Consider the following 48,953-nt stretch of genomic DNA (forward strand, 5'->3'; position numbering starts at 1 on the left):
GGATTGCTCATACTGCCAACGCATCGCCTGGTGCAGGGCATTCAGGGCCTGCGATCTCAACAGTTGAAAACGCTTTTGGAACCAGAATTCACAGTCGACATCATCGGCCAGGGTGAATCGGCCGCTCTGGAAACCTGGGAACGGATGCAGATGGATGGTTCACAAGATGTGCTCGGTTTTGGCACCCAGGCAGATAACACCTGGCTCCTGGCCCATTTCCAGTCAGATGAGTTGATGGCTCAGCTCACACCAAGACAAAGCGATGCCTGGCGTAGCCTCGCTGTCAGCCGGTTGCATGAAGTGGTGCTCAATCATCTGCTGCAGGATCAAGGCAAACCCGTATGCCAGTATGTGCATCTTCTGAGCGAAGTGCAGCAGGCTCAGCGTGCCGGTTCGCTCGATCTGGCCTGCCTGGTGCCACCAGCTACCATGCAGCATGTAACCGATATCGCTGGCCAACTCGAGAAGATGCCTCCCAAATCCACCTATTTCTATCCTAAACTACTTACAGGTCTGGTGTTTCATTCACTGAAGTAGGACGCACAGATGCCTCTCTCCGATGAACTCAAGCAAAGGCTACAGCAGTCTGGCCAGGGACACATCGTCCACAGGCTCGCGCGTTTGTCGGCGAAGAAACAGCAAAAGCTGATCCATCAATTGCAGCAGTTGGATTTGGCCAACATTGCCGAACTGTTTCAACTTTCCAAACGGCAAGCCGATCATCACGATTTTCATCGTTGCCGTGTGCCAGACATCGTACGTATGCCGGAAACCGATGAAGAAATCCGAGCATGGAGCAAGGCAGGTGAAGTAGGCGCCCGCGCCATTCGTCAGGGACAACTCGCTGTCATCATGGTCGCAGGCGGGCAGGGCACTCGCCTGGGGCACGATGGCCCCAAGGGCACGTATCCCATTGGCCCGGTCACCCAGCGCAGCCTGTTTCAGATTCATGCTGAGAAAGTTCTTGCCCTTGGCCGCAGACACCAGGTCGATATCCCCTTCCTCATCATGACGAGCGAAGAAAACGACCAGACCACCAGGGAGTTCTTTGCACAACATCATCACTTTGGTTTGAAGTCGGAGCAAGTGACCTTCTTCGTGCAGGGCATGTTGCCTGCTCTCGATGCATCGACCGGTGAAATGCTCTTGAGTGCCAAAGATGAGTTAGCCCTCAGTCCCAACGGGCACGGCGGAGTCATCGAAGCGCTCGATGCCGCAGGCTTACTGAACCAGTTGCAGTCGCAAGGCATTAGGCATTGTTATTACTTTCAGGTCGATAACCCGCTGGTGCAGATTGGCGAAGAACAATTCCTGGGCATGCATCTGAACGCACAGGCCGACATGTCTCTGAAAGTGGTCGCCAAGCTCAACGCCCAGGAACGCATGGGCAACCTTGTTGAACTCGATGGCAAATACCGCATCGTTGAGTACACCGAACTGCCTGCGGAACTCGCTGAGCAAACGGATGAGTCAGGCCAACTCCGTTTCTGGGCAGGCAGCCCGGCTATTCACCTGTTTGACCTGTCATTTCTCCAGCGATTGGCCCACGGTGACATCACGTTGCCTTACCACCTGGCACGCAAGAGTGTTCCTTATGTGGATGAGCAAGGCACACCGCAAAAGCCATCATCGCCCAATGCCGTGAAATACGAACGCTTCATTTTCGATGCACTCCCCCTCGCCAACCGCGTGCTGGCGGTGGAAACAACGAGAGCGTTTGAATTTGAGCCACTCAAAAATGCCGAAGGCGACAACTCGCCCTTCACTGTAAAGCAAGCACTGTCTGATAGATATCAATCCTGGCTGTGCGCATGCGGCATCGAATTGAAAATCGATCATTGGCACGAACTGTCGCCACTGGTGATTCTGGATATGAACGACCTGGAACGCTACACGCCGGAAACCATCATTAAATGGCGAAGCGCCCCGCGCCTCAAAAACATTTAGCCCCCGGCTCTTTAAGCCGGGGGCCGGTTCGTGCGAAATGTAGAAACCTCATCAACGAATTACCGGCGAAAGTACTTTTTGAACGCGCTCGGCGCTGTCACGATATAATCGTGACCCACGGCAATCCCTACTCATTCGTATTCAACTCCACCGCCTCTTCCCAATGGGCATAGAGCGCGGGAAGGCGACCTTTCGCCTCCTCCAGATCAGCCATCAACTCTTTCACCTTCATGCCATCCTTGTAGACCTCGGGCTGCACCAGTTGGGCTTCCATGTCCTGTATCTCTGCCTCCAGGCTGGCAATGTCAGCTTCCAGGTCTGTCGTCTTACGATAAGGAAATTGCCGTTTGCGTTTCACTTTGCCGATGGAGGAACCAGCCGTCGTCACCACTTCCACCGGTTTCTCTTTGCCTTTGGCTTTGACAGGAACCTGCTGGGCGGCTAACGCCCGGTAGGTATCGTAGTTGCCATAAACTACATGCACTTTGCCATCTTCGAAAACAATCAGCATCTGGGCCACGCGATTCAAAAACGTTCGATCATGGCTCACCACAATCACCGTGCCTTCGTACTCCGCCAATGCTTCTTCCAGCGATTCACACGCCCAGATATCCAGATGGTTGGTCGGTTCATCGAGCACCAGCACATTGACGTTGAGTGCTGCAATGCGGGCCAGCACCACCCGGCTGCGCTCGCCACCACTCAGGCTGCCTACCTTGTGGTAAACCATTTCACCAGTCAGTCCGAACCTGGCACAGAAGTCCCGCATCTGCTGCTCGGTGATGGTGGCGTCGCCCGGTGGCCAGACGGCACGGATCACCGTCATCTCATCCATCACCGATTCGAGATGCTGGTCGTAGTACCCAACATCCACCTGGTGGCCGAGCTTGATCTCACCGGCATCAGGCTTCAATTCGCCCAGCATCAGTTTCAGCAGTGTCGATTTGCCACAGCCATTAGGCCCCATGATGCCGAGTCGCTGGCCACGCTGCAGTTGAAAGCTGACATCGTTCAGCAGCTTTTTATCGCCCAGCGTTTTGCTGATGTGCTCTGCTTCCACGATGATATCGCCAGGCCGCCGCGATGTATTGAACTTCAGGTGTGGGCCGCTGAACTGCACCGGCTTTTCGACCCGCTCTATCTTGTCGAGCATCTTCATGCGTGACTGGGCCTGCTTGGCCAGTTGCCCGTAACTGGCCCGCCTGATGTAATCCTCCTGCTTTTCGATGTTTTCCTTCTGCGCTTCGTAAGTCTTGAGTGCCAGTTCGTACCGTTCCTGCCGCTGGCGAACGTAAGCGCTGTAGTTGCCAGGGTAACTGGTGATGCCCCGCGGCGACAGTTCGAAAATCGAATTGACGACGTTGTTCAAAAACGTTCGGTCGTGGCTGACAACCAGCATCGCTTCCCGCTGACGGCTCAGATAACTTTCCAGCCACTCGGTCGCCTTAATGTCGAGATGATTGCTCGGCTCATCAAGCAGCATAACATCGGGAGCCGAGAGCAACAGCTTGGCGAGCATCACCCGGCTCTGCTGTCCTCCGCTGAAACTGGTCAGCACGCGGTTGAAATCGGCATCGACAAAGCCCAGGCCGTGGAGCACTTCTTCAACTTGATGATCTATGGTGTAACCACTGTGCAGCGACAGCCATTCGTTGAGCCGGTCGTACTGTGCGGTCAGCCGTTTGTGTTCCGCTTCACCAGCGCTGGCCAGTTGCTCACCGATACGGACGAGTTGTTCCTGGGCATCGAGCAGTGACTGCATGGCAGTGCGGGCTTCTTCGATCAGCGTTCGACCTTCGATAATATGATGCTGCTGAGCCAGGAGAGCCGACCGCGCCCCCGCATGCAGTGTGCATTCGCCCGAATCCGATTCATCCACCCCGGCAAGAATGTGAAGCAGTGTCGATTTACCCACGCCATTAGGCCCGACCAGGCCAATGCGGTTTCCCTGGTACAGTTCGAAACTGATCTCGGAAAACAGAGTCCGGCCACCGTAAGCCTTCGACAGATTATTGCAACTGAAAACAAGCATCGTGATATGTTATGAAAGTAGACGCGGCTTCCAGCCGCGTCAGCGAGAGATGAGCGCCCAAACCCAGTTCCAGCAATGAATAATATTCCAGCGATCAGGAAAGCTAAGATCAACGTTGATTGACGCACACCTCAGCAGACGCGGCTGGAAGCCGCGTCTACTATCGCGGCTTTCAGCCGCTTCTACTAGGTTGAGTAAATGAATTTACCAAGAAACAGGGCAGGAATGAGGAATAGCAATACCAGAAGCCCCGGGTAGCCGAGTGGATACGTTGCATGAATTGCATTGATAACAACCAAGCCGAGGATGGAATACTTGATACCCAGCCCAATATTTGATGGAATAGGTTTATCCACAGCTCGTATCCAGATTAACGCAGGCATCAGCAGCAGGAGAATAACCAGATAGTTTGTCACTGGTATATGCGGAGGTATTTCAACAGAATCGAAATAACGGTGATAGAATCCAGCAAGAATGATTGTGGAAAAGTAGATCATGAGTAACCCCAATAGCATTCTTTTCCGATGCAACATCTTTGTTTCTTCAAAAGCTATGTAAGTCACGCCAATGATGTAGAGTGTGTTGACACATGCCGCCGCGTAACACGGGCCGTTTAGATCCGCTACCATAATCGTACCCAGTAGCAGATTGAAACCGCGACACAGGCCCATCACGATATGCCCCAACCAGGTGTTCTTAAACAAAAAGTTATAGGCTAAAATCAGCATTGGCAAACCCACCACCGGTGACAGTTGTTGCCACGTGTAGCCAGCAGGCAACTGCCAAAAACCGATGACCAAACCAACTGCCATCAGCAACGTGCCTGCAGTGATTGCAGTCGTCTTGCTGATGCGTCCCGAAGGCAATGGCCGGAACGGACGTTCCCTGCGGTCTTCTTCGCCATCAGCAACATCGTTCAGGATCATCCCTGCCATGTAATAACAGACAGAGATCAGACACAGCCAGACAATGTTATCAGGCAAGCCATTCTGCTTGTGTGGCTGAAACAAACTGAGCGCAGCGCCAGCGATGACATCCGCCGGCGCGGTGAAGACATTAGGCAAACGAACCAGTTGGGCCCAGGCTTTGAGCATCCACTACACCAGCTCAAAAATGGCTTCAATTTCCACTGCAACATTGCTGGGCAAGCTCACCATGCCCACTGCGCTGCGTGCACCCACACCTGCATCATCACCGAAGACTTCTTTCATCAATTCACTGTAGCCGTTAATAACCTTCGGGATGTCGTAAAACGTGGATGTAGAGTTGACCATTCCGAATGACTTAACCAGCCGCTTGATTTTGTTGAGCGAACCCAGACTGTTCTTGAGTGTAGCCAGGATTGTCAGACCCACTTGCCGGGCTGCCTGCTGTCCCTGTTCCAGAGTCAGTTCAGCGCCGACTTTGCCTTTGATCAGGCTGCCATCGGCTTGTACAGGCACATGCCCCGAGACGTACAGAATATTTCCAACCTGTACCGTTGGCTTATACACCGCCATCGGCTTGCCGGTGGGCGGTAATGTCAGATGCAGTTCCTGCAGGCGTTTATCGGCGTCCATGATGGCTCCCAAAAAAGGAATCAGATTATTTCAAAAACACTCGAAATACTCGGCAGTTGTGGCACGGTTATGCATGTACTCATGCATGACCCTGCGAAACTACTGAGTCATTGCATATCCAGCAGGGTCATTCGGAGTACCGAATAACCCTGCCACAGCTTTCAGCAGGCGCGCAGGGTATTTTGCCAAGCTGCTTTCAGCTCATCAATGCCCACGTTCACCAGCAGCGTATCCGAAGGCGAACCAAAAATGGTCAGCCTCCGTTGATCGGAAACCTGGCCGATGCAGGCACAGGGCAAGTCTCCCATCAGGATACTCAGGCTCCGTTCCCATTCAAATGGAACTTCCAGCAGAAACCGTGTCGGGCTTTCGCCAAAGAGCAGTGCTTCCAGCGAAGGCGTGTCGCTGCCTTCCACCGGAATGGCATTCGTATGTACAATCGCGCCGAATCCGCCAGCCATGCACATTTCAGCGAGGGCCACAGCCAGACCACCTTCGGAAAGATCATGGCAGGCTGCAACCATCCGGTGACGGATAGCATCGTGTACCTTCAGCATCATCAGTGGTGCCTGTTCCAGATTGACCTTGGGCACGCTGTTCGATGCCATGCGATGTATCTGATGATAATGCGAACCGCCCAGTTCTTCGCGGGTAGTTCCCACCAGATAGAGCTTGTGGCCAGGCTTCTTCAAATCCATGGTTACGCAGCGGGTGACATCCTGCACTTTACCCAGCGCGGTGATGAGCAGCGTGGGCGGAATGACAATGCGGGTGCCATCAGCACCCTGATATTCGTTCTTGAGGCTATCTTTGCCGCTGATAAACGGAACGCCGTAAGCCAGTGCTGCATCGCGGCAACCTTCCGCAGCACGAACCAGTGCACCCAGCACTTCAGGGCGATCAGTGTTGCCCCAGCAGAAGTTATCGAGCACCGCAGTCTGCTTGGGATCAGCCCCCACGCAAACGACATTGCGAACCGCTTCATCCACCGCAGCCAGTGCCATGTAGTAGGGATCGAGATCGCCAAACTGCGGACAAAGTCCACAACCCACCGCCAGGCCAGCAACTGATCCATGCACCGGAGCAATCACCGATGCATCGCCCGGGCCATCGTGATGCATACCCACCAGCGGCTTGATGACACTGCCACCCTGAACTTCATGATCGTATTGCCGAATGATCGCTTCTTTGCTCGCAATAGTCGGATGGCTGAGCAGCGTGAGCAGGTCGCTCGTGAAATCCAGCACGGTACGCTGGGCCGTGAGTTCCCTGATGGCCGGTGGCGACCAGGTGGCCTGCTTGATGATCGGTGGCCTGCCATCGTGCAGGAAGTGCATGTCGAGCATGCCAACCTGTTGTCCGTGATAGAAGAGTTCCAGCTTGCCGGTGTTCTTGAATTCGCCGAGCACCACCGCTTCGACATTCTCACTGTGGCAGAGCTTTTCCATTTCGCTCCAGTTTTCGGGTGGCACCGCCAGCACCATCCGTTCCTGGGCTTCGCTGATCCAGATTTCGGTGTAGCTCAGCCCAGAATATTTGAGCGGTGCCCGCTCCAGGTGCACCACCGCACCCAGGTCAGCGCCCATTTCGCCCACGGCGCTCGAAAAGCCTCCAGCGCCGCAATCGGTCACTGCTCGATACAGATTGCGATCACGAGCCACCAGCAGCACATCGAGCAGCATTTTTTCGGTGATGGCATTGCCAATCTGCACCGCGCCGCCGGAAACTTTGTCCGATTGATCGGTCAGTTCCGCTGAAGAAAAAGTAGCACCGTGAATACCATCGCGACCAGTACGCCCACCTATCGCCACAATCAGGTCGCCCGGCTTGGCCGCTTTGCTCTCCATACCAACCGGTATCAGCCCAATGGTGCCGCAGAAAACAAGCGGGTTGCCCAGGTACCGTTCATCGAAATGCACTGCACCATTGACGGTGGCAATGCCCATGCGGTTGCCATAATCGCGCACGCCGCTCACCACCCCCTGCATGACCTGCCGCGGAGGCAACACACCCGGCGGCAACTTCTCATCAGGATAATCAGGTGGGGCGAAGCAGAACACATCAGTGTTCGCTACCGGCTTGCCACCCAGGCCCGTGCCAAGCACATCGCGAATCACGCCACCAATGCCTGTGCTCGCGCCGCCGTACGGCTCAATGGCCGACGGGCGGTTGTGCGTTTCCACCTTGATGCAGGCATGAAACTGTTCATGGAACTTCACGATACCGGCATTATCGACAAAGACGCTGACGCACCAATCGTTCCCCCCCAACTTGTGCCTTATTTCCTGCGTCGCGGCGAAGATGGTTTGCTTGAGCAGATTTTCATAACGCCGCGTGCTGCCATCGACTGCAGTAAAGACAATCCGCCCTTTCAACGTCTTGTGCGAACAATGCTCCGACCAGGTTTGGGCAATCGTTTCCAGTTCGATATCCGTCGGGTCGCGGTCCAACGACTGAAAATGCTGTTGAACCGTCTGCATTTCTTCCAGCGTCAACGCCAGCTGGCCTTTGCGACTGACCTCGATGAGCTGGGCATCCGTCATCGTTCGCATGTGAATGCTGGTACGATGGAACGTGTATGATGAACCAGCAGCTTTCCACTGGCTTTCCGGCAATGGACCATAAATGCCTTGTTCGATAGCATCGTTGGCAACCCATGATTGTGCCTTCTTAGCCAGTGCCTGTTGTTCCGGTGAAAAGCGGAAACGCATACCCGAGCGCACCTGAACACGAGGCAGCCCCAACTGAGTAACCGCAAACTCCACGCTGGCAGCAGCAGGGTCCATCACGCCAGGCTTGGGCAACACGGTCAGCGTGCTGACGGCATGGCTTTTTGCAGGCGGGCTGATGATGGCGGATTCCACGGTCGTATCGGTCAACAGCCTGTCTGTTACTTTGCGAATGCCATCCTGATCGAGACCGCTTACCAGGAAGATGCGGCTGGAATAAATTTCACCCGGGTCTGTTCCGGTTTTCTCACGCAGCAGGCTGGCCAGTTGTCGTGCTGCTGAGTCATCCTCGCGAAGCCTGGAGGAAACTTCAACTTCCCAGAGCATGGTGAACCTTTCTTCCTTCATGGAACAATTGATTCAGTTCGCAGGCGTTTCCGTTTTCGAGCGCCTGTTGAAAGCGTGCCAGCCATTGCTGCAACTGGTTCACGCCCGTTTGCAGATGTTGCCTGTTGCTCATGACAATGGCAGTCCACATAGTCGGGTCGCCACCAGCCAACCGGGTCATGGAACGCAGGCCGGTGCCACTGTAGGGCATGTGTTCTTCAGTGATGATGCCCGCCAGGGCAAAGGAGGCAATGTGAGGCAGGTGGCTGGTCATAGCCATGATGGCATCGTGTTCGACAGCGTTGATCTCGACCACCTTGCTGCCCAGGTTTTGCCACAAATCAGTCAGGAGTTTGAGAGTCGAGCTGCTGGAAAAATCGGTTGGTGTCAGAAACATCAGCCTGTTTTGAAATAGTGATGATGATGCATGTTCCGGTCCGCTTTTTTCTGATCCCGCCAAAGGATGTCCACCAACAAATCGCTTGGCATACGTCCAGGAACGATCAATCGCAGCAACAATGTCTGCCTTGGTGCTACCAACATCACTTACTACCAGTTTGGGAAACCGCTCAAGCAATGTGATGGCAAGAGGAACTACCGAATCGACCGGCGTGCACACAATAGCCAGCGTGGCTTGTTCAAGAGTTTGAGGGAACTCCAGGTAGCCTTCATCAATCATGCCTCGCTGCTGGGCTATAGTCAGCGATTCACAACTTCGTGAGATGCCGATAATCCTGTGTGCCAGTTTGCGTTCTTTCACCGCAAGAGCGAGCGAACCGCCCAGTAGACCCACCCCCACAATTGCCAGCGTATCCATCATCTTGTTGATGTATGACCTCACCCGCCTGCTGGCGAATGGTTGTTCAACTCGCGCGCGCCACATGCCTTCAGCAGGCACTGCTCATGAAGGAAAGTCATTTGGTACAATCGAACACGCAGCATGATTCGTCATAGTTGATGAACCATACAAGGAGCTTGATATGAAACGTCTGTTCTGTCTTGCCGCGGTCCTGGTCTGTTTACGCTGGTGTACGCTGCAGGCTGGTGAAGCCAACACGCCTGTCAAGGAAGTCAAAAGTCGGGTCGCGCATGTTACGGTGTATACCGCCAGCGCCCTGATCAGCCGCGATGTTGATGTTCCCGAAGGCACCGGCCTGATGGAACTGGTCGTCAATCCGCTGCCTCCCCAGGTGGTCGATGGCACACTCTATTCCGAAGGTAACGATGGCGTTCGCATTCTCACTACACGCTACCGCACCCGTGCCATCGAGCAGGATGTACGTGAAGAAGTCAAAAAACTGAACGAAGAGCGCAAGAAGCTGGCGATAAGCAAGCAGGAAATGGAAGCCAAGCAGAAGGTGTTGACGGATAACCTCGCACTGCTGGTCAAGCTGGAAGGCTTCACCGGCGCGACCATGCAGCATCTCACTGAAAAAGGTTTGCTGAGCGCCGATCAGACCATATCCCTTTCCAAGTACATCATGGAAACCCGTGCCACCAAGTCGGATGAACTTGCCAAGCTCAGGCAAATGATCCAGGTCAACCAGGAAGCAGATCAATTCCTTGCCCGCAAACTGAGCGAAGTAGCTGGAGGCACCAACCGCACCGAACGCGATGCGGTCATCACCATCAACAAGGCCAACCAGGCACCTGCCAGAATCCGTCTCAACTATTTAGTCAGCCAGGCAAGCTGGTCTCCGCAATACAAATTCCGGGCAGGCAAGGAAAAGGAAGCAGTGCAGGTGGAATATCTGGCAGCTATCCGTCAGCAATCGGGTGAAGAATGGTCTAATGTCACGATCACCCTTTCCACCGCGCAGCCTATGCTCAATGCTGCCCCGCCAGAACTTCGTGCATTGGCCATGAATGTTGTCCCCATGCCAGGGCAGGGTGGTGGCAAGGGCAATGTTACCATCGCTGGCAATCAACTTTCTTTCGGTCAGCAAGGCCAGGCACAGGCGCCAGAACCTCAATCAGCCAACAACACTCCCCAGGAAAAACTCAGCAGTGCTCGCGACAACCGTTACCGTGCACAGCTTGAAGTCAACAAAAAGAATTTCCAGGCGGCCAACACCTTGTGGAACGAAGCAGCTGCTGCAGAGCAAAGCCTGCAACTCTTGACCACCAAGGAAGAAGAAATGCAGGTAGCTGTCAACGATGCATTCGGCGGAGCCTCCGAAGGTCCCACTGTTACCTACAAGCTGCCCAGCGGCATCTCCATCCCCAGCCGACATGATGAACAGGTAGTAGAGGTGGCCAAGCTCACCTTATCACCAGACTACTACTACAAGGCAATTCCCGTGCTCACCAAACATGTCTATCGCCTGGCGAATCTCACCAACAAGAGCGAAATGGTTCTGCTTCCCGGCGAAGCTACCATGTATCAAGGCACCGACTTCGTAGGTCGCACCCAGTTGAACCTCGTCGCGATCGGCGAACGATTTACCGTTGGCTTTGGTGTTGATCCACAACTGCAGGTCAATCGCAAGCTGGTCGACAAGATTCGCAAGATGAAAGGTGCCAACCAGGAATTGCAGTACGATTACCGCATCCTGATCAGCAGCTACAAGACTGAACCAGTCAGTGTGCAGGTCTGGGATCGTCTGCCTCAATCAGAAACCGAAGCAATCAACATCAATGTCACGAAGACCAGCCCGGACATCTGCAAGGATACGCTGTACGAGCGGGAAGAACGTTCCAAAAATCTGCTCCGCTGGGATGTAACGGTTGCCCCCAACACCTTTGGCGAAAAGGCGATGGCGATTACCTATCAGTTCAAGATGGAACTCGACCGCCAGTTGCAGGTGGGAGCGCTGACCAAGTAGAGTATTCAATTCCTCCCCTCTCCCCCTCGGGGAGAGGGGCTGAGGGTGAGGGGTTTCTTATTACGGCGCAGCCCTTCAAATTACTTTGCGTCTATTTTATGACGCCAGTTTGAATTTCTCGTTTTCTTCTGTTCCACCCACCGATTGAATCAGTTGTGCACCACGGATTTTATCAAACACTTCGAGGACCAGCGTGTTCATGTCAGTAACTCGTGGCATTTCGCGATCAGCTAACACTGCATCGCAGACCTGTCTGCGCGTGAACGATTTCTTGTCGAACAATTCAAAGTAAGCCAGGATGATCTCCTGAATGCGATGCCGATCTGCGTCAGTTGCAGTGTGCAATGTATTCTCCTGAACGTATGTAGACATCGTATGATATTACTGGAGATTAATGAATATTCTCTTGAATTAACAATGGAATAAGAACCTGGTGAATAGGTTAAAGATCAAGGTAATCAGGCTCAAAATGAGATGATGGTATTGCATCCATAAGAAAATTTGAAACGTCCCAACGTGTCATCTATTCATGACACGTTGGAAACGAGTCCCACAGCCTATTCCTTCGCAAACTCTTTCAGTACATCCTGCAATTTCTGGTTAAACTCCTTGGGCTTTTCCAGCATGGGGTAGTGCCCCACTTCGGGGATGGTGACTGCGTTGTAGTCAGCATATTTCTTGTTAATGTCAACCGCAGTGGGAGTGTGCAACTGGAAACCTCCTGCAGAATTGATACAGCGGACGGGTACCTTGGCTTCTTTCAGCAGAGTCTTGGGATCCTGGCTCATCAGATTTTTCATCAGGCTGGCAGCCATCTTCTGATCCTGTGCCAAAGCTCGTGTAGTAATCCATTGCTTCAATTCCGCATCAGCATTGGCGGTCAGCATACTGCCAATGGCGTTCTTGAGCGTTCCGCCGAAATCGGTTTCAAACTGTTTGGTGAAGTGTTCAACAATTTCCTTGGGCATCTGGAACTCGACATTCTGCAGGGTATCCACGCCGATTACCGCAACCACTTTGCCAGGCATACGCTTGGCAGCAGCCAGCGATACCGGGCCGCCCATGGAGTGGCCAATCAGGATCACGCGCTTGAGGCCCAGTTGCTTGACCACTGCTTCCACATCGCCAGCCAGGCTGTCGATAGTCCAGTCAGTACGGTTCTTGCCTGATTCGCCATGCCCGGCCTGGTCAATAGTGACAATCTGATATTGTGGTGCAAACTCCTTGACCTGGTGCTTCCAGTATTCATGGTCGCCACACCAGCCATGCAGGAACAACAGCGTGGTTTCGCCTTTACCGGTGACTTCGCAGTAGATATTGACGCCATCAGCAGCCTGTACCGACTTTTTGACCGGCGCATCATCCGCACTGATCGCTGTAGCATGGCTCATCAAGCCTGCCAGCAATAACCATAGCGTGTATTTTGCGTACATGGTTGAACCTCGTGGGAAATGGAGTTGTGGAGATTGTAAGTGGAAGATGGTCGGTTGGCCTCTTTGAAACGTCCGATGTTGTGGAATGATCTCCGAATGTTCTCCTGACCATTCCATATTGCTCATTCCTCACAAAACTAATGGCAATGATTGCGGCAGCAATTAGAATGTGTTTCATTCCAAATTCTCAACGAGATAAGCAGCCATGCTATTTTACTCGATGATTACTCTTGCATGCATCTCAATTACGCCGTACACGGGTGAATCGGTTACGTTTTCCAAAGATGATGCGGGACGATTGCCTGCTGGCTGGGAAGCATCACAGACGGGGGAAGGCAAAGGGAGTATCTGGAAGGTGAGTGCCGATACCAGCGCGCCATCGGGTTCGGGGTTTGCCCTGGCTCAGACCGCTAAAGCGCCAAATGCCTGTTACAACATTGCAACGCTGCAGCAGAGTTCGTTTCGGGATGGAGTCATTTCTGTCCAGTTGAAATGCATTGCAGGCGAACTCGATCAAGGTGGCGGACTGGTTTGGCGGTATCAGGATGCAAACAATTACTACATCTGCCGATTCAATCCACTGGAAGACAACTACCGGGTTTACAAGGTGATCAACGGCAAACGCGTGCAGTTGGCCACCAAAGAGGAATTGACGCCACCCAAGGGTAAATGGCACACGGTTTCTGTGAAACATGCAGGGAACAAAATCGAATGCAGTCTGGATGGTAAGGCACTGCTGACTGCAGAAGATGCTTCCATTACCATGCCGGGTCGTGTGGGCCTCTGGACCAAAGCCGATGCCCAGACGCATTTTGATCAGCTGAAAGTGGAACAACTCAAGCCTTAATTCGATGAGCAGCAACTACAGGAGTATGAGAATGAAATATCGCGTTTCGCGTGGTTTTACACTCGTTGAACTTCTGGTGGTGATTGCCATCATCTCGTTGCTGCTGGCCTTGCTGTTGCCAGCCATTCAGCGTGTACGCGAAGCATCCAATCGCATGCAGTGTGCCAACAATCTGAAGCAACTGGGACTTGCGTTTCATCAATATGTCAACGATTACGGTGCATTGCCTCCCCGTCGGCAAACCGTGACCCCGTTTCAAGGGTGGGGGCCACTTCTTCTGACGTATCTCGAGCAAACGGCCATTTCCCGCGATTATGATACCAAGAAGAACTTCTACGATCCCGTCAATCAACCTTACATCAAGTTGCCTCTTGCGATTTTCGCCTGCCCCACGGCTGAGTATGGCCGGAAAATTAACATCATTGATCAGATGAATATGCCCACCGGCGCAGAGGGGGCTGCGGGCGATTATTTCGCTGCCAACAGTGTCGATGCCTACTGGTGGCCTGAGCCACGCCGTTCAGCGGCAGCCAACACGATGGAATGCCCTGCGATGCGAGACAATAGCCGTCGCAAGTTTGCAGCGATCCGCGATGGCATCACCCATACCTTGCTTTTGGCAGAGTTTGCTGGTCGGCCCGATCATTGGATCATGCGGCAGAAGCAACCCACGAATGCCAACCTGCAATGGGCCAACTGGTGGGGGCCTTGGGCATCGTATCAGTCATCCATCTTCCGCACCTGGAGTGCCGATGGCAAAACTCCAGGCGGGCCAGGCACTATCAACTGCAACAACAACTGGGGCATTTATGCGTTTCATCCTGCTGGGGCAAACGTGCTCTTCTGCGATGGTGGCGTCAGGTTTTTGCCAGTGGGGCTGGATCGCGAAGTCTTCGCAGGCATTGTCACTCGCGACGGCGGCGAAGTCATTGATGAAACAAGCTATTAATTGCAGGAGTCGGTAATGGTTTTGTTAATTATTGCAATGACTTTCGCTTCGATGCAGGATAGCGCTCAGCAGCCTCATCGTGAAACAAGCATTGCTTTCCTTAAAACCCAACAACATGCATGTGGGGCATTCTCCGTCAAGAACCCGGTTGTCGATCCAACGGCTTTGCCTTCTATTCGTGCAACGCGCACCGCCATTAAGGCATTTGCTCTCAATGGCTCTACGGTGCCGCATCCGGAAAAGATATTGCAGTTCCTCAAAGACTGTCACTCTCCCAAAACAGGGGGCTTCTCGGATCGCCCGGGGATTGAACCTGATCCAGTCAGCACCTCTGTAGCCTTGATGATCCTGAAGGAACTCAACCAGCCGGTTGAGCCATATCTCAAGTCGGGGATGGCCTTCATGGATGCCCACACGAAGAACTTTGAAGAAATTCGCATGGTGGCTCCATCGCTGGAACAGTTGCAGCAATGGTCCACCATGGCGGAACGCTGGGGACAGATCATCGAGGAAGTTCGTAACGCGGATGGCACCTATGGCAAAGGGCCTGGGATGACACGCATGACCGCGCTTCGCATCGTCGCCCGGCAGAGGCTTGGTTTGCCTACGCCACGCAAAGACGACATCCTTGCGATGATTCGACCAGGGCAACGTGTTGATGGCGGCTTTGGCGGCGATCAAGGCGACACGTCTGACCTGGAATCGTGTTACAGGATCGTGCGATTGTTTTCGCGATTGGAAGCGCAGCCCGACAGGCCAACCGAGCTACGAGCATTCATTGAAAAATGCCACCACGCCAGTGGTGGATACGGCGTGAAGCCAGGCGATCCGCCCACTTTGCACGGAACCTATTATGCAGCCGTTGTCACATCGTGGCTGAATGGCGGGAAGTAAGTCGCTAGATAGATGGTGCGTTTTGCTTGAAACCGCGAGAATACCAATGCCAAGAAGCCTTAGCGCGGCGACGGCATCCTACGATGCAACCGAGGCAGAGAACCCACAAAGGGATAGCGATTGCATCGCCTATCCTGTAAACTAACCTTTCCCACCGCACGTTCTCCTGCCGAGAGTTTATCCATGAAGTGGTTGTCGCTGGCTGGTTGTCTCGCCGTTTTGTGTGCCTGTCTTTTCTCTCCGTCGCCTGAAACTACCAGTGTAGCCTTATCGCAGGATACTGCACCGGTTCAGTTCGAATTGAAGCCCGGCGATCATATCTGCTTCATCGGTAACAATACCGCAGACCGGATGCAGCATATGGGTTGGCTGGAAACTCTCCTGCACAGCCGGTACCCGGAACATCAACTGATCGTGCGTAACCTGGGTTTTGCGGGAGATACACTGACTACTCGTTTGCGATCAGCGAGTTTCGGCACGCCTGATGAATGGCTCACGAAATGTAAAGCCGACGTGGTCTTTGCGTTCTTCGGCTACAACGAATCGTTTGCGGGCAAGGATGGACTTGCGGCATTCAAATCGGAACTCGATACGTTCATCACCCACACGCTCAGCCAGAAGTACAACGGCAAATCGTCGCCCCGGCTGGTGCTCTTCTCGCCACTGGCCCATGAAAACCTCAACTCGCCGAACCTGCCTGATGGCAAAGCCAATAATGAGCGATTGAAACTCTACACCGAAGCGATGCAGCAGGCCGCCGCCCGCCATCGCATTACTTTCGTCGATTTGTTCACCAGCAGTCAGACGGAGTATGGCCACAAGAAACTGCCACTGACCATCAATGGCATTCATCTGAATGAGCATGGTGACAAGGTGATGGCAGAGTCGATTGAAAAGTCTCTCTTAGCCAGCTCGATCACCCATGAAACGGAATACCTGGAGAAGCTGCGAACCGCCATCAACGACAAGAATTTCTACTGGTTCCAGCGTTACCGCACTACCGATGGCTATTCGATTTATGGCGGGCGGGCTGATCTGAAGTTCGTCAACGACCAGACTAACCGCGAGGTGGCTCAGCGGGAAATGGAAGTGCTCGATGTGATGACCGCCAACCGCGACAAGCATGTCTGGAGCGTGGCACAGAACAAGCCTGCCAAGGTGGATGACAGCAACCTGCCCGCGTTTATTCCGGTCATCAGCAACAAGCCGGGCAAAGGCCCCAACGGGCAGCACCTGTTCCTCAGCGGCGAGGAAGCCATCCAAAGCATGAAGATTGCCAAGGGCTTTAAGGTCAATCTCTTTGCAGATGAGAAAATGTTCCCGGAACTGATCAACCCGGTGCAGATGCAGTTCGATACCAAAGGCCGGCTGTGGGTTGCCACTTGGCAGACGTATCCGCACTGGAAGCCAACCGAGGCGATGAATGACACGCTGCTCATTCTGGAAGATACCGATGGCGATGGCAAAGCGGATAAACGCACTGTCTTCGCGGGCGATCTGCACAACCCCACCGGCTTCGAGTTCTACAACGGCGGCGTGATGGTCGCTCAGGCCCCGAACGTCGTTTTCCTGAAAGATACCAACGGCGATGACAAATATAATTCCAAGGAAATTGTCCTGAGCGGTATCGACTCAGCAGATACGCATCACACCGCCAACAGCTTTGTGTTCGGCCCCGATGGCGCCCTCTATTTCCAGGAAGGCACCTTCCATCATACTTCGGTTGAAACACCTTACACAGCTCCGGTGCGCTGTGCCAATGCGGGTGTGTTCCGTTACGAACCCCGCACGCAGAAGTTTGAGACCTACATATCGTACGGCTTCGCTAACCCGCATGGCCACGTCTTCGATAAATGGGGGCGGGACATCGTCGTCGATGGCACCGGTTCCAATCCGTACCATGCGGCCCTCTTCAGTGGCTACATGGAATATCCGAACAAGCACCGCCAGCCTCCACAGGTTTATCAGCAGTGGACGCGGCCTTGCTCCGGCATGGAGATTCTCAGCAGCAAACACTTTCCCGATGAGCTGCAAGGCAACCTGCTGGTGCTGAATGTCATTGGCTACCAGGGCATCCTGATGTACAAGCTGCGGGATAAGGGCGCCAGCATTGAGGGGATTGAAGATACCAGGCTACTGTCGTCAAGCGATCCGAACTTCCGGCCAGCCGACATTAAGATGGGACCCGATGGCGCGATCTATTTCTGCGACTGGCACAATCCCATCATCGGCCACATGCAGCATAATCTGCGCGACCCCAATCGCGACCGCACGCATGGTCGCGTGTACCGGGTGACGTATGAAGGCAGGCCGTTGTCGGAGAAAGTGAGTGTTGCCGGTGAGCCGATTGAAAAACTGCTCCAACTACTGACCCATCCGGAAGAGCGGGTGAGGTACCGGACCCGCGTGGAACTGTCTTCACGCAAGACAGATGAAGTGTTGAAAGCCGCTACCGCGTGGCTCGATGCACTGTTCCAGAAGCCTGGCGACCATGCTCAGGAAGAACTCGAAATCCTCTGGCTGTTCCAGCAGCATAACACGGTGTTTTCGCAACTGGTGCATCGGCTGATGAAGTCGCAGCATGGGCATGTGCGCGCCGGTGCGGTGCGAGTTCTCTGTTATTGGCGCGACAGGTATCCGGCCAATTATGATGAAGTACCTGGCAAGCCGCCTGAAAAGAACGGGCAGTCAAACTCCAAAACAAATTCAAAAAGAATTGACCCGCAAGTTGCGAAGAAAGAGCTGGAAGAGTTCAACGAAAAGATTAAAACCATGGAACGTCAAAATGCCAAAATAAATGACTCAACCCCGAATCGCTCTGACCTCGTCTACCGTGGCCCCGAATTCGAGTGGCCTGTCAGTACGTTGACCGCGTTGCATAGTCTGTGCAGCGATCCTGATCCGCGGGTACGCCTGGAAGTGGCACGTGCTGCCAGCTTTCTGACCGATCCCGAAGCAGTCGAAATTCCGCTCCTCATTCAGCAGCAGCCGATGGATCAGTATTTGACGTTTGTGTGCCAGGAAACCATGCGGACTCTGGAGCCAATCTGGAAACGGCATCTGGCATTGGGGAAGCCTTTCAAGATGCGAACGCACATCGGCAACCGCTTCCTCGTCCGCAACATGAACAACACGCTGCTTCTGAAGATGGAACGCAATGCTGATGTGTGCCGGGAACTGCTGACGCGGCCTGGCATTCAGGATGACTATCGTTTGGATGCCTTGCGTAATCTCACCCGCATGTTCCATCGTTCACCTGCGGCGCTTTTGGTAGAAACTTTGACACAACTCGACCAGGAGAAGAACCTGAGCGATACCAGCATTTTCTTCGACCTGGTTCGCCTGCTGGCGGGCCGCAAGGCGGATGAACTGAAGGAAATCCGGCCGCAGCTCATGCAACTGGCTCTGACCGCTCGTCAGCCTGTCATCCGCCAAGTGGGTTATGTTGCCCTTATGACGGTGGATGGGCATGTGCATTCCGCCTGGAAGTTAGTGGCTGATGCCAAAGACCGCGTGTCGGCTGAGATTGATCTGGCGACTGCTACCAGTTTGCTCAGCGATGGCAGCTTACGGGAAGAAGCCTACAACGAGTTGATGGATGTACTGAACAAATCGGGCACCTCCACCAAGCTGGCTCCGCCAGCCGGCCGTTTCGTTCGCATTGAAATCCCAGGCAAGAACAAAACCCTGACGCTTGCTGAAGTGGAAGTCACCTCGCAAGGCAAGAATATTGCCCGCACCGGCAAGGCCACGCAAAGTGCCACGGCACACGGCGGAGCAGCTTCGCGTGCCATCGATGGCAACACCTCAGGCCGCTATGCCGATGGCGGGCAGACGCACACACCCGAAAATGGCAGCAACCCCTGGTGGGAACTCGACCTCGGGTCGGAACAGCCCATTGAGAGCATTATCATCTACAACCGTACCGAGGACAAATTCTACCGCAGGTTGGATGGCTACACTATTACGGTGCTGAATGATCAGAAGCAGCCAGTCTGGCAGAAGACGGCACAGCCCGGACCAGAGAAGATGGTCACTCACACCATTGCTCCACACGATCCACAGGCACAGCTTCGGGGCGCGGTCATGCTGGCTCTCACCACAGTGCGTGGTCACGAGAAGAAGACGTTTGAAACACTCGCCAAACGGCTGCTGCAAAGCCCTGCTGATCAATCCGCAGCCATGCAGGCAATATTGCGCTTGCCAAAGAACACCTGGCCGGTGGATCAGGCAAAGCCACTGCTGGAACAGACGCTCAAGATTCTTAAAGCCATTCCCGTCAATCAGCGAACCGGAACGAGTGGCAGCCTGGCCATGGAACTGGCCGATTCACTGACAACGCTGTTGCCTGCAGACCAAACCCGACCTTTCCGTAAGGAACTCTTGGACTTGGGCGTGCGTGTCATCCGTATCGGCACATTGCTCGAACGCATGTCGTACGACAAGGACGTGATTGTAGTGCAATCCGGCAAGCCGGTCGAATTCATTTTTGAAAACACCGACATGATGCCCCATAACCTGGTCATCAGCGAACCGGGGACACTGGAGACCATTGGTGAAGCAGCGGAGGCAATGGCCACTTCGCCCGAAGCCGCCAACAGGCAGTTCGTTCCGCCTTCCGACAAGATTCTGCTGGCCAGCAAACTGTTGCAGCCACGCGAATCCCAGCGGCTGAGTTTCACTGCACCCAAAGCGCCCGGCGTGTATCCCATTGTCTGCACCTACCCCGGCCACTGGCGCAGGATGTATGCAGCACTCTATGTGGTGAACGATCTGGAAGGATACCAGACCGGGCCTGATGCCTATCTTGCAGCACATCCGATTACCATCAAGGATGCCATGTTGAAGGATCGTCGGCCTCGCACGGAATGGAAGTATGCCGACCTGGAACCACTGCTGGTCGATTTGAAAGGGGGACGCTCTTTCAGTAACGGCAAGCAGATGTTCAAGGTAGCGACCTGCCAGGCGTGCCATCGGCTTGAAAACGTGGGCAACAACTTTGCTCCTGATCTGTTCCAGCTTGATCCCAAGTGGAAACCAGCCGACGTGCTCAGAAATATCGTAGAGCCTTCGCATCAGATCAATGAAAAATATCAGACTTGGACGTTTGCTACCATCGATGGCAAAACCATCACCGCCATCGTGCTGGAGGAAACGCCTGAGAGTTACAAGATCATTGAAAACCCGCTGGTCAAGGCGGAGCCGATGATCTTGAAAAAGAGTGATGTGGAGCAGAAGCAGAAGTCAAATGTTTCCACCATGCCCAAGGGCTTGCTCGATACGCTATCTCGCGATGAGATTCTCGACCTGCTGGCTTATCTACTCTCCCAAGGCAAACCGGATAATGAGATGTTTAAGGGTGAGGGGCATAAGCATTAGGATTTACAGATGCCTCCCGAGAACCACACTAAAAAGATCGTGATTGCCGGTGGCAGCGGGTTTCTGGGCATTTCGCTTGCCACCTGGCTGACACGGGCTGGTTACTCCGTTGTTATCCTGTCGCGTAAGCCCCCAACACTTTCAGGCAAGTGGCAGCATGTTGCATGGGATGCTCGAACGACGGGTGACTGGTGCGGGGAGCTTTCTGGTGCAGCGGGGCTGGTGAATCTCGCTGGTCGGAGTGTGAACTGCATTAAGACACCCGATCATCAGGATGAAATCCTTCGATCCCGTGTTGAATCAACCCGCGTGCTGGGACATGCTTTGCGGAACATTCAACAGGCGCCACCCGTCTGGGTGCAGATGAGTACAGCACATATCTATGGCGACCCGCCTGAACTGGTCTGCACGGAAAGCTCGCCAACTGGTTATGGCCTGGCTCCCTACGTGGGGAAAGCATGGGAGGAAGAGTTCCAGCAGAGCTTGTTGCCACAGCAGCGTGGCGTCGTATTGCGAACAGGCTTTGTGCTGGGCCGCGATCTGGGCGCTGGCGGTGGTGCCTTTACAATGTTTCGCAACCTGGCACGATTCGGTCTGGGCGGTACAGTGGGTTCAGGCAGGCAGGGCATGAGCTGGATTCATGAAACGGACATGAACCGGATTTTTGAGCAAGCACTGATCAACTACAGCATGAAGGGCATGTACGTTGCCTCGTCGCCTCACCCGGTATCGCAAAAAGAGTTCATGCGCTACTTGCGGAAAGCGATGGGTATGCCCATCGGCCTACCTGCATTCTCGTGGATGGTCCGCTTCGGCGCCAAGTGGATTCTGCGAACCGACCCGGAACTGGCACTTTATGGCAGGTATGTCATCCCCCAACGACTGATCGATGAAGGTTTCACGTTTCAGTATGCCAAACTCCCCGATGCGTTTCAGGAACTGGTGGGATGAGCGGTTCGAAGGACACGTTTTTAAGGTATATCGAAAACCACAAATCCAACTGTTACCAACAGTGATAAACTGGTGATTTTGCAAAATTCTTCATGCATTCAGTCAAGCGATTTATTAAACTCCATAACCGCATCCGATTTCATCAGCAAATGATCATTAGATGCGTAGACACCCATTCTCTTCAACAGGAAACTGTGCCCATGAACTCTGCCAAAACTAACTTTCGTCCCTGGATATTCGCCACGATCCTGACTGGTACTTTCATTGCGATCATCATCTGGAACTCTCCAGCCATTGGTCATGGTCTGCAGAAAGATGCAACCACCTCTCACCGATATACGATCAACCATACTGAAGGCACCAACCTGATTGTCACTGATAATCAGACCAATACGGTGTATTTCTACACGATTGAACCTGATGGCAAACCAGGCGATGACCTTATCCTGCGTGGCTCAGCAGATCTGACCCAGGTTGGCAAACCAGTGATCAAGCCCACGCTGATTAACCCGCGAAAATAATGAAGAGTATACAATCTGGAATCCTACCTTTAGATAGATAGAAGAGGGAAAAGCCATGTCTCACAGAGCTACTTCTGTATCTGTCCTGATTCTGGCGTTGGCCTTTGGAGGATCGCTGCAGGCACAGCAGCGTGTTGCTAAAAGCGGTCTCAATCCTCTTACGGGCAAAGCCTCTCCGGTCCAGGCAACCTACAACCCCTACACCGGTGGGCAACATGCAATGGGAGCACAGCGGAATCCCCTTACCGGTGCAGCTGTGGCCATGGGCGCCGATCAAACCGTCAATACTGTTAAGCCGATGATGCCGAGCAAGCCCGGCGCGGGTAATCGCAATCCCTTGACTGGCGCTCCCGCGGCACCTGTCGCACAACGCAACCCGCTTACAGGCGGAGTACATTACAACCACTCATCGCTGGGTGTGTACTAAAGGCTGATTGGTATCAGAAAAATCAAATGGCACGATATAATCGTGCCTCATCGTTTCGTGGGACACGTTTTTAACGTGTCATTTTTGATGATACGCCGAACGGCTGCGTAACCAAACGGCACGATACAATCGTGCCCCACGGCTGCATCAGCCTTTCACAAACACGCCTTTGACGCGGGGCCATTCGACGTAGATCAGGAAGATTTCCAGCAGCAACGCGATGGTGCCGGGCGGGTTGAATTGTGGCCAGACGAGTGTGGTGAAGAGTAGGATATTCACCGTGATGGGAATAAGAATAGCGAGGCCCAGTGGCGTGAACCGGCCAGTAAGGACGAGGATGCCGCCGGTGACTTCGAGGAATTTCACCACATCCATGTAGCGGGTGCGGAACAGGATATCGGCAAACACGCCAGGATCGCCTTCGGGCATCGGCGGGATGGGAATAAACTTCAGCCAGTGATTGGAACCGAGCACCGCAAAGATCAGGAACAGCAGAATACGGGCAATCCAACTAAGAATCTTCATGAAGACCACTCCGGTTTAGGGGTTGAAAAAACAATGCGTTCCTGAGAAATCGGATGCAGGAAGCTGATTGACCAGGCGTGCAGGCACATGGGCGGGGCATCGGTATCTACGGTCTGCTTCTGCCCAACCTGGCGGCCAGCGAGGTAAGTGGGGTCGCCAACGATGGAATAACCCAGGTGCCAGAGGTGCAGCCTGATCTGGTGCGTGCGACCGGTGTGCGGTTTGACCTGCAGCAGCGTGGTGCCATCGCCGAACCGTTTCAGCACTGCAAATTCGGTGAACGCACTGACACCATCCTGATCGACAAAGCGAATGCCAGCCCAGCCTGCTTCATCACTGATCTGCTTGCTGCAACTGAATTGATCTTCTGCAGGATTGCCGTAAATGCGAGTCAAGTAGACTTTTTCCACTTTGCCAAATTCGAACTGTGGCTGAATGAGCCTGGCCCAACGCCTGCTTCGGGAAAAAACACATACGCCGGTGGTGTTGGCATCGAGCCGATGAGCGGGCCGCAGTTTTTCCGGAGCATAGGTCAAGTTGAGCAGGTGTTCTAGCGTGTTGCGGTGATATCGGCCGCTGGCATGCATGGGGAGCGGAGCGGGCTTGTTGACCACTACAAACCCATCATCTTCATGCAGAATCTGGATGTCTGCATTCACATCAGGCTCGCTGTATTCAGGGAACAGTCGATAGTATCGCTCGCCGGCATGCACCAGACGATCAGGCGTTACTGGTTCGAGTTCAGGCCCCAGCATCTGCCGCTGGGCGAACACTTCCGTCCAGGCATCGGCAGGAACCTCGGCAAAGAAGGATCGCAGCACATCCATCAGCGGTTTGCCTTCGTGTTCGCCAGCAATGCGCAGCGGCCTTTTGTTTACCGCGGGCTTGCTGCCTGGAAGCGGATGGGAGACGGCATGCAGTTTCTTCATGCGACGGGCAATACGGTCGGCCTGCGCTTCCTCGCTGGTCTTGTAACAGTAAGGGCATGACTGTGGCGGCTGGTAGCGGGCATCTTCCTGATCTTCCGGACGCAGCGGCATCAGGCAGGCGTAACACTGGGTGACAGCGGTCTCACGCAGCGCCGGATCAACGCCGACACGCTGATCGAAGACGAAACATTCGCCATCGTAATGTGCCGGGCCGCATTCTTCGAAATATTTGAGTATGCCGCCTTCAAGCTGGAAGATGTTCTTGAAGCCGGCCTTCTCCATGTAAGGCCCGGCTTTCTCACAGCGGATGCCGCCGGTGCAGAACATGACAATGGGCTGATCCTTCATGGTTTCGGGCAGCCGATCGACCGCTTCGGGAAAGTTACGGAAGTGATCCAGCCCCAGGGTCTGCGCGTTTTGGAATGTGCCGAGTTTGACTTCATAGTCGTTGCGGGTATCGAGCAGGGTGATGGGTTTGCCTGCATCGAGCCAGGCTTTGAGTTCGCGAGCGGGCAGCTTCTTCGACGTGTAATGGGCAGGCTGGATGCCTGGCACGCCAAACGCAATGATCTCTTTTTTCAGTTTCACGAGCATGCGGCTGAAGGGCTGATGGTCGTTGTAGCTGTACTTCGCCTGAAGTTTCTCGAGGCCGGGTATGCTTCGCAGTCGTTGCAGCAGTCGTTCAATCGACTCTCCGCTGCCAGCCACAAAGAGATTGATGCCTTCTTCGCTGAGGAGAATGGTGCCTTTCAGTTCCCAGTTTTTGCAGAGGCCGAGCAGTTCCTGTTTGAGGGACTTGACATGGCTCAGCTCCGCAAACTGGTAGGCCGCAATGTTGGTGATCTTGGTCATAAGGGTCATGATATGTGGGATGGCGGGACAATACAGTGGATGCAAATATTGCCATATAGCCCTCGACCCTTGAGGTCGGGGGCGGGTTCGTGCGGTGTAGATTAAGTGAGATGCTGCTGTACTACTGTCTCAGAAGTATAGTATTCGGAGGCTGTGGCACTTGACGCATACTGGCCTAAACTAGAACAATTAGCGTGCTCTTTCGGTAAAGTTCTATGGCCAAGTCAAAATCACAAAAGCAAATCGAACGCCTTGTTATGCACCACCGGCGTTGGATTCAAGAAACAGGCGAAGATGTGCGTCAGTATTCGGAAAAAACGATCAGCAATGGAATTCAAGAGAATTCCATCCATAGTTTTCGAGGAATTGCGAGTGGACTAAGAATGCTCGCAACGTACAAGGGCACCCATGGAGTTGTTTCAATAATTGATGGGAACCAATCAGGTTGGCAGCAGGTTCATCATTCATGTCTCCTTTATCTTTGGAGTTTCAAGATTGAAAATGCAATCTATAGGCGATTAGCGGACTCTGTTGGTTTGACACTCTTGGGAGCGCAAGTGGCATGTATGGCCTGCTACACCATTGTCTGTGGATCAGGTCATTGGCGTGATATCATGGCACATGTACTTACAGAATTGGCAGAGGATGCAAAAACAACAATGAAGGACTACTGGCAAGAACGTCGATTTGAGCCATTCGTGATACGTCTTAATGAAATCTTGAATGGTGAGACGCCGATTGTTAATAGAGATGAGGATTTCGGAGTCTTCACGGATATTCTTCTCCATTGGAATAATGAGCGATCGCTTTCTGAAGCTTTGGTTCGAGCTTGTGACTACCATTGCGAGAACATGGATGATACTGGTGATCGGGATCCCGAATTTGATCACGCTCCTTTTGATCTGATACCATGGGAAATTCTTGCTATTCAACAGGTACGGCAACATACCGGCCAGGTCGTACCAAGGTTCAGTCATGACTTAGCTTCTGCCGCAGTGATGCAAGTTCAATCACCAGGCCCTGTCCAGGACGAGTTTCTAACAGGAGTAGAGCAACTATTTCGCCAATACTTTTCAGGATAGAGAAATTGAGTAGCTAGTGATTTCTGCATCAGTGGCACTGAATGCAAAGTCGCAAGGAGGCATCATGGTTTTGATTGAATATCCCGCAGACTGATTATTTCACAGGCAGGATCAAATTCTTCGTAGCCATAAGTAAACCCTTCAAGAACATCAATTAATCCATGAGTGATGAATAGAACGAATCCCATTCCATGTTCCAGTCGAGTCACTTCAGCATGGACATTTCCAATTGTCCTATTCAAACTATCTGAAATGGATAAATGTTTGGGGACATCGAAATTCAAAAAGAATCCAACACCGGTCAACTCTCGCTCTCTAATTGTTGCATGTTCAAGTTGGTTGCGCAATTGTCTATTAACTTCTGAGTCTCCTCGCAGAATTTCCTGAAGAACACGATTTTCCAGGGGAGTTATAGTCAATTCGTTCATGGCCCGATGCCTCACTCTCATCAACCTTACCAGCGGCGTATTAACTCTTGCAGATCAGCAATATCTTGTTGACGTTGCTGAAAGACCAGGACGAGAAAGTCGCTTAACTTCTTTTCCAAGCTGTGCCATAAGGGCATTTCCATCGCCAAGGGTGGGCTGGTATCTTTTCCCAATTCAGCCATCAGCACCTTGCGTTTCACGCCGAGGGCTTTCACTCGTTCTTTGAGCGTAGGATGAGAGTGGTATAAACTCGATTCCTCTTTCCATGCTTTGGCGAAAGCATCGGCCCAATCGACAGCGCTCATGCTTTTCATGCGTTGCTGAAGCTCGCCGAAGACCTGCTCGCCTTTGCTGCGATGCATCGCCATCGAAGTGCCTATGGATTCAATACCAAGCCAGGGCACCCGGTGTAATATCTCGATAAGTACCAGGGCCTTAGCGGCTTCTTTAGCGCCGAGCAATTCTGCTGACTTTGCATCGGCTGCATACTCCTGCTCTCTGCTTGAGGCAAACAGCGCGAGCAACAGCAGTTGATGATATCCTCGGATGATCCAGGTTAGCGGATTGATCAGAAGCCAAGGCTGACGGACAAAAGTGTACTCGAGTTGGTTGATGCTTGGACCATACCGAACGAGTGAACGTGATTCCCTGGTATCGCCACCTGCGTAGTGGGCTAATTCATGGGCGATGATCGCTAGCAGACTGTGCTTCGGAATGCAGGCCAGTGCCAGCCCATCAATGCGAAGGACATTCTTCCCATCGTCATCCTCATAGACGCTTGCCACATCGCCGATGGTCAACTCATAGCGATCAGGCACCGGCAGGTCGTCTTTCTCGGCTAATGCTCTAACGTACTTCCCCATCGGCTCCAGTGCCATCACGTTAAGCGGCAAAACGTTCGGCTCGTCAAAATCCATGTTCTTGCGGAATATCATTCTCCAACCTGCCAGCATGGCAATGACAAACAGTATGAGAACCAGTGAAAACACAGGCAACAGGAGAACAATGGCAAGCATGCTCCCGCGAAAGACCCAAATGAGCCACGCACAGAAAGCGATACACAGTGCCAACACCAGCAACAGAAAGGGGATGTAGCACCAGAGCAACCAGCGAAAGAGTGTTCGAGCTGACATGCTCACCTCGAAGAATTGGCTTTCAGGAGAAGTATAGAATCAAAGCGGTTGAAGTTCGATGCGACTTGAAAAAGGGAGACCGGCGGTCGGGTCAGTGGCGAGGTCAGGAGACCTGGCCACTGATTGCGGAGACTGTGAAGTACTCTCACAACTGCTGACGCGGCTGGAAGCCGCGTCTACTTGAAGTTGGGCTAGGCGAATTGTTTGAACTCGTTATCGTGAGGTGTCTTATGGTGTGACAGGATTTAGCGATGTTGCATTGCTTTGCTCTTTTGATGTTTCTGTTGTTTGCTGCATCTGCATGGGCCGATGATCGCAAGGTGATACTCAGCGATGGTTTTCAGGAAGTGGCTCAGCCTGGCAAGTCGGTTGTTCGCGATGTGAACCTGTTTCGACATTACGAAGGCCTAAAGCATTTTGCTCAAGGTCGCATGCTCGAACACCGGGAACGCATTCCCGAAGCGCTGCAGGCATACAACCTGGCCACGCAGTTTGATGGCAAGGCAACCGATCTCATCCGCATGATGCTGCCTTTGTGTTTCAAGATGGAACAGACGGCAACGGCACTCAAGTTGATGCGGCGGTCGCTTGAAATTGATCCTACGCAGATTTATCTCTGGCTGAAGCTCGGCCAGGAATTGCACGATCTGCAGCGCTATCCCGAATCGCTACAGGCTGTTGAGCAGGCGATGCCGCATCTGGATGCCAACAGGAACCCAGCTTTCGCTGCTGATTTGCTGGTAGTCCAGGGATGTGATTACGATGCACTCAATCAGTATGACAAGGCAGCAGAAGCGTTCACGCAGGCACTCAAGATTGTGCAGGATCGCAATCGATATCTGGAAGACCCTTATTCCCCACCACTGGAAGAGTTGCCTCGCGAAGAAGCAAGGCTGCTCGAACGCCTGGCCCGATCTGCCATGAAGGCCAGGCAGTATGACGTGGCACTCGACGCTTGCAAGAAGTCGCATGCGGTTTACGATCAAGGTAACGACAGGCTGGAACTCAACTTGGCAGAGGTTTACCTGGCGAGCGGCAAGCCCGAAGCGGCTACGGTGCATCTCATGAAAGCTGTTCGCAATAATCCTCTTTCCGATGAGCCATTCCGCTTGCTGGTCAAGGCGTACGAACAATCAGGCCGTGCTGCTGAGGTCGTTCCATTTCTGGAACAGTTGCTGGCAACTTCGCCCAAGAACACGGCACTCAACCTGGTGCTGGCTGAACAGTTAACGGAAACACAACAGTTTCCACAGGCTGAACGGCTGTATCGCGAAATTTTCACCATCGAGCAGGCGGCGTTTCCAGATGCCGTTCAAGGCTATTTCAAGCTGCTGGTGTGTCAGGGTAAAGTGGCAGAAGCCATGACGGAGTTTGATCAGATGATGTCTCAGCCCTCGCGTGCTCGTTGGGCACGCGTGGCAGTTATCGCTCTGCTGAAAGACCCAGCTGTTTTCAAATCGATCAGTTCCGTTGCTGATCCTGCCAACATATCTTCTTCGACTCTGCTCATGCTTATCAGGCTCAGTTTGCAATTGGAAATGTTCGAACAGGCAGAAGCATTAGCCAAACAATACGTACTCAGCGTGACCAAGCCGCAGGAAGCATTTCTGTTGCTGATCAAATCGCAACTGGAACAGAAGAAATATGATAAAGCGCTGCTGACCTGCCAGGCTGCTATCAATCATCCGGCAATTACGCAGCCTCTGGTGTTCCATCTCGAATCGGCCAAGGCCCAGGCGCAACTCAAGCAACCTGAGGCAGCATTGCAATCGCTGAAAGCTGCACGGGAACTCTGCGGACCCAGCACTACCGATGAACACCAGGTGGTTTGCACTAAACTGTACCTGCTCCATGTCCTGGGGAAGCATCAGCAATGTCTGCAGGAAGCGGAGGAAGCGCTGAAGACGTCGCTCGCACAAGGCCCGTGGGCCAGGCAGGTTCGTTACATCCAGGCGCATGCATTCGAAGCGACTGGTGAATTTGAGAAATCACTCCACCAGTTCACGCTCATACTGCAACGCGACCCCAACGATGGCGAAGCACTGGCTGCCAAGGCCCGCTGCCTGCTCTTTCAAAATAAGGATCTGAAGCAGGCCATGCTCGATATTGATACTGCAATTGAACTGGACCTTATCGCACAGAACAAAAGGAACCGCCATTCACCCAGCGCAGGCAATCTGAAAGTGAACCCCGGTTACCAGGCTACCAAAGCCTCGATTCTGATGCGACAGGGCAAAGCCAGCGAGGCTTCTGCTTTGTTGATGCCTTTGGTTTCGCAGCCTGTCTCTTCGGATGCCTGGGTGTTGCTGGCCCTGGGCGATGGGTTTCTGGCGCAGAACAAGAGGGAAGAAGCGCGGCAAGCCTGGCAGCAGGCTATGGATGCGTTGCCGCTGCATCTGATGATGGGCACCGATTTACGCAGTTCGCTGCAGACGCGGCTGAAGATGGTGCAGCCCGACATTATTCCCGCCTCCGGCACTACTACAACTTCCCCGATCAAGCCCTAAGATGGGTCGTACCGTCACCATTCAACGGGTTCGATACCGTTGCTGATGGCATCATCAGCAACACACGGGAAAGTCAGTCATGGCAGGTCACAGTCACTGGGCTAATATTCAGCGATCCAAGGGAATAGCAGACGCCAAGCGCGGCAAGGTGTTCAGCAAGCTTTCGCGATACATCATGATTGCAGCCAAGGCAGGCGGTGGCGACCCCGATGCCAACTTGAAACTCCGTTATGCCATCGATAAAGCTCGCGCTGTTTCCATGCCCAAAGAAAACATTGAACGGGCGGTGAAGAAAGGGACAGGCGAACTCGAAGGTGTCAGCTTCGATGAAATTACTTACGAAGGCTACGGCGCAGGTGGTGCTGCAATTCTCGTAGATATTGCCACTGATAATCGCAACCGCACGAACGGCGAGATCAAGAAGATCTTCGAAAAGGGTGGCGGGAAGATCGGCACGCCCGGCACGGTAGCCTGGCTCTTTGAACGGAAGGGAATCATTTTGATTGATGCAGGCAAGACAACCGAAGAACAATTGATGGAAGTAGCACTGGAAGCCGGTGCCGAAGATATTCAGAAAGAAGGGGACAACTTCGTTATCACGTGCGACCCAGGCAGTTACTCAGCAGTGCAGGATGCAATCAGCAAAGCGAAAATCGAAGTGGCTTCCACCGAGTTAACCCAGGTAGCCAAGTCGCCTCTGGAAGCAGATGTGGAGACTCAACAGAAAGTCGCCAAGCTGATGGAATTGCTGGACGACCATGATGATGTGCAGAATGTGTATACGAATTTGAATATTACGGCAGAGGCGGCAGTAGGTTAAGGCTTGGGTGAAACCGTTTCGGTACCCCGTTCATGACTACATTTCATTAAATGCACCAAAAAATAAAGGGAGATTGCCGATTGGCGATCTCCCCCGTTTTGATTATGACCTGATATTCGAGTTACATGGGCAGGTAAGTGATCCTGCTGCTGCGTGCACCCTGCAAATCAACGTTGGGAGTGATCCAGAGATAATCCATAGGCCCGGCTTTCACCTGAGCCAGCGCAGTGCCCAGTATGTTGTTATAGCGGTAGGCGGCCAGGCGGATGTTATCTGAATTGCCTTCACCTTTGACTCGCACGCGGAAGTAGGCGTCGGCGGTATCAGCGGCGAGAAGCGTATCGACTCTGATGTTATCCTTGCTGCTGCCGCCTTCAACGCTGAGATCGATGTAGCCATTATTGACGAGTGGTGCACTGCTGCTGGAAGCCACACTGGAATTCATCATGTCGGAGGCTCCCACAGTAATGTTATCCCTACCTGCACCGCCATCGATGGCGTACTTGACCTGCCCGGAGTTAAAGAGAGAACTGTATTCTCCAACACCAATTTCAAGATTATCGTTGCCTGAACCGCCACGCATGCGGACTTTCAGTTCGCCCCTGTTTTCATAGGTGTATCCGTTAGGCTGGACTTCCGAAACTTCACCATTACCGTCATTGAAGTTTTCGAATCCGAAGAACACATTGTCATTGCCCGATTCTCCACCAACATCAAACTGAATAGTGCCGGAGTTGTAGCCCTGCGAACTGTAACTTCCCAGGACCGCACTGACATTATCGTGTCCAGAGCCGCCGTAGATATCGGCGTGTAGCTCGCCACGGTAATTGCTTCCACCAAAGCGGAAGCCTGCATAATCATCTCCCGATTGGCCGTTGAACCTGACACGCAGGCTGTCACCGGAATGGAGATCAGCAAAGAATCCCATGTAAATATCATCACTGCCGGAACCACCTTCCACGTTGAATTCAAAATCACAGGGTTCCATGGGCGCCGCTGCATTCGTCGTATTGTCGTAGCCGTAGATATCAGCATCAAAATTGTCATTACCTGAACCGAGATCGACATCCATGCGGAACTTGGGAGTCGCCATCGATTTGTTGTCGACGCTGTAGTTGACGGTGTCATCGCCGCCGTGCGTTCGGACACGAATCCGATCGAGACCTGAGTAATTGACGCCGAACTTATTGTCCACCTGGACATTGAAATTGCCGTTACCCATGTCCTGAATGTTGATTTGATCTGTTCCGCCAGTTCCTTGCACGAAGAGAGTAGCTCCCTGTTGCCAGATGTTAACAGCCGGTACCTGGCGATCTTCCAGGGTTTCCAGACGGGGCTGGAAGCGACAGTGTGCAGCGATTCGATGGTTGACACGCATGATGTACTCCTCTGACAGAGAGAATATGACAGTCGAAGCAGCATGTATCGACCGGTGATTGACACCATACTGACACCATGTCAATTGTGTGTCACACTGTCAGTCTATTCTGAATGAGAAGATAACAAGATATATAATTGCATCGGTGCGGTGCTGTAATAACTGACATCTGGACATATTTGTATTATTTAATACGTGGACTGGTGAGCATGCTAAAGACTCGGTTCACTTGAACAAATAGCTTCCCCAGGCGGCATCCTCGCAGCTAAGGAACAAATGCATGCTTTTTGAAAGATCATTGTTTTTCAGCCCATTCCATTATTGTCCGGCGACCAGGACGCAGTCCCGGACAGATTCATTCAACAGCCCATTTCGCGTCATAATGAGGATATGATCATGAAGTTCCTTCAATCTCTGTTTGGAAATCGTTCTGCCACTGTAGTTCGCCAAGCCCATAAGAGGAGCAATCTGCAACTGGAATGTCTCGAAGCACGCGAAGTGCTTACCGCCAGTCCGTTGCCAGTCCTTATGGTGCTTCCGAACCGGGACTACTATCACAGTCAGCCTCTTGATATCTCGTTGTCTTCACAGACACAGCAACAGAAGAAGGAGCTACACTACACTGGTGGCCGTTTCGCGCTCGACTTGGGAGGCGCTAGCTTCGCAAGAGTGGTCTTTGTTGGCGGGTGGGGTTCGTCGATGTATCAGTACTGATATTCAAGTCTGCGATCGTTCCCTGAGTACCGGATAACTCTGTCATAGTTCACGCTTGCAGTTAAGAAAAACTAATAGTTACCACAGTCCTTATGTGCCTGTCGGGTGCCATAGGCTGGGTGGCACTGCTTCACGTACTCGTTAAGCAGTGCAGGATCGCGCGAAACCTCGCAAGTCCGGCGCTGCTTCCGAACAGAGTACCGAGAGCAGTGCCACATCGTCACATAAAACTTGCTTCCGCGACACTTTGTGTACGCAATTCTGTATGCTCGGGAGCCAAAGCTCTAGCGAGAAACGCGAGGAGTCCCTGCGTGGTTCATCGGGTAGCATCTTATCATTAATCGATACACGTCCAACGGTGGGGTGGCACGATACTCACGATAGCTGGTTCTCGTGGCAGTTGTCAATCTTCCCCCAAATACTGGCTTCTATCCAGACTTTCAGGTCAATTCCTCCACCCGTTTGTAAAGCTGACAGTTCGACTGCTTGAAGCACCAGGCATTGTTTGCCGGTACTTCGGCTAACGATGTCGAGGAACATGATGGTTCCGTCCTGGTTAGGCCGAGTACGACCAAACCAGGGCACCCGAGCATTACAGGTGTCTTATCCCACTCACTGGCTGGTTCGAGAACGGCATCGACAAACGGCAATATGCTTTGAAGTTGCCCGAACCCCTCTTCTGCGTAGCCGGCCTGCACAATGGCCGAGATTCCTACACGATGCTCATGACTGATGCCAATCCTGCCATCGAACGCTTCCACGACCGCATGCCTGTGATTCTCGCCAAACGCCACTTCGACCAGTGGCTCATCGATGGCGGCACCGAACTACTCGTACCCTATACCGGCGAGATACAGGCAGTCTGTGTGGCTGAACCAAGAGTAAAAGCAGTCAAGGAAAAATCTGTACCAAGTGATTCGCAAGGCGAACTGTTTTAGTTTTGGTAGGGCACGCTGTACGTGCCACACCTCGGCATGGATTGTTTGCACATCTGAAGTAATACTGCTTCAACAAACAAGCAAGCACAGCATACACCAAAGATTAATCAATAGTGTTCTGAGGGTAGAAATGATGCAAGCCATGAGCACGGCTAGCGCATCCTTGCAGAAAGCTCCATGCAGGAGACCCGATGTCCACCGTATTTCCTTTTTTCATGACAAGTGTTTGAATTAATTTGGGAGGATTGTCATCCCAACCGGACTTGTGGATTTCATCTTCTTCGAATGACCTTCTGAATATTCCGACACTCCCATCAGCCCAGGCGAAGAGTACACCTTTCGGATGTGGTCCATTGAACGCATTCCAGGGACGGTGAGTCCACTCAGGTAATCCGTAATAGGTGGGCAACGGTCCGCAAAACCATGAATATGCAGTCTTCCTGATCAATTTTTTTGATACAGGTTCAGGCTCGTATCCACCGAGAGCTTCGCCAAATAACAGTGATCCGCTGGTGAGTAATGTTGCAACAGAACCGAATTGCCCTGATCTGTTTGTGAAATGTCCAGCGAATGGATCATCCGTACCACATCTTCCTGCCACCGGCAGATAATGAGTCACTCCCCAATGGACTATATCCGGATCCTCCTTGAGGCTGATGAGTTTGCGTTGCAGGAAGCCATCGAAATACCCTTTGGTTCCATAGGAATGCAAGCCAACTATCATTCCTTCTGTAACGGGTTCACGAGCAACCGAAGGACAAAGCAGAAATGAAAATTGTCGTCTCGCTAGTGTTCGGTTGCTGACGTTCGTCGCTGGATTCGTGAGTTCCCACCATGGGATGTTGGCAGGTGGCTTGAGCTGAGACCTTTCGTCCGTTTTCGCACTAATGTCAGCTTGATAATATGGCTCTACCCAAACCGGGTCATCATCAGAGAGGAGGTGTGGTAGCAGATATACGAAAGTGCCGACATAAGGTGCAGGGCTCATTTCCTTACGATCAGGATTCGGGCCAAGATAGCCGGGAGGAATGCTCTTGTTCATTTCAGCATAACGACGGACTGCTTGAGCGAGATTGCCCAAGCGTTCTCGGCAAGCTGCCAACTGTGCCGATTCCCTTGATCTCTGGATGAACACTACAATCAAAGCTGCAATTAAAAGAATAACAATAACGATCAAGGTTGGTTGGATTCGTTGACGAATCATCGTTTTCGCCGCGTGAGTGTTTTCAACAACAGCGTAACATAATTATGAGACTTCGAACAATGATCGAATAACAAATTTCGGTGGGTCATGTGTTGAATCAACTTGCGGACATCACTTTGTACACCACTGAAAAACAGTCAACTTCACACCGTCAGATAGTCTCACCCAACCCCCTATCCCCCCAGCTACTTGCTGCCAATTTTCATTCATGCGCACCTGTCTCATACCGTCTCAAATATCAGTACACCTTTGACAGCTACCTGCCAAATGGCGTACACCGCAGGTTGTTCCTTTACATTGGAGGTGTACCATGTCGCAGAGTCTCGCCATCGTTCCGCTCGCTCCTGAGGATCGTCAATTGATGTCAGGCATCGACTTCCTGCCGACGCGGGAGTTGATTCTGATCGATGGTGCATCGGGCGTGGGCAAATCTCGCCTGGTCTGTGCATTGGCGTCGGGTTTCAGCTATTCCAGTGCTGAGAATAATAACCGTTGTGTGCTCTTCATCACTTCAGAACATCAACGCGAACTACGTGCCCATCATCTGCATTTTCAGGAGCCGAATTACGAGAGCATTCGTGAAGTGATGTACCAGCCGGTTCAATCCAGCGATGAAACACCTTTGCCAGGGCATTTGCTTAACTTTATCGAGGAGAATGTTCGCGAGCATAAACCCATGCTTCTGGTCATTGATGAACTGGAAGAACTGCTCGGCGCCGCAGTTCATTCTGATGAAAAGTCTTTGTCACAATTCTGGATCAGTCTGAAACAACTCGCCAAAAGTGCAGACTGCATGATATTCGTCCCTCGCACGCAGGGTATGCACGAGAACAGGCACTATGGCCCGTTTGCCCGCACCGGTACTCGGCACGCCGATTTTATCTGCACGCTCCACTGGCATCCGACCAACCAAGCCATGCGTGTGCTCTCGGTTGCCAAGAATCTGAAAGGTCGCATTGGCTGCCAGTACCTTGCTGTGTTCAACGACAAGGGACGCATGGCAATTCGCTGGCTGGAACCACATGAATACGTCCGCCCAGCCAGGCAAACGCAATCGTGGCAACCATTTACCGATGCCGAGATGCAGGGTGAAGAGATTCTTGCCCATGTGGAAGAGATAATGCATGGCCAACCTATCCTCAAGCGAGAGTTGGAATCAGCTATCATCAAAATGGGGTTCTCCAAGCGGGCCTACCTTCGCGTGATGGCGAAGGCCAAGTTACCATGTGGAAGGCAAGGTCTCGATTGGTACTACCTGCCAAGCAAAGAGATGGTAAGCCGATTTATCAAACGGCAGACGATGGCAATCCTGGACAAGGCCGACGAAGCCATTGCAGAAAAGGAAACTTCCAAAACAGTATGCAAGGATGAACCAAAGAGTTCACCTGTTGCATCAGAAAACACTGATTTCCAGCCGCGCGCACGGGGTGCTGCAGGAGACGGACAGGGCAGGGCGGAGTCAACGACGATAGTTTCGACTGCATGAGTTGCTGACCGTTACTGACATCTTCATGGCACTGAATCGCCTCATTATAGCTCTGCAACAGGGCAAATCATGAAGGCATGGCGTACATCATCTGTCCGCAGGAAGAGTTGATGCACTCTCCCAAGTCATGACTTGCTACTTTGTTTGCCCATCTTTCAGCCTGTTCGCAGCTTATCCAGATTCAAAGACATTTTGATTTATCTGCTTGCACGATAACAACTTCTGATGAAGCTGATATTGAACTGCTGCCGATAATTTATCTGGCAGCGTTCCGCAGCGTTGCTTTAAATGGGGGACACCAGTGACCATGACCGACCCCGTCCTTGGCCAAGCCGAGGCCGATCTGTTGCGCCAACAGTTGCTGCAGGCTCAGAAGATGAGCAGCGTAGGCACCCTGGCTTCCAGCGTAACACACGAATTCAACAACGTTCTCACCACCATCATTAACTATGCCAAGCTCGGTCTCAAAGCCGAAAGCGAAGCAGATCGCAAGGCGGCACTCGATAAGGTGCTCAAAGCTGGCCAGCGCGCTGCGACGATTACCAGCAGTATGCTCGGCTTTGCTCGCAAGAATTCCACGCGACGGGAAATGACTGATATCGTTTCCCTGGTGGATGAAGTGCTGACGCTTTGCGACAAAGATCTCAGACAGCATCGCATTACGGTGGAAAAGCATTTCCAGGGCAGACCCAAGGCGCCGGTGGTGCCTGGTCAGATTGAGCAGATTTTCCTGAACCTGGTCATTAATGCCCGACAAGCCATGCCCAACGGCGGCTTGCTTCGTGTCGAAGTCTATACCAATACACAGACCAACTTTGTTGAAATCAAGTTTGCCGACAGTGGCTGCGGCATTCCTACCGATAAGCTGCGGCTGGTGTTTGATCCGTTCTACACCACGAAAACTCCTGACCAGGGTGGAAGTGGTGGCACGGGTCTCGGACTATCCGTCTGCAGGCAGATCATCGAACAGCATCATGGCCGCATTCGCGTGGAAAGTCTGCCTCAACACGGTACCATCTTCACCGTCAAGTTGCCTATCACACAGCAGGATTAATAGATGCCTGTTGATGGAACAGGTAGTATTTTAACTGCATGGCAACGCTTTACGACGATGAAGTTCTTCAGTTCCAGTATCCCGAAAACTGGCAGGTAGAACGGCAGGATACTGAAGAGGGTTGGACTGTTTCAGTTCAAAGCCCTGGCACGGCATTCCTCCTGATCAGCTTTTACACCGAACGACCTGAGGTGCAGGATATTCTGCAAACGGCGTTGCAGGCCATGCAGCAGGATTATCCCGAACTGGAAGCTGAGCCTGTCAGTGAAAAGTGGAATCATCATGCCACGAAAGGTTATGATATCACTTTCTTCAGCCTGGATACGGTTAACCAGTGCCAACTGCGGGCATTACGTACGGCAAAAGCCTCCATTCTGATACTCTCACAGCACAGCACCTTTGATAGTGCAACTCATATCGCTGTACTTGATGCCATCCGGGTCAGTATGCAAATGAAAAAGTAAGCAGTCAGTCCTTAACGTTGAAATAGAGTCAGTTTGGCACGATTTATGAGGAAACACTGTTGTGTTCAAATTGAACTTTGGTTAGCCTTAAGGTTACTGACAAACAGCCAAGATGCACTGCATTCAGAATTCAAGGGAATAATTATTCTCTGGAAGTGAGGTAGAAGGTGTATCCAGCAGCAGCTCCTGCGTCCTCCCCTGAGCTTGAAAAGCATTACCATGATGCTGAGCAGGCGCTCCGTGCAGGAAATCCGCAACTGGCACGGCAACACTTCTTTCAGGCAATGGCTATTGCCCCCGAAGCGCCCAATATACATCACGGCCTGGCAACCTGTTGCTTCTTGTTAAGCGATCTCAATGGTGCGGTGTATCATTTCCAGGAAGTGCTCAGGCAGGATCCATCCCGGCTGGGTGCTGCCATCAATCTGGGTGCAGTCTATAACCAGATGGGCCGGCCTGATGATGCGCTGAATGTATTGCGACAAACTATCAAGCAGGATCCAAAACGAGCCGAAGCCTATTACAACATGGGGCTGGCATACCGCCTGAAGGGTCAGGTCGAACTGGCTATTCAATCCTATAAGGAAGCGCTGCATCACGATCCCCGTATGATGGATGCCCATTTCAACCTGGGCAACCTGCTCCAGGAGCTGGGACGTAATTCACAGGCAGTGCGATGCTATCAGCATGCCTTGGAATTGAAGCCTGATTTTGAGCCAGCTATCCAGGGGCTGGAAGCAGCACAGAAGGCATTGCAGGCTCAGCATCACCCGAAAACTCCGGTGATGGGATTACAGGTGCCTGGCGCTGGATCTTCAGCCATTAATCGGCCTTTGAAATCATCAATGGATATTCATCTGCCTCTTGATCCCAATACGGATGGAACAGGCCTGGCCAACCTGCACCGGGCTACGATCAGTTCCGAAACCGCTGCACGTGAAATGCTGCATGTTATTGAAGCAGAACTCGAACCAGCGATTCACGATCTCTCTTCACGTTTACTCGATACCAGAGCAGATAGGAGAGAGTTGATGGATTACCTCGAAAAATTTGAAATCGCCATGAACAAGACACGAGCGGTTCAACGTAGCTGGCAACAGTCCATGCAACAGATCAGAGATAACACTGAAAAGCTGATCAACCCTCACATAAATCCAACCCCTGCTCCGAATCAGGCAGCCAGATAAGTTTCCAGGTGCTGGATTGCACATGCAGTAACTGAACGATTCCTTGCAACGTGCCTGTCAGTTGAAGATTGATTTCAACTTCTAATCCTGCATCACCTTCATAATTTCCAGCAGCAATACATTTTACAGTGCCACGACATTGCGAAACCGGTCCTTCGTACTCCAGATAAGCCAGCCGATGGAGAGGCAACTCGGTTGCCTTCTGTTCACCAGAAGTTAATGGTTCCATCAGTTTCCAGGTTCTCAGCATACCCTGGCATTCCAGCATCAGGTCGTAATGCACGCCATTCCACTGATGTTCCAGCATAACATAGCGTGGTAATGGTATCGAGTTGGACATGCCTTCTCACCAATGCCTGCATAATCTGACAATACATGCATTATAACGAGGTTGATAACCATGCGTTGCCTGGTAACGGCAGGAAATACCCTGGTCAAGATAGATCAGGTCCGTTGCATCACCAGCGTGTTCACTGGCAAGACCGGCACGCAGATTGCCATGGAACTCCATCGCCATGGATTCGATGTCGTACTGTGCACGTCCAGACCGGAAGCCCTTCAGCAACTTGCCTCAAAGATCAATTTGGAGAATCGCTGGAGGATTTGTCACTATTCAACGTTCGAAGAACTACACGAAGTGATGCAGAAAGAAATTCAAGGACAGAATCTCGATGTGATTGTTCACTCAGCAGCAGTTTCGGATTATCTGTACGCTGGCGCCTATGTGCCAGACAGTTCAACCAGCTTTGACAGCGAATTGTTCTGCTTCAAATCATCCAAAGAACAGATCGCCTTTCAGAATGCTGCGACTGGTAAAATCAAAAGCAACCACAGTGAACTCTGGCTGCGTTTCACCCAGGCGCCCAAGCTGATTGACTTCATCAAAAACGACTGGAACTTCCAGGGTAAACTGGTGAAATTCAAACTGGAAGTGGGAGTGACGCGGGAACAACTCGAATCCATTGCAGAAGACTCCAGGTTGCAATCGCAAGCCGATTACATGGTGGCCAACACGCTGGAAGGCATGCATACCTGGGCAATTATGGGGCCAGTGCAGGGGGGGTATCGTGAGATTACTCGTGCAGAGTTGGCGACCAGTCTGGTTCAACTACTGAAAAGTAACGTAGATACTTGACAGTCACTTCAGATTTTTGATTCAATCAGGTGTACGGCCTGTAGGTAACAGGTCTCGAGCGAACGGGAGATGTGGAAACAAATCCTGGCTTGTGAGATGTGTAACTGTTTCGAATACCTGCGTTACTGCTGGAATGGGTAGCTTGTTGCCGACGAGATGCAAGAAAACTGAGTCTGGCGTGTCTGCAGGCAGCTCGAACCATTTCGCGCAATTGGCTCGGATCAGTTAATGCGGAACTGATGCGTTGCCTGACGAGCTTGAAGGCTAATAAGGCAATCTCAGCCGCCTGAGTTTGTTGCAATTGCAGTTTTGGATCTGGCTTCTCATCAGGATTATGGGTGATGACTAAACCGAAAGTTGCCACAGGTACTCTGCCAACGCGAATGACATACGGACCACTGTTGTCAGAAGCTGAACAAAGGGTTACGCCACCAATGAAGTCGAGTACATTGATGCAGTCTTCAACAGAGGACTGGTCGCCAGCCTGATTATGAGAACGCCCATGCATGTCCAAGTATAGCATCTAATATTGGAAATGCTGAAAATGTTACGCACCTGTATTTTTGTCACACATCAATTAGCTGATTGTGATTTGTGTATAGTGCTGCTATCCTGATGCATAACCATCGAAGGAGTGATTGAATGTTTCCACTTGGTGATGACAATTCGGATCGTCATTCATTTCCCATCGTCAACATTGCACTGATCGCAGCCAACGTCTTGGTTTTCGTGCTTTTTCAGGGAATGGGCACGAACGATCGTTTTACCATGGCATTCTCGACAGTTCCTGCTGAGATTATGACTGGCAAGGACCTTGTCACGGAGGATAAAACCGTTCGTGTCAATTCAGTGAATGGTCCGCAGGAAGTAACGGTACCCGGCTTGCAACCTACTCCGGTTTCAGTCTATCTGACATTACTCACTTCTATGTTCATGCATGGCGGAATTGCTCATATTCTGGGTAATCTCTGGTTCCTATGGATTTTTGGTGACAACATCGAAAACAGCATGGGTCGCGTTCGCTATCTGCTCTTTTATCTGCTGTGCGGCTTGCTGGCATCCATGACACATGTGTTGCTGAATCAAACAGGGCCATCGTCGCAGATTCCCAGTCTCGGAGCATCGGGAGCTATTTCGGGTGTGATGGGAGCATATCTGGTATTACATCCGCATCGTCGGGTAACTGTGGTCTTGCTGCGCATGGTGACACAAGTTCCAGGCTACATGGCGGTCGGCTTATGGTTTGTTTTCCAGGTAATCAGCGGACTTGGACTTCTGGGCGGAATGGAAACCGGTGTTGCTTACGGTGCCCACATAGGCGGATTTATCGCTGGTGCCGTTTTGGCTAAACCTTTTACCTTTGGCCGCCCTGTGTATCAGCCTGTGACGCGTTCACCATACCCTGGAAGGTTTCCTTATTAACTTCTCTACACCCCTTTGCCCCTCGAAGAGAGGGGCTGGGGGTGAGGGCATTGTCTGAATGGCAAAGCCCTTCGTTATGTGGACTACTACCATCTAGTAAGGAATAGGATTCATGAGTGCGTTTCGAATCAGTGATGAACTATGGCGAAAGTATCAGGAAGATGGTTACTTCATTGCAGAGAAATTGTTCGATGATGAGGAAATACGTTTGCTTGGGAGCATTGCGCGCGCTGAGCATCAGCAAAAGGAACGGGGAGTCAGCAGGCGTGATGGCCAGGGTGGCACCATCAAACTGACAGTGGAAAACGAACTCGCAGACAACATCTACTCCGCCATTGTGCGAAGTCCTCGCATAGTTGATTCCATGGAGAAATTGTTAGGTGGCGAAGTATATCATTTTCATCACAAGATGATTCTGAAAGAACCTCTGACGGGTGGCGCCTGGGAATGGCATCAGGATTATGGCTACTGGTACAACAATGCTTGTTTGTATCCATACCTGGCCAGCTGCATGATTGCAGTTGATCGGGCTACGAAGGAAAACGGTTGTCTGCAGGTTATTAAAGGCTCACACCATATCGGAAGAATTGATCATAATAAGGTCGGTGACCAGACTGGCGCTGACATGGAAAGAGTTCAGCAAGCCCTGGAACATCTGGAACTGGTGCACTGTGAACTCGAACCTGGTTCTGCCATCTTCTTTCATTGCAACCTGCTGCATTGCTCGGCACAGAATAAAAGCACGAATCCTCGCTGGGCATTCATTTGCTGTTATAATGCTGCACGCAACAATCCCTTTAAGGAATCACGCCATCCACGATATTCCTTCCTGGAGAAATGGCCGGACAGTCGCGTCAGGGAAATTGGGCAACGCGATCTGGCACGCCTGAAGGGATAATCTACGTTTTCTCCCCTCTCCCCTGGAGGGAGAGGGGTTGGGGGTGAGGGGGTCTTTTTGTTAGATGTTTTCGAAGCAATTTGGGGTCTAGTGCATGGCATCAGTTCGTATTGGATTACTGGGTTCAGGGTTCGTCAGTAACTTCTACATGCAGGGGCTGCAGAATGTAGCTGGTTGGGAAATACCGGTGGTTGCTTCTCCAAACCTGGAACATGCCAGGCAGTTTGCCAGGAAATGGGGAATTGCAGACGCAACAGATGATGTTAATGGTGTTATCAAGCGATCGGATATTGATCTCATCGTGCTTGGCGTACCCAATCATGTACATCACGACTTGGCCATCGAATGTGCCAAGTCAGGCAAGCATATCGTGTGCACCAAGCCACTGGCCCGTAATGCTCGCGAAGCATTATCCATGCTCAAAGCAGTGCAGGCTGCTGGCGTTATACATGGCTATGCCGAAACCGAAGTATTCAGCCCGGCTGTCATGAAGGCAAAGGCCTACATCGAACAGGGTGGTATTGGCAAGTTGTTATCCGTACGTTCCCGCGAGGCACATGGCGGGCCCCATGGCGACTGGTTTTGGAAAAAAGAGCTGTCAGGAGGCGGCGCTTTGCTGGATATGGGTTGCCACACCATCGAAGCGGCACGCTACTTCATGGGGAAAGAAAATCCCGTCGTGGAAGTCCTGGCATGGACAGACCGACTCGTTCACCATGAACGGACCGATGCAGAAGACAATGCAGTGCTGTTGATGCGTTTTCAGGGTGGACAACTGGCCCATGCCGAACTGAGTTGGACAGCGTCAGGCGGTTTGGATCTGCGTAACGAGGTGTACGGCACGCACGGAACCATTTTCACTGATGTGACTCGTGAAACATCGCTGCGTGTTTTTTCACAGGCAGGAGCAGGGTATACGGTTGAAAAAGCGCAAGCAGATAAAGGCTGGCTGTTCCCACCGGTCGATGAAGCCTGGGTATATGGCTATCGGGAAGAGATGAGGCACTTTATTGAATGCATTCAGAAAAATGAAAAGCCTCGTGAAACCTTTGAGGATGGCTACAGGGTCAACTGCATCCTTGATGCAGCTTACCGCTCAGTTACGAGCAGGAAATGGGAACCTGTAGAGTATGAAAGTTAAAGAGGAGAAGGCACTTAGCATCGTATAGAAAATGAAAAAGGGGCTAACGTCCCTGTAGCCCCGATCGAACTCGAAGAGATTCGGGATCAGCGAACAAACAGATGCATGTAGCGTCTGCCATCGGAACCCATCACCCAGGCGGCTCCGCCATAGGTGTAGTTATCGTAAGTGCAGCAGGTGCCCCAGCCCCATGAGGGTTCCAGAGCCCCACAACCGGCTGCAGTGGCCTGTGCACCGGAAGGCAGGTAATCAAAGTCACTCGATAAGTGACCATGTATTTGACTTGCGGCACGTGCTTTGGCGCAAGCTAAAGCCCCTTGAGTCAAAAGGGGATCATGAATTAAGGGCTGCAAGCCTCGCTTGGCGCGTTCAGCGTTTACTTCAGCCAGTGCATCGTCAGATCCATTGACTTTGGTGGCACTGGAAGACTTCTCCTCGGGCATGGGAGTTGAAACAACTGGCGCTGGGGACGGCTGGCTTACAGAAACAGCTTGAGGCTGGTTCCATCCAGATACATATCGCCTGTATCGCCGGTCTTTGGCATCACATACACAACCAACCAGTAATAACAAGGCGACAGATAGTGCTAACTTCATCGAACAATCTCTCAGAGAAACAACTAGTCAAAGAGCAGATAGCTTGCCACAAGTTCACCAGGGAACTTACAGCACATCTCTATTCACAAAGGAAACAATAGGACAATCCATGCCTTACACTGGTTGAAGGTTTCAACTAATCTGATGTGGGTGCACTTCCGTGTCAGATAGGAGTTAAAAGCCCAGTTGAGATTGGGCAGGACGTCGCAAGATGTTTACCAAGGTTGCGAATCGAGTCGCTTCTGTCTCTTACATGTGCACTATGCTATCAGGTATGTTTCGACTGGCAACCATGGGCACACTCGCAATCAATAAGAAGATGAGATTTTGATTATTGGGGCTTGCGATCCAGTATTTTCTTCATAGCTTCCTTGGCTGAATCAACAATCACAGGCGACATATCCTTCGCGTTGATGAGGTCAAGAAGCGGCTTGAGAGATGTAATGGTGCCCACTTCCTGAAGCACTTTGCATGCTTCAGAACGAATCACCACACTGCTGTTATTGTTCAAATAAGGCAGGACGACTGGTTCAACTTCATTACCCAAGGCAATCAGTGATCGTGTGACACGATCAACATCCATGCGTTCCCAGAGTTGGGCGATATTCGGTGCTGCTGAGATCGCACGTACTTCCACCAAGGCATCGAGCGCATTCAACTTCACACTGGCTGATTTGTCATCAAGCAATCGAACCAGCAATGAAGTTGATTCCCGTCCAGCCCAGGATGCGATCAGCTTGATCGCTGATTCCCGGAGCGTTGAATCCAGTTTTGAATCAGATGCTACCGTTTCCAGCACTGCAGCTACTTCCGCCTGCCGCGATGGATCAATTTTCATTTTTCCCAGCTTATCCAGTGCTGTTTGAATAACAGGCGTTTTCTCTCGCTGTTTCATATCCAGCAGCAAGGAAGTAATCGAATCGCCGTCGCGTAATTTAGCCAGGTTGGCTTGTTCGGGCTTGAATTCAATCGTGATGATGCGCTCATTCCGGGAATAGTACATCAATCGGGCGAAATTGATCTTGGTAGCATACCGTGCCGGGTCAAGCACTGGCCTGACTTCGACACTAAGCAGGTCGCCAGCCCAATGGGTTGTCACCTGGCCTTCGCCATTATCTGCCAGCATGGAAAACCGCTTCTGCAGTTCAGGAGACCATTGTTCCTTCGTAACACCAGGCATGTAGACAATAACGCTGGTAATGTCCGCCTGCCGCTTGGGTTCTGGCGGTGGAGACTTCTCTGCACGTAATGGTGGTCCAAAGGTAGTACTGGCACCAAGTTGATCAGAGACGGTAGAGTTCACTTTTTTCAGTGGCTGCGCCGATGCGCTGTTGATCATCCGTTTGACATCTTCTTCAGCGGTAGCAAGGTCTTTTTCGACAGTTGCCAGTTCAGTTTCCAGAGCAGCTTGCCCCTCGTGCGAACCGGGTTCGGGAACAGTCAGATGTCGACGTCTGGCAGATAAATGCGCTATCTTGCCTTTGAAATCCTTGTATTTTGTGGTGGCTTCAGCACTTTCCAGCGGGTCCAGTGCTTTGCGTATCTGTTCGATAGCTTGTTTGTTTAATCCAATACTTTCCGTGAGGTTACTGATATACTCCTGGCCCTTTTCGTGTTTCATGCTGGACCAGAGCAGATAAGCAATACCCGTGATCAGCGCGATGACGAGTATGGCTCCTCCGAGCGTTGCGTATTTGACTATACCCGCTGAATGATCCGGATAGCTGACTTGTTGATAGGAAGAACCGGAAGTGGATGTAGTTTTCTTTTTCCTGTTCGAATGATTGGCTCGTGGTGGCGGTTCAATTGGAGATTCGGATTGATAATCGAAAGAAACTGTCTCGGTTTTCAAACGCTCTTTAACAGGCTCTGCAGGTTCTTCATTGGCTTTCGGGGAATACTCACGGGCAAAAGCCAGCGGAACGGATACTTTGCAGCGAGGACAACGTATGGTGGTTTTAGCAGGATGGACTTCAACCTTGGTAGTTGCCTGGCATGAGGGACATTTGGCAATAAGGGTACGACGGCCTGCAAGTCCCATTCTTACTCCCTCTGGGGTATTGCCATTCTACCAATTGGGTTTGAACTGTTCATCTTTCGAACGATGATGGCGCAGCTTTTGAGTCAGCAGCGATAATGCCTGGCACTGAGTTTTAAATGCGGAAAGCAAATCATTCTTTTTGATATGGCCTGCAACTGCCTGCTGTAACTGTTTATGCTTTGCTTCTTCGATCTCCCACCCCTTTTCCTTGATGAGTTCAAGAAGGTTTGCTTCCGTCTGCATCAGCTTGTTCACCAGGGTAGCATCAATGGTATAGTTGCTTTTGCGATAGATTTTCAGGGCATCGCTGGCTAATTCGCGAGCTTCCGCCTCTTTTTCTGTTCGCCTCTGCAGGAACACACCCACCAACCCCGCAAGCACAATTACCACGCTGATCGCAAATATGATCATCCCGCTTTTCTGCAATGAAGATTGCTGATCAGCAGAAAGTATCAATGAAAAGATTGCCAAGCATGCTCCAAGTGTAATGGCAATAGCTGGCCAGGGGATGACTTTCCACCATTGGCGTTCTTTTTTGAATTGGCCTGAGGTCTCCACTTCGGGCACTGGAGAATCGCCTTGTATGCGAATGGCAACGACGGTAATGTTGTCAGGTCCGCCTCTCAGATTCGCCAGATCCACCATGAATTGGCAAGCTTCCTGAAGAGGCAGGTTTTGAGTAATGGCTCCCAATTCCTGGTCTGAGAGTTGATTGGATAAACCATCACTGCATACCAGGTAGATGTCACCTGGCATTACTGTATGTGGGCCTTCCACATCCACTTGAACCGTAGCCTCAGGCCCCAGGGATCGAACAATGACGTTGGAGGGGATCCCCGCAATGGATTCTGGAGTTACCTGCTGACGACGGGCCAATTCCCACTGCAGACTGTGATCAAAGCTCAGTTGTTCGATCTGAGTACCACGGATTCGATAGGCCCGACTGTCCCCCACGTGTGCTACCCACAACCCATCTGGCTTAATGAGTAATGCTGTGGAAGTTGTTCCCATTCCCTGGAATTCGCGATTCTGCTGCCCTTTTTGGTGAATGGTACTGTTAGCTTCGTCGAAAGCTTTTTTTAGAGCGTAATCAGCACCTTGACTCGCATGCTTTTGATAGGTGTGCGGTATTTGATCTGCTGCCAAGGCACTGGCTAATTCCCCTACAGCATGAGCACCCATGCCATCTGCGACAATGAGAACATGTCCCCTGTCTTTCCAGACATCCACAGTCGGGGCCAGGAGAATTCCATAGGCATCCTGATTATGGCTACGCCTCACCCCAACATCGGTGAGACTGGCTACTTCAATTTTATCGAAACCTATTGAATCTGATATCACGATGCTGTGCCGTCCGTTACCGAGAAGCTTGGTAACACTATCTTAACATGTAAGATTATGTTAGAAAGAGAAACTCTTTCTGGCTCATCTTGTATTTTTTGAATGAACCGTTACTATGACGAAGTTGTCTGAAAAACAGACACATTCCCTGGTAGCTCAGCGGTAGAGCAGCCGGCTGTTAACCGGCTTGTCGTAGGTTCGAATCCTACCCGGGGAGCTTGCAAGCCTTCATCGAGGCTTTATCTACAACACGGTTTACGCACCACGCCAGGCAGAGAGTCTGGCGTTTTTGCGTTAAGTCTTTTGAGTTTTGGAACTGAACTGCGGGCTGAAAAACGGCCAAGAGAACATGGATTCAGTAATGAGTTGCAGCCAATAACCCAAAACTGATCGAAAACCTCTCTCTATCTCTGGAGAGAGAGTACCGAGGGGTTTACAACAATCGTCACTTTGAACCAAGTCAGGAAATGGTTTATGGTGGTTCACTAGATCGTTTACACATTAAATGAACTAGGAAATGAGTTATCGGTTTGTCATTCCTCAATTATCGAGCGATTATGGTCTGCCTTCTGTTTTAGTTTTTGACGACGCACCCACATTAGTGTCGTTCCACTGATTACAATTACAAAACCCACCGTTGTTGGTTCGGGGACGGCAGTAATACGCATGAAGTAGACATCCTGCCCGCCATTAAATGTTGCAGAGAATACAACATTAGCTCCATTATCGTCTGAGCTCATGTCGTAATAATCACCAAGCTTGTTTTGCGAAGGAAAGCCCAACATATGGTTGAATGTTGGTGTTACTGCGATATTGCCTAACCAGGTTGCCCCTGCATCAAATGACCATGCATACTTC

The 48,953-nt window shown here is 51.9% G+C and carries 43 protein-coding genes and 1 tRNA gene (1 of these 44 cut by a window edge); 24 read left to right on the top strand and 20 right to left on the bottom strand.

The window, feature by feature from the left end; all coding sequences use genetic code 11:
* On the top strand, positions 1 to 537 hold the end of the coding sequence (locus JNJ77_17230) for a DUF1015 domain-containing protein (protein MBL8824333.1). The gene continues 759 nt to the left of window position 1, outside the view; 537 of the gene's 1,296 nt are visible here — the last part of the coding sequence; the start codon falls outside the window, past its left edge; its stop codon occupies positions 535 to 537.
* 9 nt (positions 538 to 546) lie between these two features.
* On the top strand, positions 547 to 1,947 hold the full coding sequence (locus JNJ77_17235; protein MBL8824334.1) for a UDPGP type 1 family protein: 1,401 nt from the start codon (positions 547 to 549) through the stop codon (positions 1,945 to 1,947).
* A gap of 127 nt (positions 1,948 to 2,074) precedes the next feature.
* On the opposite strand, the gene JNJ77_17240 is transcribed toward JNJ77_17235, so the two are convergent.
* From JNJ77_17240 to JNJ77_17260, 5 genes are all read right to left on the bottom strand, one after another.
* Positions 2,075 to 3,979, bottom strand: a complete 1,905-nt coding sequence (locus tag JNJ77_17240) for an ABC-F family ATP-binding cassette domain-containing protein (protein MBL8824335.1) — start codon at positions 3,977 to 3,979, stop codon at positions 2,075 to 2,077.
* Positions 3,980 to 4,164: 185 nt separating this feature from the next.
* The gene (locus tag JNJ77_17245) at positions 4,165 to 5,073 is read right to left on the bottom strand and encodes a UbiA family prenyltransferase (GenBank protein MBL8824336.1); all 909 of its coding nucleotides are present in this window, start codon (positions 5,071 to 5,073) and stop codon (positions 4,165 to 4,167) included.
* Positions 5,074 to 5,076: 3 nt separating this feature from the next.
* Positions 5,077 to 5,538: a RidA family protein gene (locus JNJ77_17250; GenBank protein MBL8824337.1), complete on the bottom strand. Its 462-nt coding sequence runs from the start codon at positions 5,536 to 5,538 to the stop codon at positions 5,077 to 5,079.
* 161 nt (positions 5,539 to 5,699) lie between these two features.
* Positions 5,700 to 8,594 (bottom strand): phosphoribosylformylglycinamidine synthase subunit PurL, encoded by a 2,895-nt coding sequence (purL, locus tag JNJ77_17255; protein MBL8824338.1) that lies wholly within the window; start codon positions 8,592 to 8,594, stop codon positions 5,700 to 5,702.
* A complete protein-coding gene (locus JNJ77_17260; protein ID MBL8824339.1) occupies positions 8,578 to 9,477 on the bottom strand; it encodes a prephenate dehydrogenase/arogenate dehydrogenase family protein in 900 nt (299 codons plus the stop codon). The genes purL and JNJ77_17260 overlap by 17 nt, the downstream gene beginning before the upstream one ends.
* A 97-nt stretch (positions 9,478 to 9,574) precedes the next feature.
* Here JNJ77_17260 and JNJ77_17265 point away from each other — a divergent pair, with 97 nt between their 5' ends.
* The gene (locus JNJ77_17265; GenBank protein MBL8824340.1) at positions 9,575 to 11,419 is read left to right on the top strand and encodes a DUF4139 domain-containing protein; all 1,845 of its coding nucleotides are present in this window, start codon (positions 9,575 to 9,577) and stop codon (positions 11,417 to 11,419) included.
* A gap of 96 nt (positions 11,420 to 11,515) precedes the next feature.
* Here JNJ77_17265 and JNJ77_17270 read toward each other — a convergent pair whose 3' ends face one another.
* The gene (locus JNJ77_17270; protein ID MBL8824341.1) at positions 11,516 to 11,764 is read right to left on the bottom strand and encodes a hypothetical protein; all 249 of its coding nucleotides are present in this window, start codon (positions 11,762 to 11,764) and stop codon (positions 11,516 to 11,518) included.
* A 212-nt stretch (positions 11,765 to 11,976) separates the two neighbouring features.
* The gene (locus JNJ77_17275) at positions 11,977 to 12,852 is read right to left on the bottom strand and encodes an alpha/beta hydrolase (protein ID MBL8824342.1); all 876 of its coding nucleotides are present in this window, start codon (positions 12,850 to 12,852) and stop codon (positions 11,977 to 11,979) included.
* A 205-nt stretch (positions 12,853 to 13,057) separates the two neighbouring features.
* On the opposite strand from JNJ77_17275, the gene JNJ77_17280 reads away from it, so the two are divergent.
* The 7 genes from JNJ77_17280 to JNJ77_17310 all read left to right on the top strand — a co-directional run bounded on the left by JNJ77_17280 (position 13,058) and on the right by JNJ77_17310 (position 22,820).
* On the top strand, positions 13,058 to 13,699 hold the full coding sequence (locus tag JNJ77_17280) for a hypothetical protein (GenBank protein ID MBL8824343.1): 642 nt from the start codon (positions 13,058 to 13,060) through the stop codon (positions 13,697 to 13,699).
* A gap of 31 nt (positions 13,700 to 13,730) precedes the next feature.
* Positions 13,731 to 14,648: a DUF1559 domain-containing protein gene (locus tag JNJ77_17285; GenBank protein MBL8824344.1), complete on the top strand. Its 918-nt coding sequence runs from the start codon at positions 13,731 to 13,733 to the stop codon at positions 14,646 to 14,648.
* Between the two features lie 15 nt (positions 14,649 to 14,663).
* Complete coding sequence (locus JNJ77_17290; GenBank protein MBL8824345.1) at positions 14,664 to 15,542, top strand: hypothetical protein; 879 nt, start codon at positions 14,664 to 14,666, stop codon at positions 15,540 to 15,542.
* A 183-nt stretch (positions 15,543 to 15,725) separates the two neighbouring features.
* A complete protein-coding gene (locus JNJ77_17295) occupies positions 15,726 to 20,921 on the top strand; it encodes a discoidin domain-containing protein (GenBank protein ID MBL8824346.1) in 5,196 nt (1,731 codons plus the stop codon).
* Between the two features lie 9 nt (positions 20,922 to 20,930).
* Complete coding sequence (locus tag JNJ77_17300) at positions 20,931 to 21,872, top strand: TIGR01777 family oxidoreductase (GenBank protein MBL8824347.1); 942 nt, start codon at positions 20,931 to 20,933, stop codon at positions 21,870 to 21,872.
* A 200-nt stretch (positions 21,873 to 22,072) separates the two neighbouring features.
* Positions 22,073 to 22,393 (top strand): hypothetical protein, encoded by a 321-nt coding sequence (locus JNJ77_17305; protein MBL8824348.1) that lies wholly within the window; start codon positions 22,073 to 22,075, stop codon positions 22,391 to 22,393.
* Between the two features lie 55 nt (positions 22,394 to 22,448).
* Entirely contained in the window at positions 22,449 to 22,820 is a 372-nt protein-coding gene (locus JNJ77_17310; GenBank protein MBL8824349.1) for a hypothetical protein, read from the top strand.
* Between the two features lie 147 nt (positions 22,821 to 22,967).
* Here the strand turns inward: JNJ77_17310 and JNJ77_17315 are convergent, their stop codons facing one another.
* Both JNJ77_17315 and JNJ77_17320 read right to left on the bottom strand, forming a co-directional pair.
* Complete coding sequence (locus JNJ77_17315; protein MBL8824350.1) at positions 22,968 to 23,345, bottom strand: DoxX family membrane protein; 378 nt, start codon at positions 23,343 to 23,345, stop codon at positions 22,968 to 22,970.
* The gene (locus JNJ77_17320; GenBank protein MBL8824351.1) at positions 23,342 to 25,126 is read right to left on the bottom strand and encodes a pseudouridine synthase; all 1,785 of its coding nucleotides are present in this window, start codon (positions 25,124 to 25,126) and stop codon (positions 23,342 to 23,344) included. The genes JNJ77_17315 and JNJ77_17320 overlap by 4 nt, the downstream gene beginning before the upstream one ends.
* A gap of 215 nt (positions 25,127 to 25,341) precedes the next feature.
* On the opposite strand from JNJ77_17320, the gene JNJ77_17325 reads away from it, so the two are divergent.
* Entirely contained in the window at positions 25,342 to 26,208 is an 867-nt protein-coding gene (locus JNJ77_17325) for a hypothetical protein (GenBank protein MBL8824352.1), read from the top strand.
* 62 nt (positions 26,209 to 26,270) lie between these two features.
* Here JNJ77_17325 and JNJ77_17330 read toward each other — a convergent pair whose 3' ends face one another.
* Together JNJ77_17330 and JNJ77_17335 are read right to left on the bottom strand one after the other, a co-directional pair.
* On the bottom strand, positions 26,271 to 26,636 hold the full coding sequence (locus JNJ77_17330) for a hypothetical protein (protein MBL8824353.1): 366 nt from the start codon (positions 26,634 to 26,636) through the stop codon (positions 26,271 to 26,273).
* Between the two features lie 26 nt (positions 26,637 to 26,662).
* Positions 26,663 to 27,769 carry a M48 family metalloprotease gene (locus JNJ77_17335; protein ID MBL8824354.1) on the bottom strand — a complete coding sequence of 369 codons (1,107 nt, stop codon included), beginning with the start codon at positions 27,767 to 27,769 and terminating at the stop codon, positions 26,663 to 26,665.
* Between the two features lie 251 nt (positions 27,770 to 28,020).
* Between JNJ77_17335 and JNJ77_17340 the strand changes: the two genes are divergently transcribed.
* Both JNJ77_17340 and JNJ77_17345 read left to right on the top strand, forming a co-directional pair.
* On the top strand, positions 28,021 to 30,276 hold the full coding sequence (locus tag JNJ77_17340; GenBank protein ID MBL8824355.1) for a hypothetical protein: 2,256 nt from the start codon (positions 28,021 to 28,023) through the stop codon (positions 30,274 to 30,276).
* 79 nt (positions 30,277 to 30,355) lie between these two features.
* A complete protein-coding gene (locus JNJ77_17345) occupies positions 30,356 to 31,096 on the top strand; it encodes a YebC/PmpR family DNA-binding transcriptional regulator (GenBank protein ID MBL8824356.1) in 741 nt (246 codons plus the stop codon).
* 121 nt (positions 31,097 to 31,217) lie between these two features.
* Here the strand turns inward: JNJ77_17345 and JNJ77_17350 are convergent, their stop codons facing one another.
* Positions 31,218 to 32,474, bottom strand: a complete 1,257-nt coding sequence (locus tag JNJ77_17350) for a hypothetical protein (protein ID MBL8824357.1) — start codon at positions 32,472 to 32,474, stop codon at positions 31,218 to 31,220.
* Positions 32,475 to 32,870: 396 nt separating this feature from the next.
* On the opposite strand from JNJ77_17350, the gene JNJ77_17355 reads away from it, so the two are divergent.
* Positions 32,871 to 33,188 carry a hypothetical protein gene (locus JNJ77_17355; protein ID MBL8824358.1) on the top strand — a complete coding sequence of 106 codons (318 nt, stop codon included), beginning with the start codon at positions 32,871 to 32,873 and terminating at the stop codon, positions 33,186 to 33,188.
* Between the two features lie 375 nt (positions 33,189 to 33,563).
* Here the strand turns inward: JNJ77_17355 and JNJ77_17360 are convergent, their stop codons facing one another.
* Positions 33,564 to 33,728 (bottom strand): hypothetical protein, encoded by a 165-nt coding sequence (locus JNJ77_17360; GenBank protein ID MBL8824359.1) that lies wholly within the window; start codon positions 33,726 to 33,728, stop codon positions 33,564 to 33,566.
* A 65-nt stretch (positions 33,729 to 33,793) separates the two neighbouring features.
* Between JNJ77_17360 and JNJ77_17365 the strand changes: the two genes are divergently transcribed.
* Positions 33,794 to 34,126, top strand: coding sequence for an SOS response-associated peptidase family protein (locus JNJ77_17365; protein MBL8824360.1), 333 nt, complete (start codon positions 33,794 to 33,796; stop codon positions 34,124 to 34,126).
* A gap of 103 nt (positions 34,127 to 34,229) precedes the next feature.
* Here JNJ77_17365 and JNJ77_17370 read toward each other — a convergent pair whose 3' ends face one another.
* Positions 34,230 to 35,330 carry a hypothetical protein gene (locus JNJ77_17370; GenBank protein ID MBL8824361.1) on the bottom strand — a complete coding sequence of 367 codons (1,101 nt, stop codon included), beginning with the start codon at positions 35,328 to 35,330 and terminating at the stop codon, positions 34,230 to 34,232.
* Between the two features lie 310 nt (positions 35,331 to 35,640).
* On the opposite strand from JNJ77_17370, the gene JNJ77_17375 reads away from it, so the two are divergent.
* The 4 genes from JNJ77_17375 to JNJ77_17390 all read left to right on the top strand — a co-directional run bounded on the left by JNJ77_17375 (position 35,641) and on the right by JNJ77_17390 (position 39,521).
* Positions 35,641 to 36,816, top strand: coding sequence for an AAA family ATPase (locus JNJ77_17375; GenBank protein ID MBL8824362.1), 1,176 nt, complete (start codon positions 35,641 to 35,643; stop codon positions 36,814 to 36,816).
* A 307-nt stretch (positions 36,817 to 37,123) separates the two neighbouring features.
* Positions 37,124 to 37,870 (top strand): sensor histidine kinase, encoded by a 747-nt coding sequence (locus JNJ77_17380; protein ID MBL8824363.1) that lies wholly within the window; start codon positions 37,124 to 37,126, stop codon positions 37,868 to 37,870.
* A 38-nt stretch (positions 37,871 to 37,908) separates the two neighbouring features.
* On the top strand, positions 37,909 to 38,334 hold the full coding sequence (locus JNJ77_17385; protein ID MBL8824364.1) for a hypothetical protein: 426 nt from the start codon (positions 37,909 to 37,911) through the stop codon (positions 38,332 to 38,334).
* Positions 38,335 to 38,501: 167 nt separating this feature from the next.
* Entirely contained in the window at positions 38,502 to 39,521 is a 1,020-nt protein-coding gene (locus JNJ77_17390; GenBank protein MBL8824365.1) for a tetratricopeptide repeat protein, read from the top strand.
* On the opposite strand, the gene JNJ77_17395 is transcribed toward JNJ77_17390, so the two are convergent.
* Positions 39,472 to 39,861 (bottom strand): hypothetical protein, encoded by a 390-nt coding sequence (locus JNJ77_17395; protein MBL8824366.1) that lies wholly within the window; start codon positions 39,859 to 39,861, stop codon positions 39,472 to 39,474. The two genes, JNJ77_17390 and JNJ77_17395, sit on opposite strands and share 50 nt — an antisense overlap.
* A gap of 60 nt (positions 39,862 to 39,921) precedes the next feature.
* Between JNJ77_17395 and JNJ77_17400 the strand changes: the two genes are divergently transcribed.
* Positions 39,922 to 40,656 carry a bifunctional phosphopantothenoylcysteine decarboxylase/phosphopantothenate synthase gene (locus JNJ77_17400; protein MBL8824367.1) on the top strand — a complete coding sequence of 245 codons (735 nt, stop codon included), beginning with the start codon at positions 39,922 to 39,924 and terminating at the stop codon, positions 40,654 to 40,656.
* 25 nt (positions 40,657 to 40,681) lie between these two features.
* Here JNJ77_17400 and JNJ77_17405 read toward each other — a convergent pair whose 3' ends face one another.
* Positions 40,682 to 41,164 carry a hypothetical protein gene (locus JNJ77_17405; GenBank protein ID MBL8824368.1) on the bottom strand — a complete coding sequence of 161 codons (483 nt, stop codon included), beginning with the start codon at positions 41,162 to 41,164 and terminating at the stop codon, positions 40,682 to 40,684.
* Positions 41,165 to 41,298: 134 nt separating this feature from the next.
* Between JNJ77_17405 and JNJ77_17410 the strand changes: the two genes are divergently transcribed.
* The 3 genes from JNJ77_17410 (at position 41,299) to JNJ77_17420 (ending at position 44,117) form a co-directional block, all read left to right on the top strand.
* The gene (locus tag JNJ77_17410) at positions 41,299 to 42,078 is read left to right on the top strand and encodes a rhomboid family intramembrane serine protease (GenBank protein MBL8824369.1); all 780 of its coding nucleotides are present in this window, start codon (positions 41,299 to 41,301) and stop codon (positions 42,076 to 42,078) included.
* 112 nt (positions 42,079 to 42,190) lie between these two features.
* Complete coding sequence (locus JNJ77_17415) at positions 42,191 to 42,976, top strand: phytanoyl-CoA dioxygenase family protein (protein MBL8824370.1); 786 nt, start codon at positions 42,191 to 42,193, stop codon at positions 42,974 to 42,976.
* Between the two features lie 94 nt (positions 42,977 to 43,070).
* Entirely contained in the window at positions 43,071 to 44,117 is a 1,047-nt protein-coding gene (locus tag JNJ77_17420; GenBank protein MBL8824371.1) for a Gfo/Idh/MocA family oxidoreductase, read from the top strand.
* Positions 44,118 to 44,203: 86 nt separating this feature from the next.
* Here JNJ77_17420 and JNJ77_17425 read toward each other — a convergent pair whose 3' ends face one another.
* The 3 genes from JNJ77_17425 to JNJ77_17435 all read right to left on the bottom strand — a co-directional run bounded on the left by JNJ77_17425 (position 44,204) and on the right by JNJ77_17435 (position 48,095).
* On the bottom strand, positions 44,204 to 44,713 hold the full coding sequence (locus JNJ77_17425; protein MBL8824372.1) for a hypothetical protein: 510 nt from the start codon (positions 44,711 to 44,713) through the stop codon (positions 44,204 to 44,206).
* A gap of 331 nt (positions 44,714 to 45,044) precedes the next feature.
* On the bottom strand, positions 45,045 to 46,754 hold the full coding sequence (locus JNJ77_17430; GenBank protein MBL8824373.1) for a HEAT repeat domain-containing protein: 1,710 nt from the start codon (positions 46,752 to 46,754) through the stop codon (positions 45,045 to 45,047).
* A gap of 27 nt (positions 46,755 to 46,781) precedes the next feature.
* Complete coding sequence (locus tag JNJ77_17435) at positions 46,782 to 48,095, bottom strand: protein phosphatase 2C domain-containing protein (protein ID MBL8824374.1); 1,314 nt, start codon at positions 48,093 to 48,095, stop codon at positions 46,782 to 46,784.
* A 145-nt stretch (positions 48,096 to 48,240) separates the two neighbouring features.
* Between JNJ77_17435 and JNJ77_17440 the strand changes: the two genes are divergently transcribed.
* Positions 48,241 to 48,312: transfer RNA gene (locus JNJ77_17440), tRNA-Asn, on the top strand.
* A 316-nt stretch (positions 48,313 to 48,628) separates the two neighbouring features.
* Here JNJ77_17440 and JNJ77_17445 read toward each other — a convergent pair.
* Positions 48,629 to 48,953, bottom strand: a 325-nt coding sequence (locus tag JNJ77_17445) for a hypothetical protein (protein MBL8824375.1), incomplete at its 5' end; no start/stop codon positions are given.

The organism is Planctomycetia bacterium, from assembly GCA_016795155.1.
In the GTDB taxonomy this organism is placed as follows: Bacteria; Planctomycetota; Planctomycetia; order Gemmatales; family HRBIN36; genus JAEUIE01.

Bases quoted from the DNA above. Each gene is read 5' to 3' on its own strand.
- JNJ77_17235 (MBL8824334.1), top strand. From the start codon at position 547: ATGCCTCTCTCCGATGAACTCAAGCAAAGGCTACAGCAGTCTGGCCAG.
- JNJ77_17240 (MBL8824335.1), bottom strand. From the start codon at position 3,979: ATGCTTGTTTTCAGTTGCAATAATCTGTCGAAGGCTTACGGTGGCCGG.
- JNJ77_17245 (MBL8824336.1), bottom strand. From the start codon at position 5,073: ATGCTCAAAGCCTGGGCCCAACTGGTTCGTTTGCCTAATGTCTTCACC.
- JNJ77_17250 (MBL8824337.1), bottom strand. From the start codon at position 5,538: ATGGACGCCGATAAACGCCTGCAGGAACTGCATCTGACATTACCGCCC.
- purL (MBL8824338.1), bottom strand. From the start codon at position 8,594: ATGCTCTGGGAAGTTGAAGTTTCCTCCAGGCTTCGCGAGGATGACTCA.
- JNJ77_17260 (MBL8824339.1), bottom strand. From the start codon at position 9,477: ATGTGGCGCGCGCGAGTTGAACAACCATTCGCCAGCAGGCGGGTGAGG.
- JNJ77_17265 (MBL8824340.1), top strand. From the start codon at position 9,575: ATGAAACGTCTGTTCTGTCTTGCCGCGGTCCTGGTCTGTTTACGCTGG.
- JNJ77_17275 (MBL8824342.1), bottom strand. From the start codon at position 12,852: ATGTACGCAAAATACACGCTATGGTTATTGCTGGCAGGCTTGATGAGC.
- JNJ77_17280 (MBL8824343.1), top strand. From the start codon at position 13,058: ATGCTATTTTACTCGATGATTACTCTTGCATGCATCTCAATTACGCCG.
- JNJ77_17285 (MBL8824344.1), top strand. From the start codon at position 13,731: ATGAAATATCGCGTTTCGCGTGGTTTTACACTCGTTGAACTTCTGGTG.
- JNJ77_17290 (MBL8824345.1), top strand. From the start codon at position 14,664: ATGGTTTTGTTAATTATTGCAATGACTTTCGCTTCGATGCAGGATAGC.
- JNJ77_17295 (MBL8824346.1), top strand. From the start codon at position 15,726: ATGAAGTGGTTGTCGCTGGCTGGTTGTCTCGCCGTTTTGTGTGCCTGT.
- JNJ77_17300 (MBL8824347.1), top strand. From the start codon at position 20,931: ATGCCTCCCGAGAACCACACTAAAAAGATCGTGATTGCCGGTGGCAGC.
- JNJ77_17305 (MBL8824348.1), top strand. From the start codon at position 22,073: ATGAACTCTGCCAAAACTAACTTTCGTCCCTGGATATTCGCCACGATC.
- JNJ77_17310 (MBL8824349.1), top strand. From the start codon at position 22,449: ATGTCTCACAGAGCTACTTCTGTATCTGTCCTGATTCTGGCGTTGGCC.
- JNJ77_17315 (MBL8824350.1), bottom strand. From the start codon at position 23,345: ATGAAGATTCTTAGTTGGATTGCCCGTATTCTGCTGTTCCTGATCTTT.
- JNJ77_17320 (MBL8824351.1), bottom strand. From the start codon at position 25,126: ATGACCAAGATCACCAACATTGCGGCCTACCAGTTTGCGGAGCTGAGC.
- JNJ77_17325 (MBL8824352.1), top strand. From the start codon at position 25,342: ATGGCCAAGTCAAAATCACAAAAGCAAATCGAACGCCTTGTTATGCAC.
- JNJ77_17330 (MBL8824353.1), bottom strand. From the start codon at position 26,636: ATGAACGAATTGACTATAACTCCCCTGGAAAATCGTGTTCTTCAGGAA.
- JNJ77_17335 (MBL8824354.1), bottom strand. From the start codon at position 27,769: ATGTCAGCTCGAACACTCTTTCGCTGGTTGCTCTGGTGCTACATCCCC.
- JNJ77_17340 (MBL8824355.1), top strand. From the start codon at position 28,021: ATGTTGCATTGCTTTGCTCTTTTGATGTTTCTGTTGTTTGCTGCATCT.
- JNJ77_17345 (MBL8824356.1), top strand. From the start codon at position 30,356: ATGGCAGGTCACAGTCACTGGGCTAATATTCAGCGATCCAAGGGAATA.
- JNJ77_17350 (MBL8824357.1), bottom strand. From the start codon at position 32,474: ATGCGTGTCAACCATCGAATCGCTGCACACTGTCGCTTCCAGCCCCGT.
- JNJ77_17355 (MBL8824358.1), top strand. From the start codon at position 32,871: ATGAAGTTCCTTCAATCTCTGTTTGGAAATCGTTCTGCCACTGTAGTT.
- JNJ77_17360 (MBL8824359.1), bottom strand. From the start codon at position 33,728: ATGTTCCTCGACATCGTTAGCCGAAGTACCGGCAAACAATGCCTGGTG.
- JNJ77_17370 (MBL8824361.1), bottom strand. From the start codon at position 35,330: ATGATTCGTCAACGAATCCAACCAACCTTGATCGTTATTGTTATTCTT.
- JNJ77_17375 (MBL8824362.1), top strand. From the start codon at position 35,641: ATGTCGCAGAGTCTCGCCATCGTTCCGCTCGCTCCTGAGGATCGTCAA.
- JNJ77_17380 (MBL8824363.1), top strand. From the start codon at position 37,124: ATGACCGACCCCGTCCTTGGCCAAGCCGAGGCCGATCTGTTGCGCCAA.
- JNJ77_17385 (MBL8824364.1), top strand. From the start codon at position 37,909: ATGGCAACGCTTTACGACGATGAAGTTCTTCAGTTCCAGTATCCCGAA.
- JNJ77_17395 (MBL8824366.1), bottom strand. From the start codon at position 39,861: ATGTCCAACTCGATACCATTACCACGCTATGTTATGCTGGAACATCAG.
- JNJ77_17400 (MBL8824367.1), top strand. From the start codon at position 39,922: ATGCGTTGCCTGGTAACGGCAGGAAATACCCTGGTCAAGATAGATCAG.
- JNJ77_17405 (MBL8824368.1), bottom strand. From the start codon at position 41,164: ATGCATGGGCGTTCTCATAATCAGGCTGGCGACCAGTCCTCTGTTGAA.
- JNJ77_17410 (MBL8824369.1), top strand. From the start codon at position 41,299: ATGTTTCCACTTGGTGATGACAATTCGGATCGTCATTCATTTCCCATC.
- JNJ77_17415 (MBL8824370.1), top strand. From the start codon at position 42,191: ATGAGTGCGTTTCGAATCAGTGATGAACTATGGCGAAAGTATCAGGAA.
- JNJ77_17420 (MBL8824371.1), top strand. From the start codon at position 43,071: ATGGCATCAGTTCGTATTGGATTACTGGGTTCAGGGTTCGTCAGTAAC.
- JNJ77_17425 (MBL8824372.1), bottom strand. From the start codon at position 44,713: ATGAAGTTAGCACTATCTGTCGCCTTGTTATTACTGGTTGGTTGTGTA.
- JNJ77_17430 (MBL8824373.1), bottom strand. From the start codon at position 46,754: ATGGGACTTGCAGGCCGTCGTACCCTTATTGCCAAATGTCCCTCATGC.